The organism is Rhodococcus sp. IEGM 1241, assembly GCF_033142365.1.
Taxonomy (GTDB): Bacteria; Actinomycetota; Actinomycetes; order Mycobacteriales; family Mycobacteriaceae; genus Rhodococcus_F; species Rhodococcus_F erythropolis.
In genome coordinates, this window is record NZ_JAWLSE010000007.1 from 57,672 (window position 1) to 114,741 (window position 57,070).

Annotated in this window: 54 protein-coding genes and 1 tRNA gene (2 of these 55 only partly in view); 34 read left to right on the top strand and 21 right to left on the bottom strand. The window is 62.3% G+C overall.

Translation table 11 applies throughout. The features are described 5' to 3' along the window. From R4P70_RS27120 to R4P70_RS27130, 3 genes are all read left to right on the top strand, one after another. Positions 1-359 carry the final stretch of a glutamate synthase subunit beta gene (locus R4P70_RS27120; RefSeq protein ID WP_020969747.1) on the top strand. 1,144 nt of this gene lie to the left of the window's left edge, so 359 of the gene's 1,503 nt are visible here — the last part of the coding sequence; the start codon falls outside the window, past its left edge; its stop codon occupies positions 357-359. Between the two features lie 82 nt (positions 360-441). Next, positions 442-1,860: a pyruvate kinase gene (gene pyk, locus R4P70_RS27125; protein ID WP_003944038.1), complete on the top strand. Its 1,419-nt coding sequence runs from the start codon at positions 442-444 to the stop codon at positions 1,858-1,860. Continuing rightward, positions 1,861-2,742, top strand: a complete 882-nt coding sequence (locus tag R4P70_RS27130; RefSeq protein ID WP_317832695.1) for an acyl-CoA thioesterase II — start codon at positions 1,861-1,863, stop codon at positions 2,740-2,742. 33 nt (positions 2,743-2,775) lie between these two features. Here the strand turns inward: R4P70_RS27130 and R4P70_RS27135 are convergent, their stop codons facing one another. Then, the gene (locus R4P70_RS27135; RefSeq protein WP_003944006.1) at positions 2,776-3,279 is read right to left on the bottom strand and encodes an SRPBCC domain-containing protein; all 504 of its coding nucleotides are present in this window, start codon (positions 3,277-3,279) and stop codon (positions 2,776-2,778) included. 278 nt (positions 3,280-3,557) lie between these two features. Here R4P70_RS27135 and R4P70_RS27140 point away from each other — a divergent pair, with 278 nt between their 5' ends. Next, complete coding sequence (locus R4P70_RS27140; protein WP_020969745.1) at positions 3,558-4,499, top strand: bifunctional methylenetetrahydrofolate dehydrogenase/methenyltetrahydrofolate cyclohydrolase; 942 nt, start codon at positions 3,558-3,560, stop codon at positions 4,497-4,499. A 111-nt stretch (positions 4,500-4,610) separates the two neighbouring features. Here R4P70_RS27140 and R4P70_RS27145 read toward each other — a convergent pair whose 3' ends face one another. Together R4P70_RS27145 and R4P70_RS27150 are read right to left on the bottom strand one after the other, a co-directional pair. Beyond that, on the bottom strand, positions 4,611-5,243 hold the full coding sequence (locus R4P70_RS27145; RefSeq protein WP_020969744.1) for a hypothetical protein: 633 nt from the start codon (positions 5,241-5,243) through the stop codon (positions 4,611-4,613). A 75-nt stretch (positions 5,244-5,318) separates the two neighbouring features. Then, positions 5,319-5,395 (bottom strand) — tRNA-Leu (locus R4P70_RS27150). Between the two features lie 107 nt (positions 5,396-5,502). Here R4P70_RS27150 and R4P70_RS27155 point away from each other — a divergent pair. Next, a complete protein-coding gene (locus R4P70_RS27155; protein ID WP_003944029.1) occupies positions 5,503-6,120 on the top strand; it encodes an ANTAR domain-containing response regulator in 618 nt (205 codons plus the stop codon). Between the two features lie 218 nt (positions 6,121-6,338). Beyond that, positions 6,339-7,670, top strand: a complete 1,332-nt coding sequence (locus R4P70_RS27160) for an ABC transporter substrate-binding protein (protein ID WP_003944031.1) — start codon at positions 6,339-6,341, stop codon at positions 7,668-7,670. Positions 7,671-7,726: 56 nt separating this feature from the next. Here R4P70_RS27160 and R4P70_RS27165 read toward each other — a convergent pair whose 3' ends face one another. Genes R4P70_RS27165 through R4P70_RS27180 form a run of 4 tightly spaced genes read right to left on the bottom strand, consistent with a single transcriptional unit; the run spans position 7,727 to position 11,856 of the window. Next, complete coding sequence (locus R4P70_RS27165; protein ID WP_007728720.1) at positions 7,727-8,533, bottom strand: ABC transporter ATP-binding protein; 807 nt, start codon at positions 8,531-8,533, stop codon at positions 7,727-7,729. Next, the gene (locus R4P70_RS27170) at positions 8,530-9,558 is read right to left on the bottom strand and encodes an ABC transporter ATP-binding protein (RefSeq protein ID WP_020907906.1); all 1,029 of its coding nucleotides are present in this window, start codon (positions 9,556-9,558) and stop codon (positions 8,530-8,532) included. Before R4P70_RS27170 ends, R4P70_RS27165 begins: the two co-directional genes overlap by 4 nt. Further along, the gene (locus R4P70_RS27175) at positions 9,551-10,540 is read right to left on the bottom strand and encodes a branched-chain amino acid ABC transporter permease (RefSeq protein WP_003944088.1); all 990 of its coding nucleotides are present in this window, start codon (positions 10,538-10,540) and stop codon (positions 9,551-9,553) included. Before R4P70_RS27175 ends, R4P70_RS27170 begins: the two co-directional genes overlap by 8 nt. Positions 10,541-10,545: 5 nt before the next feature. After that, positions 10,546-11,856: a branched-chain amino acid ABC transporter permease gene (locus tag R4P70_RS27180; protein WP_037120375.1), complete on the bottom strand. Its 1,311-nt coding sequence runs from the start codon at positions 11,854-11,856 to the stop codon at positions 10,546-10,548. A gap of 303 nt (positions 11,857-12,159) precedes the next feature. Between R4P70_RS27180 and polA the strand changes: the two genes are divergently transcribed. Further along, positions 12,160-14,907 (top strand): DNA polymerase I, encoded by a 2,748-nt coding sequence (polA, locus tag R4P70_RS27185; protein WP_317832697.1) that lies wholly within the window; start codon positions 12,160-12,162, stop codon positions 14,905-14,907. A 75-nt stretch (positions 14,908-14,982) separates the two neighbouring features. Here polA and trxA read toward each other — a convergent pair whose 3' ends face one another. Further along, positions 14,983-15,354 (bottom strand): thioredoxin, encoded by a 372-nt coding sequence (trxA, locus tag R4P70_RS27190; protein WP_003944106.1) that lies wholly within the window; start codon positions 15,352-15,354, stop codon positions 14,983-14,985. Positions 15,355-15,428: 74 nt separating this feature from the next. Then, on the bottom strand, positions 15,429-16,424 hold the full coding sequence (locus tag R4P70_RS27195) for a helix-turn-helix domain-containing protein (RefSeq protein ID WP_020969741.1): 996 nt from the start codon (positions 16,422-16,424) through the stop codon (positions 15,429-15,431). A gap of 213 nt (positions 16,425-16,637) precedes the next feature. On the opposite strand from R4P70_RS27195, the gene R4P70_RS27200 reads away from it, so the two are divergent. Beyond that, entirely contained in the window at positions 16,638-17,567 is a 930-nt protein-coding gene (locus tag R4P70_RS27200) for a DMT family transporter (RefSeq protein WP_317832700.1), read from the top strand. Here the strand turns inward: R4P70_RS27200 and R4P70_RS27205 are convergent. After that, positions 17,512-18,087, bottom strand: a complete 576-nt coding sequence (locus R4P70_RS27205; RefSeq protein ID WP_223257901.1) for a 2'-5' RNA ligase family protein — start codon at positions 18,085-18,087, stop codon at positions 17,512-17,514. The two genes, R4P70_RS27200 and R4P70_RS27205, sit on opposite strands and share 56 nt — an antisense overlap. On the opposite strand from R4P70_RS27205, the gene R4P70_RS27210 reads away from it, so the two are divergent. The 4 genes from R4P70_RS27210 to R4P70_RS27225 all read left to right on the top strand — a co-directional run bounded on the left by R4P70_RS27210 (position 18,053) and on the right by R4P70_RS27225 (position 21,943). Further along, positions 18,053-19,150, top strand: a complete 1,098-nt coding sequence (locus tag R4P70_RS27210) for an isocitrate/isopropylmalate dehydrogenase family protein (protein WP_021334021.1) — start codon at positions 18,053-18,055, stop codon at positions 19,148-19,150. The genes R4P70_RS27205 and R4P70_RS27210 overlap by 35 nt on opposite strands. 206 nt (positions 19,151-19,356) lie before the next feature. Further along, on the top strand, positions 19,357-20,229 hold the full coding sequence (locus tag R4P70_RS27215) for an ABC transporter substrate-binding protein (protein WP_029255466.1): 873 nt from the start codon (positions 19,357-19,359) through the stop codon (positions 20,227-20,229). Next, the gene (locus tag R4P70_RS27220) at positions 20,229-21,185 is read left to right on the top strand and encodes an amino acid ABC transporter permease (RefSeq protein WP_081329090.1); all 957 of its coding nucleotides are present in this window, start codon (positions 20,229-20,231) and stop codon (positions 21,183-21,185) included. The genes R4P70_RS27215 and R4P70_RS27220 overlap by 1 nt, the downstream gene beginning before the upstream one ends. Next, positions 21,182-21,943 carry an amino acid ABC transporter ATP-binding protein gene (locus R4P70_RS27225; RefSeq protein WP_019748634.1) on the top strand — a complete coding sequence of 254 codons (762 nt, stop codon included), beginning with the start codon at positions 21,182-21,184 and terminating at the stop codon, positions 21,941-21,943. Before R4P70_RS27220 ends, R4P70_RS27225 begins: the two co-directional genes overlap by 4 nt. Before the next feature lie 3 nt (positions 21,944-21,946). On the opposite strand, the gene R4P70_RS27230 is transcribed toward R4P70_RS27225, so the two are convergent. Beyond that, complete coding sequence (locus R4P70_RS27230; RefSeq protein ID WP_070797320.1) at positions 21,947-22,792, bottom strand: class I SAM-dependent methyltransferase; 846 nt, start codon at positions 22,790-22,792, stop codon at positions 21,947-21,949. Positions 22,793-23,130: 338 nt separating this feature from the next. On the opposite strand from R4P70_RS27230, the gene rpsA reads away from it, so the two are divergent. Beyond that, positions 23,131-24,618, top strand: coding sequence for a 30S ribosomal protein S1 (gene rpsA, locus R4P70_RS27235; protein ID WP_019748632.1), 1,488 nt, complete (start codon positions 23,131-23,133; stop codon positions 24,616-24,618). Between the two features lie 173 nt (positions 24,619-24,791). Here the strand turns inward: rpsA and R4P70_RS27240 are convergent, their stop codons facing one another. Continuing rightward, positions 24,792-25,007, bottom strand: a complete 216-nt coding sequence (locus R4P70_RS27240; protein WP_003944056.1) for a hypothetical protein — start codon at positions 25,005-25,007, stop codon at positions 24,792-24,794. A 159-nt stretch (positions 25,008-25,166) separates the two neighbouring features. On the opposite strand from R4P70_RS27240, the gene coaE reads away from it, so the two are divergent. Beyond that, the gene (coaE, locus tag R4P70_RS27245) at positions 25,167-26,381 is read left to right on the top strand and encodes a dephospho-CoA kinase (protein ID WP_019748631.1); all 1,215 of its coding nucleotides are present in this window, start codon (positions 25,167-25,169) and stop codon (positions 26,379-26,381) included. 4 nt (positions 26,382-26,385) lie between these two features. Here coaE and R4P70_RS27250 read toward each other — a convergent pair whose 3' ends face one another. Then, entirely contained in the window at positions 26,386-26,904 is a 519-nt protein-coding gene (locus tag R4P70_RS27250; RefSeq protein ID WP_046378629.1) for a DUF402 domain-containing protein, read from the bottom strand. An 86-nt stretch (positions 26,905-26,990) separates the two neighbouring features. On the opposite strand from R4P70_RS27250, the gene uvrB reads away from it, so the two are divergent. From uvrB to R4P70_RS27265, 3 genes are all read left to right on the top strand, one after another. Beyond that, positions 26,991-29,153 (top strand): excinuclease ABC subunit UvrB, encoded by a 2,163-nt coding sequence (gene uvrB / locus R4P70_RS27255; protein ID WP_019748629.1) that lies wholly within the window; start codon positions 26,991-26,993, stop codon positions 29,151-29,153. 45 nt (positions 29,154-29,198) lie between these two features. Further along, positions 29,199-30,074, top strand: coding sequence for an SCO6745 family protein (locus R4P70_RS27260; protein ID WP_029538185.1), 876 nt, complete (start codon positions 29,199-29,201; stop codon positions 30,072-30,074). 188 nt (positions 30,075-30,262) lie between these two features. Next, positions 30,263-30,715: a universal stress protein gene (locus R4P70_RS27265; RefSeq protein ID WP_019748627.1), complete on the top strand. Its 453-nt coding sequence runs from the start codon at positions 30,263-30,265 to the stop codon at positions 30,713-30,715. 1 nt (position 30,716) lies between these two features. On the opposite strand, the gene R4P70_RS27270 is transcribed toward R4P70_RS27265, so the two are convergent. The 3 genes from R4P70_RS27270 to R4P70_RS27280 all read right to left on the bottom strand — a co-directional run bounded on the left by R4P70_RS27270 (position 30,717) and on the right by R4P70_RS27280 (position 34,609). After that, positions 30,717-31,178, bottom strand: a complete 462-nt coding sequence (locus tag R4P70_RS27270; RefSeq protein WP_019748626.1) for a DUF732 domain-containing protein — start codon at positions 31,176-31,178, stop codon at positions 30,717-30,719. Between the two features lie 83 nt (positions 31,179-31,261). Then, entirely contained in the window at positions 31,262-33,544 is a 2,283-nt protein-coding gene (locus R4P70_RS27275; protein ID WP_317832709.1) for a HelD family protein, read from the bottom strand. Positions 33,545-33,676: 132 nt separating this feature from the next. After that, positions 33,677-34,609, bottom strand: a complete 933-nt coding sequence (locus tag R4P70_RS27280) for a DoxX family protein (RefSeq protein ID WP_003944048.1) — start codon at positions 34,607-34,609, stop codon at positions 33,677-33,679. 217 nt (positions 34,610-34,826) lie between these two features. On the opposite strand from R4P70_RS27280, the gene R4P70_RS27285 reads away from it, so the two are divergent. Next, positions 34,827-35,297 carry a DUF2716 domain-containing protein gene (locus R4P70_RS27285; protein ID WP_317832711.1) on the top strand — a complete coding sequence of 157 codons (471 nt, stop codon included), beginning with the start codon at positions 34,827-34,829 and terminating at the stop codon, positions 35,295-35,297. Positions 35,298-35,325: 28 nt separating this feature from the next. On the opposite strand, the gene R4P70_RS27290 is transcribed toward R4P70_RS27285, so the two are convergent. Beyond that, positions 35,326-36,012, bottom strand: a complete 687-nt coding sequence (locus R4P70_RS27290) for an MBL fold metallo-hydrolase (RefSeq protein WP_020969731.1) — start codon at positions 36,010-36,012, stop codon at positions 35,326-35,328. A 174-nt stretch (positions 36,013-36,186) separates the two neighbouring features. On the opposite strand from R4P70_RS27290, the gene uvrA reads away from it, so the two are divergent. Then, entirely contained in the window at positions 36,187-39,147 is a 2,961-nt protein-coding gene (gene uvrA, locus R4P70_RS27295; RefSeq protein ID WP_024487477.1) for an excinuclease ABC subunit UvrA, read from the top strand. Positions 39,148-39,219: 72 nt separating this feature from the next. On the opposite strand, the gene R4P70_RS27300 is transcribed toward uvrA, so the two are convergent. Beyond that, positions 39,220-39,930 (bottom strand): alpha/beta hydrolase, encoded by a 711-nt coding sequence (locus tag R4P70_RS27300; protein ID WP_317832713.1) that lies wholly within the window; start codon positions 39,928-39,930, stop codon positions 39,220-39,222. Between the two features lie 80 nt (positions 39,931-40,010). Between R4P70_RS27300 and R4P70_RS27305 the strand changes: the two genes are divergently transcribed. Next, complete coding sequence (locus R4P70_RS27305) at positions 40,011-40,721, top strand: helix-turn-helix transcriptional regulator (RefSeq protein WP_317832715.1); 711 nt, start codon at positions 40,011-40,013, stop codon at positions 40,719-40,721. Between the two features lie 5 nt (positions 40,722-40,726). Here R4P70_RS27305 and R4P70_RS27310 read toward each other — a convergent pair whose 3' ends face one another. Both R4P70_RS27310 and R4P70_RS27315 read right to left on the bottom strand, forming a co-directional pair. Further along, on the bottom strand, positions 40,727-41,143 hold the full coding sequence (locus R4P70_RS27310) for a DUF1801 domain-containing protein (RefSeq protein ID WP_279164116.1): 417 nt from the start codon (positions 41,141-41,143) through the stop codon (positions 40,727-40,729). 1 nt (position 41,144) lies between these two features. Beyond that, on the bottom strand, positions 41,145-41,513 hold the full coding sequence (locus R4P70_RS27315; protein WP_020907885.1) for a DUF1844 domain-containing protein: 369 nt from the start codon (positions 41,511-41,513) through the stop codon (positions 41,145-41,147). A gap of 370 nt (positions 41,514-41,883) precedes the next feature. On the opposite strand from R4P70_RS27315, the gene infC reads away from it, so the two are divergent. From infC to pheT, 6 genes are all read left to right on the top strand, one after another. Next, on the top strand, positions 41,884-42,576 hold the full coding sequence (infC, locus tag R4P70_RS27320) for a translation initiation factor IF-3 (protein ID WP_003944008.1): 693 nt from the start codon (positions 41,884-41,886) through the stop codon (positions 42,574-42,576). 43 nt (positions 42,577-42,619) lie between these two features. Beyond that, positions 42,620-42,814 carry a 50S ribosomal protein L35 gene (rpmI, locus tag R4P70_RS27325; RefSeq protein ID WP_003944043.1) on the top strand — a complete coding sequence of 65 codons (195 nt, stop codon included), beginning with the start codon at positions 42,620-42,622 and terminating at the stop codon, positions 42,812-42,814. Between the two features lie 63 nt (positions 42,815-42,877). Next, positions 42,878-43,267 carry a 50S ribosomal protein L20 gene (gene rplT, locus R4P70_RS27330; RefSeq protein ID WP_019748616.1) on the top strand — a complete coding sequence of 130 codons (390 nt, stop codon included), beginning with the start codon at positions 42,878-42,880 and terminating at the stop codon, positions 43,265-43,267. A gap of 23 nt (positions 43,268-43,290) precedes the next feature. Further along, the gene (locus R4P70_RS27335; RefSeq protein WP_007736261.1) at positions 43,291-44,121 is read left to right on the top strand and encodes a TrmH family RNA methyltransferase; all 831 of its coding nucleotides are present in this window, start codon (positions 43,291-43,293) and stop codon (positions 44,119-44,121) included. A 186-nt stretch (positions 44,122-44,307) separates the two neighbouring features. Then, positions 44,308-45,378, top strand: coding sequence for a phenylalanine--tRNA ligase subunit alpha (gene pheS / locus R4P70_RS27340; protein WP_003944109.1), 1,071 nt, complete (start codon positions 44,308-44,310; stop codon positions 45,376-45,378). A 60-nt stretch (positions 45,379-45,438) separates the two neighbouring features. Continuing rightward, positions 45,439-47,925 carry a phenylalanine--tRNA ligase subunit beta gene (gene pheT, locus R4P70_RS27345; protein ID WP_019748615.1) on the top strand — a complete coding sequence of 829 codons (2,487 nt, stop codon included), beginning with the start codon at positions 45,439-45,441 and terminating at the stop codon, positions 47,923-47,925. Positions 47,926-47,983: 58 nt separating this feature from the next. Here the strand turns inward: pheT and R4P70_RS27350 are convergent, their stop codons facing one another. Further along, positions 47,984-49,048, bottom strand: coding sequence for an Lrp/AsnC family transcriptional regulator (locus R4P70_RS27350; RefSeq protein WP_317832721.1), 1,065 nt, complete (start codon positions 49,046-49,048; stop codon positions 47,984-47,986). A gap of 56 nt (positions 49,049-49,104) precedes the next feature. Between R4P70_RS27350 and R4P70_RS27355 the strand changes: the two genes are divergently transcribed. The 8 genes in view from R4P70_RS27355 to R4P70_RS27390 are tightly spaced (at most 59 nt apart) and all read left to right on the top strand, a layout consistent with a single transcriptional unit that may run on beyond the window. Then, positions 49,105-50,424: an NAD(P)/FAD-dependent oxidoreductase gene (locus R4P70_RS27355; RefSeq protein WP_317832722.1), complete on the top strand. Its 1,320-nt coding sequence runs from the start codon at positions 49,105-49,107 to the stop codon at positions 50,422-50,424. Further along, on the top strand, positions 50,424-51,335 hold the full coding sequence (locus R4P70_RS27360; protein ID WP_317832724.1) for a bile acid:sodium symporter family protein: 912 nt from the start codon (positions 50,424-50,426) through the stop codon (positions 51,333-51,335). The genes R4P70_RS27355 and R4P70_RS27360 overlap by 1 nt, the downstream gene beginning before the upstream one ends. Then, positions 51,332-52,330: an SDR family oxidoreductase gene (locus R4P70_RS27365; protein ID WP_317832725.1), complete on the top strand. Its 999-nt coding sequence runs from the start codon at positions 51,332-51,334 to the stop codon at positions 52,328-52,330. Before R4P70_RS27360 ends, R4P70_RS27365 begins: the two co-directional genes overlap by 4 nt. A 53-nt stretch (positions 52,331-52,383) precedes the next feature. After that, on the top strand, positions 52,384-52,845 hold the full coding sequence (locus tag R4P70_RS27370) for a hypothetical protein (protein ID WP_021344370.1): 462 nt from the start codon (positions 52,384-52,386) through the stop codon (positions 52,843-52,845). Between the two features lie 38 nt (positions 52,846-52,883). Further along, positions 52,884-53,954, top strand: a complete 1,071-nt coding sequence (argC, locus tag R4P70_RS27375) for an N-acetyl-gamma-glutamyl-phosphate reductase (protein WP_019748609.1) — start codon at positions 52,884-52,886, stop codon at positions 53,952-53,954. A gap of 59 nt (positions 53,955-54,013) precedes the next feature. Continuing rightward, complete coding sequence (gene argJ, locus R4P70_RS27380) at positions 54,014-55,225, top strand: bifunctional glutamate N-acetyltransferase/amino-acid acetyltransferase ArgJ (protein ID WP_020907877.1); 1,212 nt, start codon at positions 54,014-54,016, stop codon at positions 55,223-55,225. Continuing rightward, positions 55,222-56,145, top strand: a complete 924-nt coding sequence (argB, locus tag R4P70_RS27385; protein WP_019748607.1) for an acetylglutamate kinase — start codon at positions 55,222-55,224, stop codon at positions 56,143-56,145. Before argJ ends, argB begins: the two co-directional genes overlap by 4 nt. Beyond that, positions 56,142-57,070, top strand: the 5' portion of a protein-coding gene (locus R4P70_RS27390; protein ID WP_020969719.1) for an acetylornithine transaminase. Its footprint extends 271 nt past the window's final position; the window shows 929 of its 1,200 coding nt (coding positions 1-929); it begins with the start codon at positions 56,142-56,144; its stop codon lies off the right edge, out of view. The genes argB and R4P70_RS27390 overlap by 4 nt, the downstream gene beginning before the upstream one ends.

Here is a 57,070-nt window from a genome sequence, read left to right on the forward strand (position 1 = left end):
TAGCCGTGTCGCGGGGGACGAACGGACAACGGACCCTGGTGGAGACCGGCGACACGACGGATCTGGTGTGCGAGATGGTCCTGCTCGCTCTGGGTTTCGACGGCGTCGAAACCGCCCCACTGCTCACCGACCTTGATGTCGGCACCGATCCACTCGGCAGAATCGAGTGTGATGTCGGGTGGCAGACCCGGACACCCGGCGTATTCGTCTGCGGCGACGCGCATCGCGGCGCGTCGCTGGTCGTGTGGGCGATTGCCGAGGGACGGTCGGCCGCACGTGCCGTCGACATGTTTCTCACAGGCGAGTCGGCGCTTCCGGCTCCGGTTCATCCAAAGGCATTTCCGCTGTTCGTGAGCTGACCAACTGAATCGAGTAAGTACAGAAAGTGCAGGTCGCAAATGCTGGATAGAAGTGCGGTGGGGTAGCGACTAGGCTCGAGCCGTGAACCGACGGACAAAAATTGTATGCACACTTGGACCTGCGACAGCTTCTGGCGACCGCATCCGTGAGCTCGTGGAGAGCGGCATGGACGTGGCGCGCCTCAACTTCAGCCACGGCGAGCATGCCGATCACGAAGAAAACTACATTCGCGTCCGCGCCGCGTCGGACGCCACCGGAAAGGCCGTCGGTGTTCTCGCCGACCTTCAGGGGCCCAAGATTCGCCTCGGCCGATTCAAGGACGAGCGGACCACCTGGGCCAACGGTGAAGAGGTTCGTATCACCGTCGACGACGTCGAGGGAACGCACGATCGCGTCGGGACCACGTACAAGGAATTGGCGCGCGACGCCAAGGCGGGCGATCGACTGCTGGTCGACGACGGAAAGGTCGGCCTGGTCGTCACGTCCATCGACGGCAACGACGTCGTCTGTCGGGTCACCGAAGGCGGTCCGGTCAGCAACAACAAGGGCCTCTCACTGCCCGGTATGAACGTCTCCGTTCCAGCCCTGTCGGGCAAGGACATCGCCGACCTCGAGTTCGCTCTCAAGCTGGGTGTCGACTTCATTGCACTCTCCTTCGTTCGCTCACCGGCGGACGTCGAATTGGTTCACGCCATCATGGATCGAGTCGGGCGCCGCGTTCCCGTCATCGCGAAGCTCGAGAAGCCCGAGGCCATCGACAATCTCGAGGCCATCGTGCTCGCGTTCGACGCCGTCATGGTCGCCCGCGGTGACCTCGGTGTCGAGTTGCCGCTCGAGCAGGTCCCGCTCGTTCAGAAGCGCGCAATCCAGATTGCTCGTGAGAACGCGAAGCCGGTCATCGTCGCGACGCAGATGCTCGAGTCGATGATCGAGAACTCACGTCCCACTCGTGCAGAGGCATCCGATGTCGCCAACGCCGTTCTCGACGGCGCCGACGCAGTCATGCTCTCGGGCGAGACTTCGGTGGGCAAGTACGTCATGGAAACCGTTCGCACCATGGCCCGCATCGTCGAGGCCGTCGAGAACGAATCAACCCGTGTCCCACCGTTGACCCACGTCCCGCGCACCAAGCGCGGAGTCATCTCGTACGCAGCACGCGACATCGGCGAACGTCTCGACGCCAAGGCCTTGGTTGCGTTCACTCAGTCCGGTGACACGGTGCGTCGACTGGCTCGTCTGCACACGCCGCTGCCGTTGCTCGCCTTCACACCGCTGCCTGCGGTGCGCAGTCAGCTGACGCTGACGTGGGGAACCGAGACGTTCCTGGTCGATGCGGTGGCCACCACTGACGAGATGGTGCGTCAGGTGGACAGTGCGTTGCTCTCCCTCGGGCGGTACGTCAAGGGAGACCTCGTGGTCATCGTTGCCGGATCCCCTCCGGGAACTGTCGGTTCCACCAACCTCATTCACGTCCACCGTATCGGCGAAGAGGACCACTGAGTGACCCACGCGAACGCGTCCACCGACCTCAGTACTCTTCTCGGTCTGTTGGATCTGGAGCAGATCGGTGACGACGCGTTCCGTGGATACCACCCGAAACAGGTAGGTTCGCGGACGTTCGGCGGTCAACTGGTGTCTCAGGCACTGATGGCCGCCGGACGGACTGTCGACGGTGATCGCCCCATCCATGCCGTGAACGCCCATTTCATTCGGGGCGGAGATGTGAAGGCGCCTATCGAGTACCGGGTGGAGCGTCATCGTGACGGGAGGGCATTCGCCAACCGTCAGGTGACTGCCTATCAGGGTGAGAACGAATTGTTCGTGATGCTCGCGGCGTTCCAGGACTCCGGCAAGGGGCTCGACCATGCTGTCGAGATCCCGGATGTTCCACTTCCGGAGTCGTTGCCTCCCATCGGCGATCATCTGGTGGGGTACGAGGAAAAACTGCCGCATTTCAGTGCGGCGCTCAAGCCGATCGACATGCGGTACGCCAACGATCCGGCGTGGATCCTCAAGGGCACCGGCGAGAAACTCAACCACAATCGGGTGTGGATGCGCCCCGACGGTGATCTGCCGGACGATTCGCTCATTCACGCTGCGACGCTGGCATATTCGTCCGACACCACCGTGCTCGATTCGATTCTGACCACTCATGGTTTGTCCTGGGGTCATGATCGTATCGTCGCGGCGACGGTCAATCATTCGATCTGGTTCCATCGCCCGTTCCGGTTCACCGACTGGGTTCTGTACGCCACCGAATCGCCGGTCGCCGCAGGTTCGCGCGGTCTGGCAACCGGACGGTACTTCTCGGTGGAAGGACTGCTGTTGGCGACGGTGGTTCAAGAAGGAATGATCAGGCATTTCCCGCGTAAAGGGGAATGAGATGCGGGCCCGAGACTGAACTCGGGCCCAGAATCAAGCAGACTTGCGATATTGCGGTGAGAGTTCGTCGGCGCGGTCCCACGGAGACCAGTCGACTTCGCGTCCATCGAGTTGGGCCGCAACAACTTCCAAGCCCGCGTGCCAGCCGGCGGCGTGGGCGTACGCGGACTCTTCGTCTTCCATCGTGTGGGTGAGGGTCAGCCAGCAACCGCCGGTGCCGTCCGGTGCCAGTTCCCAATGCAGAGTATCTGCGTCCCAGAGGAATTCGAGAATTCGGTGCGGGTGGACGCTGATGACCGTCCCGCGCGTCACGTGATCTGCGGGCAGTCCGAATCGCTCGACTTGTTCCGGGGTCACCTTGAACAGCAGATCCGCGCCTGGAGTGAGATTGAAATCGACGTCCGCCGGGAACCAGGCGTCGAGGTACTCGCGTTCCGTTATCACTTTCCAGACCTTGTCCGGTGCGTGCGGAATTGCCAGTTGGAAGCTCAGTGACACCCGACCGTCATAGGTCAGGTTTATCTTGCCGTTGTCCATCGGTGCCTCCAATGCTTGGTGCCCGTGCGGTTGCCCCCATCGTGCCATCTAATTGCTTAGGATGGAATAACTGCAGGTCAGATCGTTACCTATTGATAGGTTATGTCGATTTGTCTCGTTTTGAGAGCGGCGTTCCGGATGTGTTTCGTGGCAGTGAGACAAACGCGCGGTACGCTGACCACGCACGACTGGCGCGGGTGGGAATTACCACCGGGGAGTGCACATCGCGAGGCATCGACCGCCTGGGTGCTTCACACATCTTGTGTGAAGGGGGATTCATGTCTACCGAAAATCTGCCCAGCCAGAACGTGGCCGCTCGAATAATCAACGGACGCGCAATTGCCGATGCTGCGCTCGCCGACCTGTCAGTGCGCACCAGGCAGTTTCGTGATGAGACGGGGCACGTTCCTTGCCTGGCCGCCGTCATCGTGGGAGCGGACCCGGCCTCGAAGGCGTATGTACAGATGAAGGCCAAACGATCTGTCGCCGTCGGAATGACGTCGCGGACGGTCGAACTCCCGGTGAGTACAACCACCGAAGAACTAGTCGACGTGCTGAGAGCGCTGTCGGCGGACCCTTCGATCGACGGCATACTGCTGCAGCACCCGGTGCCAGGCCACATCGACGAACGGGCTGCGTTCGATGCCATCTCGGCCGACAAAGACGTTGACGGCGTTACCTCGGCAGCGTTCGCGGCAATGGCGTTGACCGGTGGGGGATTCGAATCATGTACACCGAGTGGCATCCTGCGCCTGCTCGACGCCACAGGCGTCGAACTCTCCGGGAAGCATGCTGTCGTGGTCGGCCGAAGCCCGATACTCGGATTGCCGATGGGAATGCTCCTCCTGCGTCGAGGCGCAACGGTGACGTACTGCCATTCGCGAACCGTCGACCTGGCCGCCCACGTCGCCTCGGCAGACGTCGTCATCGCGGCCGTCGGTGTTCCGGAACTGATCAAAGGGGCGTGGATCAAGCCTGGGGCAGTGGTGATCGATGCGGGGTACAACGAGGGCAACGTCGGAGACGTGGAGTACGCCGCTGCGCTCCCACATGCCGGTGCGATCACACCAGTGCCGGGTGGCGTCGGCCCCATGACGGTTGCCGTCCTGCTGGAACAAACACTGGCAGCAGCAGTTCGAGCAGCGGAAGTTCGGGCATGGAGTGAGAATCATGACAGTCGTGTTGGACCGGACCCAGCAATCGCCTCGGATCGATTGTGAGACCTCGGTTTCGAGACGGAGTATTCATCCGCCCCTCGATAACCGAATTACCGCGTCGAGCACCGCTGCGCTGGAATGGCTGAGCTGAGCGCGCAATTGGGTATTCGACAGTCAGCTGTCTGCCGTGGGGATGTCGATCATCAACTGGGACGGTGAATCGGATGTCGATACGGTGCATGCCGGACGGATGTCGACCGTGCCGACAAACGACTGCAGGATCGCACTGTTCCTGGCCGCACTGTCTATGCGCGTGATGTTTTCGCCCTCGTGAGATACGGAGTTGAGCGACGAATCCGATTGGACTCCCATCAGGTCGACTTGAAGTATCGATCGACTTCCGACGTCCACGACTGTGCTGTCACCCGCTCGGATTGCTTCGCTGACATATTCGGTTTTCCAGAACACTGATCCATTTCCGTCGAATCGGTAGGTGATTCGGGTGAAACCATCGTGATCGGTCACTTCGATCTCGGTCACGTCGACGCGCGGATTCGGTGAAGGGATCTCCGTGTTGTTCGGGAACGGAGCAAGCGTGGAGATCTCGGTTGGTGGGGCATCGATCGGGGGAGTGCCGACCTGAAGGGTGCCTGTCTGTGTTGCAGCATCGAGGACGGTCTGGGTGGAAGATTCGCCGGCAGTGTTGGATTCGCCGGCAGTGTCGGATTGGTCGTCAGTCTGACACCCGGTGAGCAGCGCGAAAACAGATATGGCTCCGAGCAGAGCAATCAGGCGACGACCGTTCATGGATCGAATCTAACTGCGGTCGATCTGGGGTACAGCCGAATGCCGAAACCTTGCGGTACGGCCAACTGCGGCAGGTGGTGCCCTCGGTGAGACTCGAACTCACACTGGACGGGTTTTGAATCCGTTTCCTCTGCCAATTGGGATACGAGGGCTTGTTGCGATGACTACATTAGAAGATGCGATTTCAATGTCAAACACCGGTACCCTCTAATCGTTCGCGTCTCGTGTCGGGGCGGTTCGATGGAGGAGGATGGTGGCCATGAATTCGCCGCAGCCGCAAGGCAATCAGCTCGCACCCCGTCGTGTTGTCGTCGCTGAAGACGAGGCGTTGATCCGCATGGATCTGGTCGAGATGCTCCGCGAAGAGGGCTACGACGTCGTCGGTGAGGCCGGTGACGGGCAGGTTGCGGTGGAGTTGGCCGAGTCGCTCAAGCCTGATCTGGTCATCATGGACGTGAAGATGCCCAGGAGAGACGGCATCGACGCCGCTTCGGAGATTGCCGCCAAGCGGATCGCTCCTGTTGTCATTCTCACAGCGTTCAGTCAGCGCGAGTTGGTCGAGCGCGCACGCGATGCCGGCGCCATGGCTTACTTGGTCAAGCCGTTCTCGATCAGTGACCTCGTTCCCGCTGTCGAATTGGCGGTCAGTCGTTTCCGCGAGGTGACGGCGCTCGAGCGTGAGGTCGCTGATCTTTCCGACCGGCTCGAAGCACGCAAGCTGATCGAGCGAGCCAAGAGTGTTCTGATGGTTCGCCAAGCGCTCACCGAACCTGAGGCGTTCAAGTGGATTCAGCGCGCCGCGATGGATCGGCGCTCCACGATGAAGGCGGTCGCACAGGTCGTACTGGAAACTCTGGGCGGTGAACCGGACGCTTGAGCAAAGTGTCCGGGTTATCCGGCTGCACTGAGTGGCTGCGTCGACCGTCGAAACGTCGCGCAGCGCTACAGCCGTGTAAACACTGTGCGCCTTCAGATAACAGTCAGGTCACAGGGCTTTCTTGAAGGATCGCGAAACGGTTCCAAGGTCTAGCGTCTGATCCCACAGCGAGCGCCAGTTCGGGTGGCGCGAGCACCGGCTGATCTTAGGAGCGTGGGATGGCTAGACGAACACTTGTGCGTACTGCTGCAGTTCTCGGCGCGGCATCACTGGCACTTGCAGGCTGTAGCTCGGACAAGTCGGATGACTCGTCTTCGAGTGGCTCTACGTCCGGCGCTTCCGCCGCGACGACATCCGTCACGACTGATTGCACCCCGGAGCAGGCCAAGGCCGGCGCCACCCCGTCCACGGAAGCGCTGCGTATCGGTACGCTTCTTCCCGATACAGGCAGCTTGTCGTTCCTCGGGCCGCCGATGGTCGCGGGCACCCAGCTGGGAGTCAACGACGTCAATGCTGCCGGAGGCGTTCTCGGCCAACCGGTCCAGCTGATTCCCGGCGATTCGGGTGACACCACAACGGACACCGCCAACACCACCGTCGACCGTGAATTGGCTGCAGGCACTCAGGTCATCGTCGGCGCCGCGTCGTCTTCGGTCTCGCTCAAGGTGATCGACAAGATCGCCAGCGCAGGCGTCGTGATGTTCTCGCCTGCCAACACCTCGGACCAATTCGTCTGCTACCCCGACAAGGGCATGTACTTCCGCACCGCTCCGACGGACGTACTGCAGGCTCAGGCCGTCGCACAGCTCATTTCGGACGACGGTGGTCAGCGCGTAGCGATCATGGCCCTCAACGACCCGTACGGGACGGGTCTGGCGGACAACATCGAAAAGAATCTGATCGATTCGGGCGTCCCCTCCGATCAGATCGAGAAGATCATCTACGACCCGAACGCGCAGTCGTTCAACTCCGAAGTCGATCAAGTCAAGAACTTCAATCCGGATGCAGTGGCATTGGTGGGCTTCGAGGAGTCGGCGAAGATCATCACGCGCATGCACGAAGTGGGCATCGGCCCGTCGGACGGAATGGCGATGTACGGCGTCGACGGCAACATGGGTAACGCGCTCGGCGAATCCGTGGCGAAGCCGTTGCTCGACACCATGCAGGGAACCACGCCCCTGACGGACGTCGGAGCTGCCTTCCAGGATCGTCTGAAGGCTGTGAACCCCTCTCTGATCGACTTCAACTACGCCGGAGAGTCGTACGACGCGGTGGTGATCTCAGCGCTCGCTGCCGAGCAGGCGAAGTCGACGGCCGGTACCGACATCGCAGCCAACATCAACAGCGTCACCGAAGGCGGCACCAAGTGCACGTCCTACGTCGAGTGCCTGCCGTTGGTGAAGGCGGGAACCGACATCGACTACGACGGCATCACCGGTGAGTTGGACTTCAACGATTCGGGAGAACCGTCAATCGGTTCGTACGGAAAGCTCAAGTTCGGCCCTGAGAACACGCTGACCACAGAAGGATTCGTGGTCGTGGGCAAGTAAGCAGCCAACGAGAATGGGCCAGGGTCGAGAGACCCTGGCCCATTCTCGTGTCTGTCCTACTTCTCTTTGCTTCCGGCGAGCGTTCCCAAGTACAACTCGATCACCTTGGGGTCGTTCATCAGATTGGCGCCGGTGTCGGTGTACGCGTTCTTACCCTGATCGAGTACGTAGCCGCGGTCGCAGATCTGAAGGCAGCGGCGCGCGTTCTGCTCGACCATGATGACCGAGACACCCGCAGCATTGATCTTCTTGCAGCGGATGAACACCTCGTCCTGGAACATGGGGGACAGGCCCGCGGACGGTTCGTCGAGCAGCAGCACCGACGGATCCATCATCAGGGCCCGGCCCATCGCGACCATCTGGCGTTCGCCGCCGGAGAGTGCGCCGGCCTTCACCTTTCGCCGTTCACTCAGAAGAGGGAACAGTTCACTCACGAAGGCGAATCGTTCCGCGAATGCCTTGGGACGCAGATAAATGCCCATTTCGAGGTTTTCTTCGATGGTCAGAGTCTGAAAGACGTTCTGTGTCTGAGGGACGTACCCGACTCCCTTCTGAACGAGGACGTGAGCGGGCGCAGACGTGATGTTGTCCTCGCGTAGGGTGACCGACCCTTCGCGTACCGGTATCAGTCCGAACAGTGATTTCAGGAGTGTCGATTTGCCTGCGCCGTTCGGTCCGATGATCCCGACGATTTCCCCTTCCTTCAGGAAGAAGTTGCATTCACGCAGGATGTTGACGCCGGGAATGTAGCCCGCGACGAGGCTGTCGGCGCGGAGTAGGGCACCTGCCGACAGTCGCTGATGCTCCTCGGCCGTCGCGGCGAACTCTGCAGGCGTCAGTGAACGTGCGTGGTTCTCGCTCATGGCTTCTCGTGCCTTCCGCGCGGTTCCTCGGGACTCGATTCCAGCGTCGCGGCGAGATCGGCCGGAAGGCTGTCGACGTCGGGTTCCGACAGGTCCCCGCCCGACTCGAGGGTTTCGACCTCGGCTTCAGCCAGGGCGGCGGCCAGAACGGCCGTCTCGCCCACCGGATTTCCGTTGTCGTCGAACTCGAGGGCCTGGTCATGGTGGCTGCCCAGATACGCGTCGACGACGGCTGTGTTGGACGAGAGTTCGTCCGGGGTGGATTCGGCGATGACGCTGCCCTGCGCCATGACCACCACCCAATCGCTGATATCTCGGATCACGTCCATGTCGTGTTCGACGAACACGACCGTCATTCCGTCGTCGCGCAATGATTTGATGTGTCCGAGCAGGCTTTGCGTCAGAGCAGGATTGACCCCCGCCATCGGTTCGTCGAGCATCACCACCGAGGGCGAGGTCATGAGTGCGCGAGCCATTTCGAGCAATTTGCGCTGCCCACCGGAGAGTGAACCGGCGAGGTCGTCTGCCTTGGTGTCGAGTTTGAATCGTGCGAGGAGTTCGTTGGCGCGTTCGGTGATCTCGCGTTCCTGGCCTTTCCAGATCCACGGAACGAGGGATGCAAAAATGCGTTCACCACGTTGGCCGGTGGCACCGAGACGTACGTTGTCCAGCACGGTGAGTTTGGAGAGCGCCTTGGTCAACTGGAACGTCCGTACCACTCCTTTCCTGGCTACCTGGTGGGGATACATGCGGCCCAGCGATTGACCGTCCATCGACCACGTACCGGTGTCCGGCCGGTCGAAACCGGTGAGGAGGTTGAAGAGCGTCGTTTTTCCGGCACCGTTTGGACCGATCAGACCCGTGATGCACCCTCGTTGAATCTCGAGGTGATCGACGTCGACGGCCTTGAGACCGCCGAACGTCCGCGAGACGTTGTCAGCGACCAACACCGGGTCGGGTTTCGCCGATCCGGGAAGGTGAGGAACGTCGGCAAAGATCTGTGCTCTGGTATCGGCGTCAAGCATTGAGTTGCACCTCCCGCTTGTTACCCAGTATTCCCTGCGGTCTGAAGACCATCAGGAGAGCAATCATCAATCCGAGCAGGACATATCTGGTGGCCCCGACTTGCTGTTCCGTGAGTGAAAGCAGCGGATTTTCGCCGGAGATCGCCTGACGCAGCAAGGCATCAGGGATGGCGAGGAGGAACCAGAACAACATTGCGCCGACCACCGGGCCGAATACCGTTGCCGCCCCGCCCAGAATCAGTGCGCCGAACGCGAAGAACGTCTGCGCGGTCGAGTAGAAGTCCGGGTTGATGGACTTGGTCTGCAAAGCGTTGAACACACCGGCCAGACCACCGATCACACCGCCGAGAACCAGCGCCTGCATCTTGTACACGAAGACGTTCTTGCCCAACGATCGCGCTGCGTCCTCGTCTTCGCGAACCGCCTTGAGGACGCGCCCCCACGGACTGTGCGTCAACAGGTAGACAAATCCGCACAAGATCAAGACCAGCGTCCACCCCACGACCATCGACCAGAGGTCGTCTCCGTAGAACTTCACGCCGAGAAATGAGTACTGCTTGGCCGAGTCGAAGGGGCTCAGTGCGGTGAACGGGTCTGCGAAACCGAACAGGCCATTGGTGGAACCGGTCACCGAATCCGACGCGGTCGAGCGGAAGATCAGACGCAGGATCTCCGAAGCGGCGATGGTCACGATGGCGAGATAGTCGGCGCGCAGACGCAGCGTCGGGATACCGAGCACGAGCGCGAGGAGCCCGGCTGCGGTAAGTCCGACGAGGATGCCGAGCCACAACGGCTGGTCGTAGGTCACGGTCATGATGCCGACGCCGTAGCCGCCGAGGAGGGCAAAACCGATCTGACCGAAGTTGAGCAGTCCGGCGTAGCCGAAGTGCAGGTTCAGCCCGATTGCCAGCAGTGCGTAGAAGATTGCCGACGGCCCGATCAACTGGGCGAAGGAAACCTGGAAAGCTCCCATGATGTCCATGTTCGTCACCCGATCCTTTGTCTGGATCCGAGGATGCCCTGGGGGCGAACCACGAGGATCACGATCAAGACGAGAAGTCCGCCGATGTATTTGAGATCGGGGTTGATGATGAGCGTCGAGAGTTGGACCAGAAGTCCCACGATGACGCAGCCGAGTAGCGCCCCGTACGCGGTTCCCAGACCACCGAGGGTGATTCCGGCGAACATGAGCAGCAACAGTTTGAAGCCCATTTCCCACTGGACGCGTCCGCCGAGTTCGGAGATACCGAACAGCACACCGCCTAGGGCGGCCAGTCCGCCGCCGAGACCCCAGACGAACATGATCACGCGCTCGACGTTGATACCGGACGAAGCGGCGAGGTCACGATTGTCGGAGACGGCACGCATGGCCTTTCCGATGCGAGTCTTCTGCAGAAGCAGTGCGACGCCGACCAGGACGACAAGACTGACGATCATGACTATCGCGTTGGCGTCGGTCAGTGCGATCGGGCCCCAGTTCTTCTCGACCTGGCCCTGGTAGTCGTCGAACGGTTCGGCGCGGTCGGAGAAGAAGATCAGGATCAAGTAGCGCAATGAAATCGCGAGACCGATCGAGACCACCAATTGCGCGATCAACCCGGTTTTGCGCTTACGCAGTGGTTTCCAGACGATTCCGTTGGTCAGCAGGCCGATGCCGATGCCGACGAAGATCGCGAGGATCGTGGCGGGAATCAGCGGAACGCCGAAGGACGTGTTGATCACCCAGGCAGCAACGGCTCCTAACGTCACCATCTCGCCGTGAGCGAAGTTGGTCAGGCCAGTGGTGCCGTAGATCAGGCTCAAACCCACACCGGCGATCGCGATCACGAGGCCGAACCGCAGACCGTCGACCGTCGTGCGGATCAGCTTCTCGCCGAAGCTGACATTCGAGGCGGTACGTACCTCGCCGAACGAGAAGATCACGGTGTTCGCGCGGCCGGCCACCACCTCGCGTTCGACAGCGGCTTGCACACTGACCCCGTCGGGAAGTGTGTCGGCAACGATCTCGAAGGTGTAGGTGCCCGGTGCCACGGCCAGTTCCCAACGGCCGTTCGATGCCGATTCTCCGGTGGCGACTTCCGTACCGGAAGAATCGAGCGCACGGACGGTGACGCCCTCGAGGCGTGTGCCGCCGTTGTTGAGATTGCCGCTGACGGGGACAGCGTTGTCGGGAACCGGTGCTGTCGGTGTTGCGGATGCTGTCGGGGTCGGCGGTGTAGGGGAAGTGGTCGGTTCCTGAGCCGAAGCAGTTCCGGCCAGGCTGAGTAATGCGAAGAACGTCAGTAATGCAAAGGCCAGTAGTCGGCTGAGTGTCGCGAGGGTCTGCCGTTTCACTACGGGTGGGGCCACGTACGTCCTCCGAGCGGGTCGGGAATAGCGCGTCTGGACAAAGGTGCCGCGCAGCACAGGGATTGTTTCGTTGCTGCGATTTCCGGACTCTAACGGCTCCGTTCGCTTCAGATGGGGTTCTGAGATTTCCGGGATGTTTCGGTTCCGTATCGAAGGCCGAAGGCTGCATCAATTGTCCGATTCTTGTGTCTGTTCCTGCGTAAACAACGGCGAAGGCGTCGATGTCGGTCGCGATCCCTAGACTGATGAACCGTGAGCCCCGCAACCACAACTCGGTCCAGCACGTCCACCGCTTCAGCCGGCACCACCGGCAAGGCGGACGATCGCCCTCTTCTGATGCTTCTCGACGGGCATTCGTTGGCATTTCGCGCCTTCTATGCGCTGCCTGCAGAGAACTTCAAGACACACAGTGGGCAGGCCACCAACGCGGTGTACGGCTTCACGTCGATGTTGATCATCCTTCTTCGTGACGAGCAGCCCACCCACTTGGCCGCGGCTTTCGACGTGTCGCGTCAGACGTTTCGCGCCGACCTGTTCCCCGAATACAAGGCGCAGCGCGCGAAGGCTCCGGACGAATTCAAGGGCCAGATCGACATCACCAAGGACGTTCTCGGCGCGCTGGGCATCCCGGTCATGGCCGAGGAAGGTTTCGAGGCCGACGACGTGATTGCCACGTTGACCACGCAGGCGGAGGCACTCGGATACCGGGTTCTCGTCGTGACCGGCGACCGCGACTCGCTGCAGCTGGTGACCGACAACGTCACTGTGCTCTACCCGAAGAAGGGTGTCTCGGAGCTCACCCGATTCACGCCGACGGCCGTCGAGGAGAAGTACAGCCTCACTCCGTCGCAGTATCCGGATTTTGCTGCCCTGCGCGGCGACCCGAGTGACAACCTCCCCGGTATCCCCGGCGTCGGCGAGAAAACCGCTACCAAGTGGATCCGTGAGTACGGCGACCTGCAGGGACTGGTAGACAACGTGGACAAGGTCCGCGGCAAGGTAGGCGACTCGCTACGCGAGAACCTTGCAAACGTCCTGCTCAATCGTCAGCTCACCGAGATGGTTCGCGACGTTCCGTTGCCGTACACGCCCGAGCAGTTGGTGTTGGCCCCGTGGGACCGCGAGAAGATTCATGCGTTGTTCGACGATCTCGAGTTCAAGGTTCTCCGCGATCGACTGTTCGCGACCCTGTCGTCGTCCGAGCCCGAAGCAGAGGAAGGGTTCGAGGTCAGCGGCGACGCACTTGCCCCGGGTGCGGTTGCCGCGTGGCTCGACGCCCACGCGCGAACCGGTGAGCGTCACGGCGTCACGGTGCTCGGAACCAGAACTCCGTTTGCCGGCGACGTCACTGCACTCGCGATCGCGGCCTCCGACGGTGAATGTGCATACATCGCGGCGTCGACGGCAACACCGGAAGACGAAGCAGCTCTCGGTGATTGGCTCGCCGATGCATCGCAGCCGAAGGCGCTGCACGAAGCCAAGTGGGCGATCCATGCTCTGCGTGGGCGTGGTTGGACGCTCGGTGGACTGACCAGCGACACTGCTCTGGCCGCATATCTCGTCCGGCCGGGCCAGCGCAGCTTCAATCTCGACGACCTCTCGCTCCGCTACCTCAAGCGTGAACTGCGCGCCGAAACATCCGGCCAGGAACAGCTTTCACTGCTCGACGACACCGAACAGCTCGATGCCGAAGCAGCCGAGACCGCGATGCTCAGCGCTCAGGCCGTTCTCGACTTGGCAGCTGCACTGGACACCGAGTTGGAGTCGATCGAGTCCAAGTCGCTCCTCTCCGACATGGAACTGCCGTTGACGATCGAGCTCGCTCAGATCGAGGCCACCGGCATCGCCGTCGACAGCGCGCATCTGCACGATCTTCAGAGCCGTTTCGCCTCCCAGGTCGCCGACGCCGCAAACTCCGCGTACGAGGTGATCGACAAGCAGATCAACCTGGGTTCGCCGAAGCAGCTGCAGGTGGTCTTGTTCGAAGAACTCGACATGCCCAAGACGAAGAAGACGAAGACGGGCTACACCACCGACGCCGAGGCGTTGCAGGGTCTGTTCGACAAGACAGGACACCCGTTCCTCGAACACCTTCTCGCGCACCGTGATGCGACGCGTATGAAGGTGACCGTCGACGGTCTTCTCAAGGCCGTGGCCGAAGACGGTCGCATCCACACGACGTTCAACCAGACGGTTGCCGCGACCGGACGTCTGTCGTCGACCGATCCGAACTTGCAGAACATCCCGGTGCGAAACGACGCGGGGCGCGAGATTCGCGACGGATTCGTAGTCGGGCAAGGGTTCGACGTTCTGCTCACTGCCGACTACAGCCAGATCGAAATGCGCATCATGGCGCACGTGTCAGGCGACGAGGGACTGATCGAGGCATTCAACACCGGTGAGGACCTGCACAGCTTTGTCGGCTCGCGCGCATTCGGAGTTCCGATCGAAGAGGTCACTCCTGAACTGCGTCGCCGGGTCAAGGCGATGTCCTACGGTCTGGCCTACGGGCTCAGTGCCTACGGATTGGCGTCGCAGCTGAAGATTTCGACCGAAGAAGCGAAGCAGCAGATGGATGCGTACTTCGCTCGTTTCGGCGGCGTGCGGGATTACCTCCACGCGGTGGTCGAGCAGGCACGTAAGGACGGCTACACCTCGACGCTCTACGGTCGTCGTCGCTACCTGCCGGACCTCAACAGCGACAACCGTCAGCGTCGTGAGGTGGCAGAACGGGCTGCCCTGAATGCGCCGATCCAGGGCACCGCAGCCGACATCATCAAGGTCGCGATGATCAATGTTCAGAAGGCTCTCGCCGACGCCGGATTGAAGTCGCGCATGCTGCTGCAGGTGCACGACGAATTGGTGCTCGAAGTGGTCGCCTCCGAGTTGGAGGAAGTCACCGCACTGGTCAAGGACAAGATGGCCACAGCCATCGAGTTGTCGGTACCCCTGGACGTTTCGGTGGGAACCGGTCGAAGCTGGGACAGCGCGGCTCACTGAGTCGGCGCCAAGGCAGCCTGGCTACGAAAAGAGCGCGCTCCGAATCGAATTCGATTCGGAGCGCGCTCTTTTTCGCTATTCAGCTGAAGCGGTCTGCTCTGCGATCTGCTTGCGGACCTCGTCCATGTCGAGTGCCTTGACCTGAGTGACGAGCTCTTCGAGTTGAGCGGCGGGAAGAGCGCCGGCCTGGTTGAACACGAGTACGCCTTCGCGGAAGGCCATGATCGTGGGGATGGAGCGGATGTTGGCGGCCGCTGCGATTCCCTGCTCGGCCTCGGTGTCGACCTTGGCGTGAACGACGTCGGCGTGCTTCTCCGAAGAGGCTTCGAACGTCGGCGCGAACTGGCGGCACGGGCCGCACCAGGAGGCCCAGAAGTCCACGAGGACGACGTCGCTGCCGTTGATCGTTTCGTCGAAGTTCTGCTGGGTGAGTGTCTGGGTGGCCACAGGGGTCCTTTCCATTGTGCGGGCTGTTGGTGTGTGCAACGCCCCGGAACCGCTGATTCTTCCCTGAGCCGATTTCAGCTTGCGTTCTCGGTCGCCCGAAACGTCCGGCGGTAGGCCTGGGGCGTGGTGCAGCGAAGCCGGATGAAGTGCTGGCGAAGCACGGCGCCGCCGCCGAAACCGACGCGTTCTGCGATGACATCGACGGAGAGGTCCGAATTCTCCAGGAGTTGCTGGGCGGCCAGTACTCGCTGATCGCTGAGCCAGCGGGCGGGAGTCGTTCCCGTTTCCGCTTGGAAACGGCGGGCAAATGTGCGAGCGGACATGTTCGCTCGGGCCGCGACCATTCCGACAGTGAGGTCGAGGGCGAGATTCTCCGTCATCCAGTCGAGGAGTGGGGCAAGGGTTGCACTCGGCGTCGAGGTGAGGGGAGTGGCGACGTACTGGGCCTGCCCACCGTCACGGTGGGGTGGCACCACCATCCTTCTCGCGATGCCGTTGGCGACACGAGAACCCTGTTCCTTTCGCACGATGTGCAGGCACAGATCGATTCCTGCCGCGGTGCCTGCGCTGGTGAACACCGGATCTTCGTCCACGTACAACACGTCCGGATCGACCTTGGCTTCCGGATACGTCTGGGCAAGCCTCTCTGCGTGCCGCCAATGCGTCGTGCATCGCCTTCCGTCCAGTAGTCCAGCCGCGCCGAGGACAAACGCTCCGGTGCACAGGCTCGCCACCTTGGCGCCCCGGGCTACGGCCTCGTTGAGTTTGACCAGCAGGGGATCGACACTCGAGTCGGGACTCGGTGAGCACATGTACGCGTCGCCGGCGTCGTAGGTTCCGCCGGCGGAAACGACGATGAGGTCGGCGTCGTCGAGAGAATCGAGGTTGTACGGAACATCGATGTTGTAACCGAACCGCGTTCGGATCGGGCCCGGAACTGCGGCGATCAGCGAGAAGTCGTACGTGGGGAGGCCGTCGTCGGATCGGTCGAAGCCGAAGACTTCACATGCCACGCCGAGTTCGAACGCCTCGGTCATCGGCATCAGTGGGACCACCACTTTCGCGAGCATCTTTCGAGTGTGACAGAAAAACGGGAAAGTGGCAGAAAATCGTCCAAGTCTGGCTTTTCTGCCACTACTGCCACGTGGGACATTCCGTCAGGCTGGACACATGGCAATCATCGTCGTCAGCCTCTTGGTCCTACTGGTCCTGAACGTACTAGCTCTTGCCGGCCGAACGCCCGACACTCGTCACGACGTCAGTCCGCACGGAGACTTCACCCTTTGAGGGCAAGTCTGGCCTTTCAATACACCGCAGCTGCGGTGGTGTGGGGAGCCAGTTTCCTCTTCATGAAGATCGGGCTCGAAGGTCTGTCCTTCACGCAGGTAGTTCTGTGGCGCTTGGTCTTCGGTGCGCTCGCGCTGGTTCTCGTGTCAGCGGTCAACCGGATCGGCCTACCGAGGGAATTTCGTGTCTGGAAGCACCTGGCTTTTCTCGCAGCGACGCAATGCATCGTTCCGTGGCTGCTGTTCAGTTGGGCGGAGCAAAACATGTCCTCGGGACTCGCGAGCATCTACAACGCCACCACGCCACTGATGACTATGGCTGTCTCCCTTGCCTTTCTGCCGGGGGAGACGCTGACGCGATACAAGTCGCGGGGGTTGCTTCTCGGATTCGGTGGGGTGCTGATCGTGTTGGCGCCGTGGAATCTCGGCGTTGGCGGAAGTGTGAGTGCTCAGGTCGCTTGCCTGGGAGCGACTGCGTCGTACGGGATTTCGTTTGTCTACCTCAGGCGTTTCGTGCTTCCTCTCGGCGTCGACACTCGTACGGTCGCGCTTGTGCAGATCAGTATCGGTGCTTTCGTGATGGTTCTGGCCTCTCCGGTCGTCGCAAACACGCCGATGCACCTCACGCCGGCAGTTGTCCTGTCGATGATCGCTCTGGGCGCACTGGGGACCGGGCTCGCATTCATCTGGAACACCAATGTCGTTCAGGGGTGGGGGCCGACTGCGGCGTCCACCGTCACTTATCTCAGTCCAGTGGTGGGCGTCGCTCTCGGCGCAATAGTCTTGGACGAAAGCGTTGGCTGGAATCAGCCGGTTGGTGCGCTGGCGGTGATCGCGGGAATCCTGGTGACCCGACGTGCAACCCGCTCTGTCACACCGGCGGTGTCAGTAACCATTCCGTCTTCTGTTCGCCGTCCCAGCGCCTGATCCCGCCGCTGCGCCCTTGAATCACGTCGGTGCCCAGCAGGGCGATGGCTTCACCCAGACGTGCAGGTTCGACGCGTCGGGCGAGCGTCACATGAGGCGTCCACGCGCCGGGCTCGACGTGGGCGGGAAGTGCCGTCGAGCCAACTGTTGACTCGGCTATTTCTCGGTGCAGGTGAAGGAGTGCACGCGAAGGAACAACCGAGCGCGCCAAGACCATCTGCTTGCCGCCGAACACGACGTAGCCACCCAGCCGGACCTCGAAGTCCGGGGCCGAGAAGCGCCGCACCAACAGTTCGTCGATCTCCGCGGGGATCTCACGGGCGACGAACAGCGTGATGTGCGGACGGTTGGACGGGCTGTGATGAGAGGCCTGACTCGGTAATCCGGCGTCGGCGAGAAGCTGCCATTGTGCTCGCACTGCCGACTCACTCACCGGATCGAGGAGCAATTCCACCGACTGGACCATGGTGAGCAATGATTGCCTGATGACAGGTGCGAGCGCAATCGGTACTCCGGCCATGCGGCTGGGACTCATGCACGGCGACGGAATCGGCCACGAAATCGTCCCGGCGACACGGCAGATCGTGGATGCGGCGCTGTCATCGGTTCATGCTCCGCCCGTCGAGTGGGTCGAGCTTCCGCTCGGGAGTACGGCCATCGACACTCACGGCACGCCGATTCCCGACGAAACCATCGATGCGTTGGGTCAGCTGCAAGGCTGGATCCTCGGACCCCATGACAGCGCGTCGTATCCCGAGAGGTTTCGCGGACAACTCACCCCCGGCGGCGTCATCCGGAAAAAGTTCGAGTTGTTCGCGAACATCCGACCGGCAGCAGCGTTCCCCGGCGTCAAGGCGATGGTTCCCGACATGGATCTGGTGATCGTCCGCGAGAACACCGAGGGGTTGTACGCGGATCGGAACATGGCAGTCGGCAGCGGCGAATTCATGCCGACGCCAGACATCGCCCTGGCCGTCGGTGTGTTCACCCGCGCTGCATGCGAACGGATCGCACGCACTGCCTTCGCGTTGGCGTCGCGTCGGCGCAATCACGTCACGATCGTCCACAAGGCCAACGTCCTGACACTGACCACCGGCCTCTTCCGCGACGCCTGCCGAACCGTCGCCGCGGAGTACCCCCACGTAGTCGTCGACGACGAGCACGTCGACGCGATGGCGGCGCACCTCGTTCGACGCGGCGGAGACTTCGACGTCGTGGTGACCGAAAACATGTTCGGCGACATTTTGTCGGATCTGGCGGGCGAGCTGTCCGGTTCACTCGGAACCGCGCCGTCGATCAACGCTTCCGAGACGCAGGTCATGGCTCAGGCTGCGCACGGTGCAGCACCCGACATCGCCGGGAAGAACCGGGCGAACCCGACGGCACTGTTCCTCTCGAGTGCGATGATGCTCGACTGGCTCGGTGATGCGCGCGGAGATCGGTTGTTGTCTGCGGCGGCACGCCGCATTTCAGATGCGGTTCGCACGACCATCGCGTCGGGTATCGCGACCGCGGACCTCGGCGGTTTGGCATCGACCAGCGAATTTTCCGAAGTCGTGTACGCACACACTCTGCGTCGCTGATTCTTGTACGACAGGCCGGAATCTTGCGAAGTCGGCGACGGTGGAACTCCTGCCGTAACCTACCGTTCGACTGAATTTCGGATGGACGTTGCAAGTGCGGCGATCGACGAGTGGAGAGCAGAGTCGTGGTCGATGAAAACGCACGGGCACCAAGGCCACGTGGCGTGGGTTATGGCTCGAGCAGTGGCGGGCGTATCCGCACCAACGTGGTGCGAGTCCTGTTGGTGGGCTTGATCGTCGCACTGTGCGGCGGATGTGTCACCAACAACGAGGGTCTCGTTCCGGAAGGGCCGCCACTTGATGTCCAGAAGGTGCCCGAGATCGCCGCACTTCTGCCGTCCAAGGTCACGGATTCGGGCAAGCTGCAGGTCGGCGTCAACATTCCGTACGCGCCAAACGAATTCAAGGACGCGGACGGCAACATCGTCGGTTTCGACGTCGACCTGATGAATGCCGTTGCCGCCGTGCTCGGTGTCGAAGCTGTCTTCAACCAAGCCGACTTCGACAAGATCATCCCCGCTATCCAGTCGGGAAGCTACGACCTCGGCATGTCTTCGTTCACCGACTCCAAGGAACGCGAGAAGACGGTCGACTTCGTCACGTACTACAGCGCAGGTATCCAGTGGGCGCAACGGCCGGACAAGCCAGTCGATCCGAACAACGCATGCGGGCTTCGGGTGGCGGTGCAGACCACGACCACCGAGGACATCGACGAGGTGCCTGCCAAGAGCGAGGTATGCGTGGCCGAGGGCAAGCCCCCGATCGACAAGATCAAGTACGACAGCCAGGACGACGCGGCCAACGCGCTCATCCTCGGTCGAGTCGACGCGCTGTCCGCTGATTCGCCAGTGACCGGCTATGCGATCAAACGGAGCAAGGGCCGGATGGAAGCTGCCGGAGAACCCTTTGATTCGGCGCCGTACGGCTGGCCGATCGTGAAGGGTTCCGCCCTTGGGCCCGCTCTGCAGCAGGCAATGCAGTACCTGATCGACAACGGCGTCTATCAACAGATCGCGCAGACCTGGAGTGTCGAGGCCGGCGTCATCGAAGTATCCAAGATCAACGGCGCGGAAAGCTGATGAACATGACAACAACTGAGACCGGCGATCCGGTGCCGATCAAGGCGATTCCACTACGCAGACCTGGTCGTTGGATTGCCGCGGTCGTCGTCGTGGTCCTCTTCGGACTGTTCGTTTACGGCGCGGCGACCAACGAAGCCTTTGCATGGGGGACTTACGGTCAGTATCTGTTCGACAAACGGATCTCCGCTGGTGCGTGGACAACGATCCAGCTGACGGTGCTGGCAATGGTGATCGCGATCGTCCTCGGTGTGATTTTGGCAGTCATGCGACTTTCTCCCAACCCGGTGCTTCGTGCCGCGGCCTGGGGCTATCTGTGGATCTTTCGAGGAACCCCTGTCTACGTGCAGTTGGTCTTCTGGGGCCTGTTCCCGTCGATCTACAAGAGCATCGATCTCGGTATTCCCTTCGTACATCAGTTTGCGCACATCAATCTCCAGGACGTGCAGGCAGCGTTTCTGTTTGCGGTGATCGGTTTGGCACTGAACGAGGCTGCATACATGGCCGAGATCGTCCGTGCCGGCGTGAGTTCGGTCAACGAGGGCCAGACCGAAGCATCTGTTGCATTGGGTATGACGTGGAGTCAGACGATGCGCCGAACCGTTCTACCGCAGGCGATGCGCGTCATCATTCCGCCGACCGGTAACGAAGTCATCAGTATGCTCAAGACCACCTCGCTCGTGACGGCGGTCCCTTACAGCTTCGAGTTGTACGGTCGAGCGCGCGATATCTCGGGCGCCAACTTCGAGCCGATTCCCCTGTTGATGGTGGCGGCAACGTGGTACCTCGCGATCACGAGTCTGCTCATGATCGGGCAGTACTACGTCGAGCGTCACTATTCGAAGGGCGCAACCCGAGCACTGACCACACGCCAGCTTCAGGCACTGGCCGACGCGCAAGGAAAAGCTACGGTAGTGGAAACGCTTCCGGATACCCCCGGAGGAGAACGCAAATGACACCCATGGTGAAAGCAGACCGAGTTTGTAAGAACTTCGGCGCACTGGAGGTCCTGAAAGGGATTTCGCTCGAAATCGACCCTGGCCAGGTCCTCTGCCTGGTCGGTCCGTCCGGGTCGGGCAAGTCGACGTTCTTGCGCTGCATCAATCACCTCGAGCAGGTCAACGCCGGCCGACTGTACGTCGACGGCGACCTGGTGGGTTACTCGGAGAAGAACGGCAAACTGTACGAACTCCACCCGCGAGCAGCGGCCAAACAACGCCGCGACATCGGGATGGTGTTTCAGCACTTCAACCTGTTCCCGCACCGCACCGCTCTCGAGAACATCATCGAAGCGCCGACGCAGGTGAAGCGCGTCAGTAAGAAGAAGGCTGTCGAACGAGCGAAGGACCTCCTCGATCAGGTCGGGTTGAGCGCCAAAGCCAACGCCTACCCGGCCCAGTTGTCGGGTGGTCAGCAGCAAAGAGTTGCCATCGCCCGCGCTCTCGCGATGGACCCGAAGCTCATGCTGTTCGACGAGCCGACGTCCGCGCTCGACCCCGAACTCGTCGGTGAAGTTCTCACTGTGATGAAGCAATTGGCCAAAGAAGGCATGACGATGGTGGTCGTCACCCACGAGATGGGTTTCGCCCGCGAGGTCGCAGATCAGTTGGTGTTCATGGACGGGGGAGTTGTGGTCGAGGCAGGCGAGCCCCGGGAACTCCTGGCCAATCCGCAGCACGATCGGACCAAGGCGTTCCTGTCGAAGCTGCTGTAGCCGTCAGGGTTTGACGGCGCTGAAAATTGCAGTGCCCGGAAAGAGTTGGCCGCGCAGGGGACTCCACTGTCCCCATTCGCGGTCCAACCACTCCGGCCATTCGGGCTCGATGATGTCGCGCACCTGAAGTCCGGCCGCGACGATCTCACGAACCCGGTCGCCGATGGTGCGGTGATGCTCGACGTAGGTGGGGACTCCGTTGTCATCGACCTCGACATACGGGGTGCGGTCGAAGTAGGGGAGGGTCGCGGTCAAGCCCTTCGGCCCGGGATCGTCGGGGAAGATCCATCGGATCGGATGGTTGACGGCAAAGACCCACGATCCGCCGGGACGCAGAACCCGGGCGACTTCGTTCATCACTCGCTGCGAATCGGCAACGAACGGGACGGCGCCGAACGCAGAACAGACGATGTCGAAACTCTCGTCGGCAAATGGCAGGAGTTCCGCACTTGCCTGAATCAACGGGACTGCCGGTCCGCCGGCATTCATCGCGTCCAGCCCGCGGGCGAGCATCCCCATCGAGATGTCGAGACCGACGGCCCGAGCACCGTGTCCGGCGAGCCATCGGGCACACGGCGCCGAGCCGCAACCCACTTCCAATATGTCTTTGTCGACTATGTCGCCGAGTAAGTGGTGATCGCCCTCGTGCAGCCCTTCGGGGCACCAGACGAATTCACCTTCCGCGCTGTTCACGCCCAGAAACTCGCCGTGGGTTCGGTGGTAATCGTCGGCGTCGGCGTCCCACCACGCACGGCTGGCACGGTCGCTGGCACTGGAATCGACACGGACCCGGCCGACACCGCTGGTGCCGAGAATGGAATTGGCGGCGGCATGGCGCTCGTCAGACATGAACAACACAGTAGAACGGGCGATGCGGGCGCAGGGTACCCGGGTTTGCCCGGCAAGATAGCCGACGCGTAGTCTTACTCACGCGAGTGTCTGTCATCCGACCGATTGTCTATACGGGATCTTTACCAAGGTCTCGGAATCAGTTGGACCGAGGGAGCTCGCGGTGCGCTTCCGTGGTGTGGAATGTGATCCGGTATTCGGTTGTTCGTTATTGATGCAGCTGGGTACTTCGATCTAGTACTTCACAAAAGTACTTCCAACATTTGTACGCCACAGTTGCGCATCTCGTCCGACAAAATCCATCAACCGACCACAACTCGTCCGGAGCAATTCAACATATGCCCTCCACAACCGTCACCTCGCCGCAGGTTGCCATTAACGACATTGGCTCCGCCGAGGACTTCCTCGCCGCCATCGATGCCACGATCAAGTACTTCAACGATGGTGACATCGTCGAAGGAACCATCGTCAAGGTCGACCGCGACGAGGTTCTGCTCGACATCGGTTACAAGACCGAAGGTGTCATCCCTTCTCGTGAGCTCTCCATCAAGCACGACGTCGACCCCAACGAGGTCGTCTCCGTGGGAGATGCGGTCGAGGCTCTCGTCCTCACCAAGGAGGACAAAGAAGGTCGACTGATCCTGTCGAAGAAGCGCGCTCAGTACGAGCGTGCCTGGGGCACCATCGAGGAGCTCAAGGAGAAGGACGAGGCCGTCAAGGGCACCGTCATCGAGGTCGTCAAGGGCGGCCTCATCCTTGACATCGGTCTTCGTGGCTTCCTCCCCGCTTCGCTCGTCGAAATGCGTCGCGTCCGCGACCTCCAGCCGTACGTCGGCAAGGAGATCGAGGCCAAGATCATCGAGCTCGACAAGAACCGCAACAACGTGGTCCTGTCGCGCCGCGCATGGCTCGAGCAGACTCAGTCCGAGGTTCGCAGCGAATTCCTGCACCAGCTCCAGAAGGGCCAGGTCCGCAAGGGCGTCGTGTCCTCCATCGTCAACTTCGGTGCATTCGTGGACCTGGGCGGCGTAGACGGTCTGGTTCACGTTTCCGAGCTGTCTTGGAAGCACATCGATCACCCGTCCGAGGTTGTCGAGGTCGGCACCGAGGTCACCGTCGAGGTTCTCGACGTCGACCTGGACCGCGAGCGCGTCTCCCTGTCGCTCAAGGCAACGCAGGAAGATCCGTGGCGTCAGTTCGCCCGCACGCACGCCATCGGCCAGATCGTGCCCGGCAAGGTCACGAAGCTGGTTCCGTTCGGTGCATTCGTGCGAGTCGAAGAGGGAATCGAAGGCCTCGTTCACATCTCGGAGCTCGCTGAGCGCCACGTCGAGGTTCCGGACCAGGTTGTCGGCGTCGGCGACGATGCACTCGTCAAGGTCATCGACATCGACCTCGAGCGTCGTCGTATCTCGCTGTCGCTGAAGCAGGCCAACGAGGATTACAACGCCGAGTTCGATCCGTCCAAGTACGGCATGGCCGACTCGTACGACGAGCAGGGCAACTACATCTTCCCCGAGGGCTTCGATCCCGAGACCAACGAATGGCTCGAGGGCTTCGACAAGCAGCGCGAAGAGTGGGAGAACCGCTACGCCGAGGCTGAGCGTCGCCACAAGATGCACACCACTCAGATGGAGAAGACCGCTGCAGACGAGGCCGCTGAGGCTGCCACCGCTGCTGCCGGCTACTCCTCGGAGACGGCTGCTGCAGACGATGCTGAGGCTCCGGCTGCTGCCGGCTCCGCTCCGGCAGAGTCCGCTGGCGGATCGCTTGCCAGCGATGCGCAGCTCGCCGCACTTCGCGAGAAGCTGTCGGGCAACGCATAAGGATTACCGCTTGATCTGATCAAGCGAGATCTGTGAAGAACCCCGTCCCTGCACTTGCAGGGGCGGGGTTCTTTCTCGGTCAGGTATCAGTGGCACGCGAAGAATTCAGTGAGTGAACGCAAAAATGACCGGCACCGTAGGGTTGCCGGTCATTTTTTACTTCGTGAAAAAACTCAGTTTGCGGGAGCAGGCACCCAGTAGGTGGCGGTCGCTTCGGCTGTGCGCTTACGCATCGATGCGAAGCTGTGTCGGCCTTGGCTCACGAGCATCGTGAACCACGTACGACGGTGCTCTGCCAGGGCAAAAGCAACTTCGGGAAACTCTATGCAGTGCACGCCGTTCGGCATTCCGAGGCGGTGCTGACCGTGATGGTCGCGATCTGCTCGCATGGCGTCCACTTTCTCGAGAAGGTGCAGGTACAGGTGCGTTCGCTAGAACATAACCGCACGGTCACCGAAATTGTGGTATTTGAGCCTCGAACGCCTCGGCGTGTTCGATCGGTAGGCGTGTCTCAATCTCTCGGGCGCGGAGATGAGAGACTGTCGAGTGTGTTGAGAGTAGGCCTCACTGGAGGCATCGGAGCCGGTAAGTCGACAGTGTCGAAAATCCTCAGCGAACTGGGAGCCGTCATCGTCGACGCCGACCTGATCGCCCGAGAAGTGGTCGAGCCCGGTACTCCTGGCCTTGCCGCTCTGGTCGATGCATTCGGCGACGGGATTCTGTCCGAGGACGGCAGCCTCAACCGCCCCGCGCTGGCCTCGTTGGCGTTTGCCGACGACACGTCACGCGGAACTCTCAATGGCATCCTCCATCCACTTATCGGTGCGCGGACGATGGAGCAGATCTCGTCTGCGCCGTCGGATGCAGTGCTCGTTCAAGACATTCCGCTGTTGGTCGAGGGTTCGATGGCGCCGGCGTTCAACCTGGTCGTCATCGTCTACGTCGACGAGGAGGAACGAGTTCGACGCTTGGTGGGCTCGCGCGGCATGCCGGAATCCGACGCTCGTGCGCGCATCGCAGCGCAGGCACATGACGATCAGCGTCGTGCGGTTGCCGACGTGTGGCTCGACAACAGCGGAGAGCCGGGTTCACTCGACGACGTGGTCCGCGACCTGTGGGCGAATCGACTTGTACCTTTCGAGAAGAACCTCCGCGAGCGCACGGTAGTACGTGCACTGCCGGAGCTGGCTCCAGCTGACCCGTCGTGGCCGGCACAGGCCGAACGGATCATCGGCCGGTTGTCGCTGGCGTCCGGCGACCGCGCGCGCCGTATCGACCACATCGGATCGACCGCGGTGCCTGGTCTCGATGCCAAGGACGTGATCGACATTCAGATCACTGTCGAGCACCTCGGCGTTGCCGACGACCTCGCGGAAGATCTGGCCGCTGCCGGGTTCCCCCGGATCGAGCACATCGTCGCCGACGACCCGAAACCGTCGTACCTCGGTGGTGAAACCGATCCGGCGGTGTGGGCAAAGCGGATTCACGGCAGTGCCGATCCAGGGCGCCGCGCGAATATTCACATTCGGGTGGACGGTTGGCCCGGTCAGCAGTTCGCGATCCTCTTCCGCGACTGGCTTCGCGCCGATGCGTCGGCGCGTGCCGAGTATGCCGAACTCAAGGTCAAGGCAGCCGAGAGTGCCGCAGGCATCGACGACTACGCCGCTGCGATCGACGCCTACCTGGGCGTCAAGACGCCGTGGTTCGACACCGCTTTCCACCGGGCGTGGGAGTGGGCCGAGAAATCAGGCTGGTCCCTCTAACCGCTCAGCGCCACGTGACCGGCATGCCCACCGAGGTGAGCCAGGCGTCGAGATCGTGACCGTGGGCGGCGATGCCGTCGATAGCACGGGCGGCGTTCAGCATCGCGCGCTCTGACGTCTTCGGGTCGAGAATCCCGGCGGTGTTCGCCTCGAGCAATTCGTCGACGTCGAGCAATTCGATGCTGCGTCCGGTCTGCACGATCAGGTCGAGGTAGTGGTCCTCGGAGGTCCAGGCATGCTCGCCGCGGATGAAGTCGCCGATGTCGACATAGAAATCCCAGTCGCGGACATGCTCTGGTGTGAAGTGGAAAATCGATGCTCGAATTCCGAGTTCGGGAATGATCCAGGACTCCAGGTAGTGAAACCGGGGATGGTCGGCGTGGCGCGCCATGTACAGCCCCCACGGTTCTTCGCGGTAGTGCTCGACCGGGCGAACGAAACCCTTGGGATCGACGTTGGTGCGAGCTGCGATGTCGAAGGTTTCGACCTTCGGCCGGTGAATGTGGGGACGTTCCTCGCTCATGGTCGAAGAACCTACCGCCGAACTGCATTTTCGGCTGAACGCGGACGAGCAGGCATTGTGTCGGTGGGTGCGCCTACCCTGGTTTCATGGCGTTTGCTTCCGAACATCCCGTGGTCGCGCATTCCGAGTTTCGGCCGGTTGGTGACATCGAGCGCTCAGATGCGCGCTTCGAGGTCGTCAGCCCGTACGAACCGGCAGGCGATCAGCCGGCAGCTATCGCCGAGCTTGAAAAACGGATCAATGAGGGAGAGAAGGACGTTGTCCTCCTCGGTGCGACCGGTACCGGTAAGTCCGCGACAACAGCGTGGTTGATCGAAAAGCTGCAGCGCCCGGCTTTGGTGATGGCTCCGAACAAGACCTTGGCGGCTCAGCTCGCGAACGAGCTTCGGGAAATGCTTCCCAACAACGCGGTCGAGTACTTCGTCTCGTACTATGACTACTACCAACCCGAGGCGTACATCGCCCAGACGGACACTTACATCGAGAAGGATTCGTCGGTCAATGACGACGTCGAGCGGCTTCGCCACTCGGCAACGTCCAGCCTTCTGTCACGACGGGATGTGGTCGTGGTGGCCTCGGTGTCGTGCATCTACGGCCTCGGTACACCGCAGTCGTATCTCGATCGCTCGATTCAGCTCGACGTCGGTGTCGAGGTACCGCGCGATGCGTTCCTCCGTCTGCTCGTCGACGTTCAGTACAACCGCAACGACATGGCGTTCACGCGAGGTTCGTTCCGCGTGCGCGGCGACACGGTCGAGATCATTCCTTCCTACGAAGAGCTGGCGGTCCGCATCGAATTCTTCGGTGACGAGATCGAGGCGCTGTACTACCTACATCCACTGACCGGGGACATCGTTCGCCAGGTCGACACGGTTCGCATCTTCCCGGCGACGCACTACGTCGCCGGTCCTGAACGCATGGAGCGTGCAGCCAAGGACATCGAGGCGGAACTGGAAGAGCGGCTCGCGGAACTCGAGGGCAAGGGCAAGCTTCTCGAAGCTCAGCGTCTGCGCATGCGAACGCAGTACGACCTAGAGATGATCAAGCAGGTCGGATTCTGCTCCGGCATCGAGAACTACTCGCGCCACATCGACGGCCGTGGCCCCGGAACTGCCCCCGCAACTTTGATCGACTATTTCCCCGAAGATTTCCTGCTGGTCATCGACGAGTCACACGTGACCGTTCCGCAGATCGGCGCCATGTACGAGGGCGATATGTCGCGCAAGCGCAACCTGGTCGAATTCGGATTCCGGCTACCGTCGGCAACCGATAACCGCCCTCTGACTTGGGAAGAATTCAGTAAGCGGATCGGTCAGACCGTCTACCTGTCGGCGACACCCGGTAAGTACGAGTTGGGTCAGTCCGGCGGTGAGTTCGTCGAGCAGGTGATTCGCCCGACCGGATTGATCGATCCCGAGGTCATCGTCAAACCCACCAAGGGGCAGATCGACGATCTCGTTCACGAGATCCGTGAGCGTGCCGAACGTGACGAGCGTGTGCTGGTCACGACATTGACCAAGAAGATGTCGGAAGACCTGACCGACTACCTTCTCGAACTCGGAATTCGCGTCCGGTATCTGCACTCGGATATCGATACACTCCGGCGAGTCGAGCTGCTCCGGCAGCTCCGCCTGGGTGAGTACGACGTGTTGGTCGGCATCAACCTCCTGCGTGAGGGACTCGACCTCCCCGAGGTGTCGCTGGTCGCGATCCTCGATGCCGACAAGGAAGGCTTCCTCCGTAGCTCCACCAGCCTCATTCAGACGATCGGTCGAGCGGCTCGAAATGTGTCCGGTCAAGTGCACATGTATGCGGACAAGATCACCGCATCCATGGCGCAGGCCATCGAGGAAACCGAGCGGCGACGCGAGAAGCAGGTCGCCTACAACGAGAAGATGGGCGTCGACCCACAACCTCTACGCAAGAAGATCGCGGACATTCTCGATCAGGTGTACGAGGAGGCAGAGGACACAGCGGCGTCCGTGGACGTCGGTGGTTCGGGTCGCAATGCGACGCGTGGTCGGCGTGCGCAGGGCGAGGCCGGTCGTGCGGTCAGTGCCGGTGTGTACGAGGGGCGCGACACCAAATCGATGCCTCGGGCCGAATTGGCAGATCTGGTCAAGGAACTCACCGATCAGATGATGAACGCTGCACGCGACCTTCAGTTCGAGTTGGCTGGGCGATTGCGAGACGAAATCTCGGATTTGAAGAAGGAGCTCCGAGGGATGGACGCCGCGGGTCTCAAGTAGGTCGCCTCGCGTGGGTTCGTGCTCTCGACCGCTACGGTTTCAGGTATGGATGCACAGACTGCAGGCAAGACCGCGCGGACTCTCGAACTTCTCCACTCGTTGGCGTACTTCGTCCCGGAGACGGAGAAGGAGCTTGTCGGCGTCGGGTTGGAGCCCGGCCGAATGGTGTACTTCGCAGGGCGATCAGCACCGCTCGGCGCTCCACCGGCGACTGTCGTCACGGCCACCTTCTTCAACTTCAATCCCGAACTGATCGCCAGCGTCATCCCACGTGCCTGGGAATTGGCAAGGCCCACAGAGGTTGTCGCCGCGCGGTATCGGGCAATCGACGCGGCGTACGTCCGCCTGTTCGGTGCGGACGTGACAGGATCGGCAGACATGGCCGAGGCCGCCGAACTCGTGTCGATCGCGGCTCAGAACATCCCCGGAGTGGACGGCCGCCCCCTGTATGCGGGTTGGGCGTCGCTCGACTGGCCGACCGAACCGCACCTGCGTTTCTGGCACGCGCTGACACTGCTGCGTGAGTATCGCGGCGACGGCCACATTGCGGCTCTTCAGACCGCGGGATTGAACGGCCTGGACGCGTTGATCACGCACACCGCGACGGGAATCGGGTTTCAGCGTAAGTTCGCGCAGACTCGCCGCGGATGGTCGCAGGAACAGTGGGACGAGGCCGTCGAGAGTTTGAAGGACCGCGAACTGCTGGATCGTTCGTCCGGTGCACTGACCGAGGACGGGCAGGAACTGCGTGACGTCGTCGAAGACCTGACTGACGACCTCGCTTTGGCTCCGTGGGATGCGCTGGGTGAGGAGGGTGCCAAGCGGTTGCTGGAATTGGCGACGCCGTGGCGTACCGCCCTGGTCGAGCAGGAAGTTTTTCCGGCGGCGCTGTTCGGGCCCCGCTTCGGCAAACTTCGCTGAGTGGTCACCGCCGCACAAATGTGTCTGTGACGAAGAATCACATTCACTGTGGGCTTGTGGCGTGTACTGCAAATAACACTATCCGCGGCACAATCCCGCTAATGTCAGCGCAGCGGTTGTCGAGCGGGCGCAACAGCGTTGCGCTCGGTGCCGGCCGTACCGTCCGTCCCGTAACCATGGAGGAATGAATGAGTGCCTACCGGACCGTTGTCGTAGGAACCGATGGCTCCGAGTCGTCACTGAAGGCAGTCGACAGAGCTGCCGCCATTGCCAGTGGCTCGGACGCTCAGCTCGTCATCGCATGTGCGTACTACCCGGCTGATCCCAAGGACGTGAGCGCTGCCGCTGATGCGTTGGGTAACGAGGCCTACCAGGTCACCGGTTCCGCTCCGACCTACGAGATCCTTCGCACCGCTCGTGAGCGCGCACATGCCCAGGGTGCCAAGGATGTTGTCGAGCGCGCTATCGTCGGCGCTCCCGTCGAATCGCTTCTCGCTTTGCTCGACGAGGTCAAGGGCGACTTGCTGGTCGTCGGAAATCGCGGATTGAACACACTGACCGGGCGTCTGCTCGGATCGGTGCCTTCCGATGCGGCGCGCAAGGCGACATCCGATGTCCTGATCGTGCACACCGTTCGCTGACCTACCGGCAGTAGTCGGCCTCGGCCGCATCGACGAACACTTCAGCCAGCTGATCGGCGCTGGGGGGCGTTGTCGATGCGGCCGAGTCGTTTCCGGTGGTGACCATCGGTTCGCTCGCGCCGTTCAGCGATACCGTCCGCAGATTCGCGATGATCATCGCTCGATCCGTGCCGGCCGCGAGCTGCTGGCAGACACCGTCACCGAGCGCCTGCAACATGTCGTCGGAAAAGGCTGGCTTGACCCCGGTAGATGCAAGCGCCGCCCGCAGCCGTTCTGCATCGTCTACCGGTTTTTCGGTCGGTGCGGCGGCAACGGCAGCGATGTCGTCGCTGCCTGCAGCAGCCGTTGAACTCGAATCATCCTCTGAACAACCGGCTGTCACCGCCGCAAGCATCCCGACACCGATCACCACGCGAGCGATCTTGCGGAAGGGTGCGGCGGAACTTGCGGGCAGGCCAAGCACGAGGGGTCATTCCTTCAGTCGTCGACACAAATTGGGGTGACACCACGATTCGTGGTGTCACGCACGAACCTACTCCGTGAGGCTCACGAATCGAAGGCCAACTCTGCTGCCGCGACGCCGTCGAGAACCGCGGGGAGCGACTCGACGTGAATGATGCCGAGCCTCTGGGTAGCGCGGGTCAACGCGACGTAGAGGTCGTTCATTCCGCGTGGTGACTCGTCGAGAATGTCGGCAGGTTCGACGATCAACACGGTGTCGAACTCGAGTCCCTTGACGTCCTTGACCGACAGGACACTTACGGTCTCACTCGCAATGCCCGCCAGAACGGCAACGACCTCGGAACCGGCGATCACTGCGGTGATACCGGGATGCGACTCGGACTCGATGCAACGGCGCACGGTCGATTCCAATTCTTCGGCCGTGGTCTTGAGTGCCCACGGCGCGAATCCGCTGTCGCGTACCGACCGGGGCACGGATTGCTCCGGGTCGATCTCTTCGAGCACACGGTGCGCGACATCCATGATCTCCGAGGGAGTTCGGTAGTTGACGGTCAGTTCGGTGAGCTTCCAGCGCTTGGCGACGTAAGGCTCGAGAATCTTCTGCCAGGACGAGGTTCCCGCGGGATCACCAGTCTGAGCTGTATCGCCGACCAACGTCATCCAGCGATTCGGTATGCGCCGCATCAGCATTCGCCACGCCATTTCGGAGAGCTCTTGGGCTTCGTCGACGATCACGTGACCGTAGGTCCAGGTTCGGTCGCCGGCAGCGCGTTCTGCCGTGGTCTGGCGCTGGCCCTGATCGTGGCGCTGGGCGAGTTGGCTGGCGTCGATCAAGTCGTACGCCATCAAGATCTCGGGATCCATCTCGTCTTCGAGATCCTGTGGTGCAGAGCCGGTGAGGATGTCGAGGGCGCCCTGGGCGTCGGCGATCTGCGCGCGCCATTCACGTTGTGCGCGTTCGCGTTCGGCGGCATCGTCGACTCCGAGGATCTCGGCCAGTTCATCGAGGAGGGGAGCGTCTGCCGCACTGAAACCCGGTCCGACGCGCTGCAGAAGCTCGTCGCGTTGGGCGTCGTCGAGTTGCGGCGCTGCCTTGGCCAACCTCGCCGGAGAGGTCCACAGTTCCGCGAGGATTTGCTGGGGCGATAATTCAGGCCACAGCTTTCCGATGGCGGACATGATGTCCGCGTCCTCACGCATCTCGTCGCGAATGTCGGCGATGTCGTCCCGACTGAGGAGTGAGCCGCCGTCCACGAGGTTGCCGCCGATGAGTTCGGCCATCTGCAGTGCCAACGCCTCGATGACTGCTGCCACGAAGATCGGGCGCGCCAGGTTGTGTGGGCGACGCGACGACCGAGCACGTCCGCGAGCCTTCGTGACAGTCTTGCGATCCAGCTTCAAGTCGTACGTGTCGAATCGAAGGGTGATCGGCTTCGACGGGACTTCCTGCCGATCCCGGACGGCGTTCTTGAGTACGTCGAGGATCGCGAGGGAACCCTTGATCTCACCGGCGGCGAGGGAATCCGTACGAGTCGCACGCACTCCGGGGTACAGGTCCCCGATCGTCGAGAGCAGAACTCCGGTCTCACCGAGTGAAGGAAGGACCTGGCTGATGTAGTCGAGGAACGTCGCGTTCGGCCCGATGATGAGAACACCGGCCTTGGCCAGTTGCTGGCGGTAGGTGTAGAGCAGGAACGCGGCACGGTGAAGTGCTACCGCGGTTTTGCCGGTACCCGGACCGCCCTGGACCACCAGAACGCTTTTGTGCTCGGAGCGGATGATGGCATCCTGCTCACTCTGAATGGTCTCGACGATGTCGTTCATCTGACCCGTACGCGCTGCGTTCAGAGCGTCCAGGAGTGCGCTCTCACCGGCGACGCCGCCGGCTTCGGTCACCACGCCGGCGGCTCGGGCAGCGTCGAGGTCCAGGTATTCGTCGTTGATTCCGGTGACTGTTCGGCTCCGACTGCGGATATGGCGTCGTCGCTTGACGCCCTCAGGTGCCGCGGGCGTCGCCAGATAGAACGGTCGTGCCATCGGAGCTCGCCAGTCGAGCAGTAGCGTTTCGTAGTCGTTGTCGGTGTCCAGAATGCCGAGTCGGCCGACGTAGCGTCGCTCGTCGTCGAAGTCGATGCGTCCGAAACACATTCCGTTCTCGGCTGCGTCGTACTTGGCGAGATCCTCGGTGTACATGGCATTGAAGGATTCGCGTTCACTGCGTGCTTGCGGGGTTCCGCCGGTCTCGAGGAGGACCGTGCTCAAGCGAGTTTGGGCATACTTTCGAAGATCGTCGAGACGGGAGTACAACATCGTCACGTACTGCTGCTCGAGCTCTTGCTCGTTCAGTGACGGGTCCGCGTCGGGCAAAGGATCTCCTAGGCTTGATGAGAAATTCACGCGCTGCAAAAGCGCCAAGACAGTCTAGTTCCCCCAGATGAACTGCCGCATAGATACAGGTCAGGCCACCCGAAGGTGGCCTGACCGTGTTTTTCGGTGCACTCAGTGCGTCAATTCGTCCTTCTTGGCGCGAGCCTTTTCGAGCGCCTTCTCGGCGCGCTTTCGGGCACGCTTACCCAGCACCTCGGTCTGCTCCGACGCCGTTTCGGCCCACTCGTTGCTCTTTTCGAGCGCGAGTTCGGCGAACTCGGAGCTGCGCTTGCTCGCCAGCTCTGCCAGTTCGGCGCTGCGCTCACGTGCGGTCTCGGCCAGTTCGGAGCCGCGCTTCTGCGCGACTTCGAGGATGTCCGGGCCGCGTTCTTTGGCGACCTCTCCGAATTCAGCGGCACGCTTGCTCGCGATCTCCGCGAACTCGGAGCTGCGCTCCTTGGCAAGTTCGAGCCAATCCGTGCCGTGAGCCTTTGCGGTTTCGGCAAGTTCGGAACCGCGTTCGGACGCCACCGACAGAGCGTGTTCGACGCGATCGCTCGTGTGATCGGTCTGCGATGCGACCAACGGAAGTGCCGCGGCGATAGACGCCTGAGCCTTCTTCGCGGCGCGGCGGCCACGCCAGCCGAGCGACGGCTTGCCCTCGGTGTCGACGGACGCGATCATCAGTCCGCCGAGCAGGCTGACGTTCTTGATGAAGTTGGTCCGCTGCATCGCTCGCAGTGACGGATCGGTTTCGTTCCAGAAGTCGTGACCGGCAAGCGTGGTCGGTACCAGGCTCCCCGCGAGGACCAACGACGCGAGGCGCGGCGCCTTGCCGGTGGCCAGCAGGGCACCGCCGCCGATCTGGACGGCGGCGTTGATCTTGACGAGTGTTTCCGGATCAGCAGGCACCTTCTGCGTCACTGCTCCTGGCAGCGTCTCGACGGATTTGTCGATCAGCGGTGACGCTTTGGCTGCTCGCTGAGCGGGGTTGCGCAAAGCATCGATTCCCCCGGCGATGAAGATCGTGGAAAGCAGTGGACGAGCAATTCGACGTACCAGCATGTTTCAAGCCTCCCGATGTAGGTTCGTTTTCCACCCTAGCGATCTCACAAGGAATTGGTCCGGTTCGGCGATCCCGCGACGCCTGACCCGGTTGACGGATTCCTGGTCGCCGAAGCGCGCTGTACTGCGTCGATGACTTCTCCACCGATCCGGACACACCGTTCTGAAGTATCCGTTACCGCGTATCCGCATACGGCGTGTTCGAAGGTGTCACACAATGCGCACCGTTCGAGCACGATGGTGTTGTGACCACGAAGGTATCGCTGAGCCGACGCCGTCCGTGGTCTTCGATTTGGGTGCGGCGCCAGCTGCGACTCCAGGGGCGTGGGCGTGGGCCGCTCGCGTGGATGCGATCAACGCCGAAGCGTTGCGCTGTTTTGTCACCGATTGGAACGACGATCCCAACTTTGTCGTTCTGGATTGGCAGCATCCGGGCTACACCTTCGACGCGGAGGCGCATGCTGCCGCGAAAGAGTTGGCGGAGTGGCGTGTCCCGATCTATCCGAACGGCGACTACTACATATTCAGTCGTGACGACTTCACGGAGGGGACCTTCGGCCATCCGTGGGAACGCACGCTGTGTGTGTTCGGGGAACGGATGGTCGAAGGACTCGGCCGGACTCTGTCGACCTGGCTTCCGCGACTTCGCGTCGACGGTGAACAGGTCGATAGTCAGGAAGTCGGTTAGCGGGGTCTAGTACGGAACAGGTGAAACGTCACCAACCGCGCTCGCGCCATTCCGCCAGGTGCGGGCGCTCGGTACCCAGCGTCGTGTCCTTGCCGTGCCCGGGGTAGACGACAGTCGCGTCGTCGTACCTTCCGAACAACTTGTTTTCCACGTCGTCGAGCAGGGAAGTGAACTTCTCGGGGTCGGCGGTCTTTCCGACGCCTCCGGGGAAGAGTGAGTCGCCGGTGAAGAGGTGAACCTGCCCATTCGGTTCGGTCAGAGCCAACGCAATGGAACCGGGCGTGTGGCCGGACAGGTGAATGACGTCGAGGCTCAGATTGCCAACTGTCACCTTGTCGCCGTCTTCGAGGAGTACGTCCGGGGTGACGGGAAGGACCTCCGCGTCGAGAGGATGAGCCGCGGTCGGCACCTTGGTGGCAGCGTGGACGTCCTGCAGAGCCAACCAGTGATCACCGTGTTGGTGGGTGGTGACGATGGAATCGAAAACAGGTGCTTCCTGTTCGATGAGCGCAATGATCTTCTCGGCCTCGTTGGCCGCATCGATCAGGAGAGATTTCCCGGTCGCGGAACAGACGACGAGGTAAGTGTTGTTGTCCATGGGGCCGACCGACATCTTCGTGATGACGGCACCGTCGACTGTGCGCCGCTGAGGGGCAGAATCGGGGGAGACCTGACCGGTGTAGGAGTCGTCGATCACGATGGGCTGATTCGTCATGAAACGCAGGCTACCTTCGAATAGGGGCAGGTAGAGCGATGGGCTCGCCTGGTGAGAAAAACGTGTCGGTGGCTCGGCCTACGATGACGATCGCTCGAGGACTCGCGTTTGCGAGGCCACTCGAGACTTCTCCGGGGGGACGGCCCCGGACGATTGACAATGAAGGGAATTGGTGTGGCGGATCGCCTGATCGTGCGGGGTGCGCGTGAGCACAATCTGCGAGGAGTCGATCTCGACCTCCCGCGAGACAGCCTGATCGTCTTCACCGGGTTGTCCGGCTCCGGCAAGTCCAGCCTCGCGTTCGACACGATCTTTGCCGAAGGTCAGCGCCGCTACGTCGAGTCACTCTCGGCATACGCGCGTCAGTTCCTCGGTCAGATGGACAAGCCCGATGTCGATTTCATCGAGGGATTGTCGCCGGCGGTGTCCATCGACCAGAAGTCGACCAACCGCAACCCCCGTTCGACGGTGGGCACGATCACCGAGGTCTACGACTACCTCCGGCTCCTTTATGCCCGCGCAGGTTCGGCGCACTGCCCGGTCTGTGGTGAGAAGATCGCACGTCAGACCCCGCAGCAGATCGTCGACCAGGTGCTCGAGATGGAGGAGGGCATCAAGTTCCAGGTCCTCGCACCAGTGGTCCGTACTCGTAAGGGCGAGTTCGTCGATCTCTTCGATCAGCTCAACACCCAGGGCTACTCGCGTGTGCGCGTCGACGGAGTCGTCCATTCGCTGGCCGATCCGCCGAAGCTCAAGAAGCAGGAAAAGCACGACATCGAAGTAGTGGTCGACCGATTGCAGGTCAAGGCGAGCTCGAAGCAGCGCCTGACCGACTCGGTCGAGACCGCACTTCGATTGGCCGAAGGCATCGTGGTCCTCGACTTCGTCGACCGTGAAGAAAATGCACCTGATCGTGAGCGTCGTTTCTCAGAGAAGCTGGCCTGCCCGAATGGCCACGCACTCGCGATCGACGATCTCGAACCGCGCTCGTTCTCCTTCAACTCGCCCTACGGCGCCTGCCCGGAATGCACCGGCCTCGGTATCCGCAAGGAGGTCGACCCGGATCTGGTGGTTCCGGACCCTGATCTGAGCCTCGAAGACGGAGCTATCGCACCGTGGTCGATGGGCCAGAGTTCCGAGTACTTCGGACGCCTGCTGTCCGGCCTCGGCGACATCCTCGGTTTCGACATGAAGACGCCGTGGAACAAGTTGCCGGCGAAGGCCCGCAAAGCGATCCTCGAAGGCAGTGAGGAGCAGGTGCACGTCCGGTACAAGAATCGGTACGGCCGTACCCGTTCTTACTACGCGGAGTTCGAAGGTGTGATGCCCTTCCTGCATCGCCGCCTCGAGCAGACCGAATCCGATCAGATGAAGGAACGCTACGACGGGTACATGCGCGACACCCCGTGCCCGGCGTGTGGTGGTGCTCGCCTGCGCCCCGAAATCCTGTCGGTAACTATCGCGGCGGGAGACTTCGGCAGTAAGTCCATCGCCGAGGTCTGTGAACTGTCGATCTCCGATTGCGCGGATTTCCTGAACAGCCTCACTCTCGGCTCGCGTGAAGAGGCAATCGCGGGTCAGGTCCTCAAGGAAGTTCAGGCGCGCCTCGGCTTCCTGCTCGACGTCGGCCTGGAATACCTTTCCCTCTCGCGAGCCGCGGGCACGTTGTCCGGTGGCGAAGCCCAGCGAATTCGCTTGGCAACACAGATCGGATCCGGACTGGTCGGCGTGCTTTACGTACTCGACGAGCCGTCCATCGGCCTGCACCAGCGTGACAACCGGCGACTGATCGAAACCCTGACGCGCCTGCGCGACCTCGGCAACACGCTGATCGTCGTCGAACACGACGAAGACACGATCCGTACATCCGACTGGGTGGTCGACATCGGACCGTACGCCGGCGAGCACGGCGGCAAGGTCGTCCACAGCGGCCCGTACGAAGAACTGCTGACGTGTGAAGAGTCTTTGACCGGGGCCTACCTGTCGGGTCGCAGCTTCATCGAGGTTCCGGCCATTCGTCGGCCGGTGGATCGCAAACGCCAGGTCACGGTCGTCGGAGCTCGCGAGCACAATCTCGACGGCATCGACGTAAGTTTCCCGCTGGGTGTTCTCACCGCTGTCACCGGTGTCTCCGGTTCGGGCAAGTCGACGTTGGTCAACGACATTCTCGCGACCGTCATGGCGAACAAGCTCAACGGTGCACGCCAGGTGCCTGGCCGTCACACACGAATCAACGGTCTCGATCAGCTGGACAAGCTCGTGCAGGTCGATCAGTCTCCGATCGGCCGGACTCCGCGATCGAATGCGGCCACGTACACCGGTGTGTTCGACAAGATTCGAACCCTGTTCGCGGCCACCACGGAAGCGAAAGTCCGCGGTTATCAGCCCGGCCGATTCTCGTTCAATGTCAAGGGCGGACGCTGCGAGGCGTGCTCCGGCGACGGAACCTTGAAGATCGAGATGAACTTCCTGCCGGACGTGTACGTGCCCTGCGAGGTATGCCACGGCGCTCGGTACAACCGCGAAACGCTCGAGGTCCACTACAAGGGCAAGTCGATCGCCGAGGTACTCGACATGCCCATCGAGGAAGCAGCCGAGTTCTTCCAGCCGGTGACCTCTATTCACCGGTACCTCAAGACGCTGGTCGACGTCGGACTGGGCTATGTCCGACTGGGTCAGCCGGCTCCGACCCTGTCCGGTGGTGAGGCGCAGCGCGTCAAGCTGGCCGCCGAGTTGCAGAAGCGGTCCACCGGTCGCACGGTGTACATCCTCGACGAGCCCACCACGGGTCTGCATTTCGAGGACATCCGAAAGCTCCTGATCGTGATCAACGGTCTGGTCGACAAGGGCAACAGCGTGATCGTGATCGAGCACAACCTCGACGTGATCAAGACGTCGGACTGGGTCGTCGATATGGGGCCCGAAGGTGGATCCGGCGGCGGAACCGTTGTGGCGCAAGGTACCCCGGAGGACGTTGCCGCGGTCCCCGAGAGCTACACGGGCAAGTTCCTCAGTGAGGTTCTCACCGCACAGCACGCGCCCGTCAAGGCCAAGCCGATCACCAAGAAGCGTGCAACGAAGGCAGTTGCCGCAAAGAAGGCGGCGCCACGGAAGAAAGCTGCTTCCGTGAGCTAGTAGAAGGTGAGCAAGTAGAAGTCGGTCAGTGATGCCGGGTCGGAATCCGATCCGGCATCACTGCTTTGTCGATCAGGAAGCGGCGGCCTCGAGGATCACCTGGGCGACGTCTTCGGGGCGCGACCACATCGGCCAATGGCCGGTCGGGAGGTCGACGTACGTCACGGGGAGTTTCGCCAGTTCGGCGGCCATCGGATGACCCCCGTCGGCCATCTGGGCAATCACCGCGGACGGGAACGTGCTGCAAACGACGGTTGACGGCACCTGGTACCGCTTTTCGTTCGTCAGGACAATCGGCTCACGCGCCGGCCCGGCCGGTTCGGGGACGGCGTTCGCGCGAAACGACTCGAGAGCCTTCTCGTCGAGTCCTTCGAGGCTGCTGCCGTCTGCTTCAAGTTCTGCCCACGTCGGCAGCGGTATCTCGACGACGTCAGCGGCCAGATCCGGTCGCAGCGCCGCGCCGTCGGGCATGGGGCCTGAATCGACGTAGACGATCCGTGCGACTCGATCCGGGATGCGATCGGTTACCGCGTATCCCACCGGGCCGGCGCCGCTGTGTACGACCAGGACCGTACGTTCGTCTGAATCCGATACAGCGTCGATGACTGCGCGGACGTGGGCGTCGAAGGTGATCGCTGATCGATCTGCATCGACGGCGTCGAGTCCGGGCAGCGTCAAGCTGGTCACGCGGGTGGTGTCGGAGCGCTCGAGGTGGGGGAGGACTGCGTCCCAAGCCCATGAGCCGAGCCAGAATCCGGGAACAAGAACGATGTGAGTTTTCATGGACTCACTGTGCAATCAGGTTGGTGACAACAGAGTGTCACCAATTATGTCACTGTTTGGTATCGAAATCTGCGACACTGGTGAACATGAATCGAGCTGCGAGATTGCACGCTCTCGTCGAAGAGCTTCGGCGACAGGGCGATCGAGGGGCTACGTGTTCCCGATTGTCCGAGGAATTCGGTGTCACCACCCGGACGATCAAGCGGGATATCGAGACTCTGATGATGTCGGGCGCGGCGATCGAGGCGCGCTCGGGCCCCGGGGGTGGATACCGACTCGTAGGTCGCGCCACGCTACCGCCGGTCAATTTCACTGTTCCGCAAGCAGTTTCAATCGCGTTGGCCTTGACGGCGGCCGGTGACGCCCCGTTTGCGCCGGACGGACGAGCAGCTCTGGCGAAACTGCTCGACGTGATGGACGAGGAGAGTCGTCGTAAGGTCGCCGAACTCGGTGGCCGTGTGTGGATTCGCGGCGACGGCGGGGTAGTAGCGGATTCGCGCACGAACCGGCGGGCCGTCGAGCAGGGGCTCGAACAGAGTCGCGTCGTGTCGTTGCACTACGTGGACGGGGACGGTGCGGAGACGGTCCGGGCAGTTGAGCCGCACATTCTGGCGCAGGACCGTGGGCAGTGGTTTCTCATCGGCTGGTGTCGCCAGCGCGACGCGGTGCGGTGGTTTCGACTCGATCGAATGCGGCGGGCCACGCTGACGAACGATCACTTCACACCACGGGATTCGACCCTGTTCGGCCAACCGCCCGAAGACGCTCGGCCTGTAGCCCCACGAAGGTGACCTGTTCAGTCGATCATGTTGCGGGCTGCGGCAACGGAATCCGTGATCAGTTCGGTCAGGACTGCCATGTCGACGTCGCTCAGCCGTTTGACGTACAGGCAGCCCTTGCCGATCTTGTGCTTGCCGAGGCGCGCCAGTGTGTCGGTGTAGTCGTCGAAGTTCAGCGACAAGTACAACGTGAGCGCGGTGGCCCTGGGGGAGAACCCGATCAGTGGGGTGTCACCTTCGTGGCCACTCGCATACCGGTAGTGCCGTGCCCCGAAACCGATGATGCTCGAGCCCCACATGACGGCAGGCTCGCCGGTCGCGGCCGACAGCAAGGAGATCAGCTCCAGGCTGTCGGCACGCTTGCGGTCGTCGACGCGTGAAATGAATGCGTCGACGTCCTCGGGCGTCGGTTGGGTCTTGTTGGCGGTTGCCAACTCAGTAGACCGGACCGGTGAACTTCTCGCCCGGTCCCTTTCCTGGCTCGTCCGGGTGCGAGGAGGCCTCACGGAATGCGCGCTGCAGGGCTTGAAGGCCTTCACGGATGGGTCCGGCGTGGGGGCCGAGGTATTCGACCGACGCAGTCACCAGTCCGGCAAGCGCCGTGATGACTCGACGAGCTTCGTCGAGGTCCAGATAGGGACTGGAAGACGGATCGGCGTCGGAGAGGCCGAGTTTTTCGGCAGCCGAACTCATCAGCATCACTGCGGCGCGGCTGATGACCTCGACCGCGGGAACTTCGGAGAGTTCGCGGACGTCGGGGTTCGCGCCGTCGGTGTTCTGATCTGCCTCGAAGTTCTCACTCATGGTTGTAAGGATTCCATCAGGCCGTGGTGGTGTTGAATCGGGCCTCTCCCGGCAGCACTGGGAGCGGCACCGATTTCTTTCATCTGTGGCGACCTGTTACTCTTGTTGCAACGACCGCCTCCGACTTGTTCGGGGGCAGCAAGTGGAGTCCGACTCCCACCTCTGCACGGCAGGTGAAACTGCAGTTCAGTGGTTCCGGTCACCTGTTATCGGAGATCAATTCTTCGTCAGGTTCCTCGCTCAGTCGAGGAGATAGGTTTCGGCGTGAGCTGGATCTTATGTGATCGGTCGACATCGGGCCCCGCGGATGAGCAATCATCACAGCGGGGCTTTTTTGTTGGGGTGCGGGCGGTACGGGCTGCGTGCGGTCATGAAGACCGCACCGTTCAACCTAGGAGGCCCCATCAGCACTGAGACCCGCATCAACGATCGTATCCGCGTTCCCGAGGTTCGTTTGGTCGGACCTGGCGGGGAACAGGTAGGCATCGTGCGTGTTGAAGATGCACTCCGCTTGGCCCTTGAGGCCGACCTCGACCTGGTCGAGGTAGCTCCTGATGCCCGTCCACCGGTCTGCAAGATCATGGACTACGGCAAGTTCAAGTACGAGGCTGCACAGAAGGCACGTGAGTCACGTAAGAACCAGCAGCTGACGGTCATCAAGGAGCAGAAGCTCCGACCCAAGATCGACGACCACGACTACGAGACCAAGAAGCGCAACGTCGTTCGCTTCCTCGAAGCCGGTTCCAAGGTCAAGGTCACGATCATGTTCCGCGGACGTGAGCAGTCACGTCCCGAACTCGGCTACCGCCTTCTGCAGCGTCTGGGAGCAGACGTCGCAGATCTCGGATTCGTCGAAACCTCGGCAAAGCAGGACGGCCGAAACATGACGATGGTCCTGGCACCGCACAAGGGCGCCAAGACTCGCGTCAAGGCGCAGGAGAGCGCTCAGGCGCCAGTGGCTCAGGCTGCTCCGCGTCCGGCTCCGGCCGCACCGGCTTCCAGTGAAGCAGCTCCGGAAGCACCGGCGACCGGCGATGCCGCTCCCGAGGCTCCGGCCAGCTAGTCGATTTCCCAAGATCCACCACGTAACAAGAACTGAGGACTCCATGCCCAAGATGAAGAGCCACAGCGGCGCCTCGAAGCGATTCAAGGTGTCCGGCAGCGGAAAGCTCATGCGCCAGAAGGCCGGCCGTCGCCACCTTCTCGAGCACAAGTCCAGCAGGGTTACCCGTCGTCTCGACGGTGTCGCTGTTGTCAGCCCTGACGACGCTCCGCGCATCAAGCGCATGCTCGGCATCTGAGTCGCCCCCTTACTGACCACCCGGGGCCGTACTTTCAGCCCCTAGATTGACAGGATTTTTCAAGTGGCACGCGTAAAGAGGGCGGTCAACGCCCAGAAGAAGCGTCGTTCAATTCTTGCTGCATCCAGCGGCTACCGTGGACAGCGTTCGCGTCTGTACACCAAGGCCAAGGAGCAGCAGCTCCACTCGCTCACCTACGCGTACCGCGACCGTCGTGCGCGCAAGGGCGAGTTCCGCAAGCTGTGGATCACGCGTATCAACGCTGCAGCTCGCGCAAACGACATCACGTACAACCGCCTCATCCAGGGCCTGCGTCTGGCAGAGGTAGAGGTCGACCGCAAGATCCTGGCCGAGCTCGCTGTCTCCGATGCCGAGGCCTTTGCCGGCCTGGTCGCACTCGCGAAGGCCGCTCTGCCGGCTGACGTGAACGCTCCTGCCGGAGAAGCAGCCTGATTCACGCATCACAGCAACGGCCCGTGGACCCGCTCACCGAGCGGACTCCGCGGGTCGTTTCTGCTGTCAAGCTCCTGCGCACAGCAGAACGACGCAAAGCAGGACGTTTCCTCGTCGAGGGCGAGAACTCGGTCACCGAACTGTTGAACGGTGCACTCTCGAACGGCGAGGCCCGCCCGGTACACGACCTCTTCTACACCGAGGACGCAGCCGAGCGCTATCAGCACGTCATCGATCGGGCGCTGACCGCTGGAGTTCGTGTTGCTCTTGTGACCGATCGAGCAATCAAAGCTCTGAGCGATACCGTCACGCCGCCCGGTCTCGTTGCCGTCAGCGATCTACTGGATGTACCGCTGAGCGCAGCCGTCCATCAGGAGACCCGACTGCTCGCAGTGCCGGTCGAGGTCAACGAACCAGGTAACGCGGGCACCGTCATTCGCATCGCCGACGCAGTGGGTGCCGATGCGGCAATCCTCGCCGGTGACAGCGTCGATCCGCACAACGGCAAGGTCGTTCGTTCGTCGGCGGGCAGCCTCTTTCACCTGCCAGTCGTCCGCGATCGAGACACGGTGTCGGTGATCGAGCAGATTCGCGCAGCCGGCATTCAGATTCTCGCGACTGCAGCTGACGGCGAGGTCGATCTCGACGAGGCCGACGAGTTGCTGAGCAAGCCGACGGCTTGGCTGTTCGGTAACGAAGCTCACGGTCTCGATCCGGCGATCGCCGCGCAGGCTGATCATCGGGTCAGGATTCCGATCCATGGCCGCGCCGAAAGCTTGAACCTCGCGACAGCGGCGGCAATTTGCCTGTACGCAAGCGCGCGGGTGCAAAATCGCGCCACCGATCACGGCTGAAAACGCACGCGAAGACCTCACGGAATCCCATTTGCGGAAGCCTGAGACAATACAAGAGCAGAGACAATGCTCGAGCGAGTTCGAATGCTCGCTCGCAGTACAAGAAGTAAGCAGTACAAGAAGCACGCAGTACAAGAAGCACGCAGTACGAGAAGTAAACCGAGAAGCGACAGGAGCGTCACAGCCGTGGCCAAAAATGAGGGCGCGACACCGCCGGAGGTCGACGCGAGTGTACTCACCGAAGAGGCGTTGACCGCTGCGGCTGAGAACGCCGAGAAGGCGCTGGCAGACGCCGCTGACCTGGACGCGCTGGCGCACGTCAAGGTGGAGCACCTGGGGGACAAGTCCCCGATCGCCCTCGCGCGCCGGGGACTCGGCAGCCTTCCGGGCAAGGAAAAGGCGGACGCCGGTAAGCGCGTCAACATCTTCCGCACTCGGATCAACAACGCGTACGACGCTCGTCGTGAGGTTCTCCTCGCCGAGCGTGACGCTGCGGTGTTGGTTGCCGAGGCAATCGACGTCACTCTGCCTTCCGATCGCCACCCCGTCGGGGCTCGTCACCCGATCAGCCTGATTTCCGAGCAGGTCGCCGACGTATTCGTCGCGATGGGTTGGGAAGTTGCCGAGGGTCCGGAGGTGGAGACCGAGCACTTCAACTTCGACGCACTCAACTTCTTGCCGGATCACCCTGCGCGCACGATGCAGGACACCTTCCACCTGGCACCCGAGAACTCGCGCCAGGTGCTGCGTACCCACACCTCGCCGGTGCAGGTCCGCACCATGCTCTCGCGTGAGGTGCCGATCTACGTGGTGTGCCCGGGCCGCACGTTCCGCACCGATGAACTCGATGCGACCCACACGCCTGTCTTCTCGCAGGTCGAAGGCCTGGCCGTCGACAAGGGCCTGACCATGGCCAACCTGCGCGGGACTCTCGACGCGTTCGCTCGTGCCCTTTTCGGCCCCGAGACGCGTACCCGTATGCGCCCCAACTACTTCCCGTTCACGGAACCGTCGGCCGAGGTCGACGTCTGGTTCGCGAACAAGAAGGGCGGCGCAGGCTGGGTCGAGTGGGGCGGCTGCGGCATGGTCAACCCGAACGTTCTGCGCGCCAGCGGTATCGATCCCGACGAGTACTCGGGTTTCGCATTCGGCATGGGCCTCGAGCGGACCCTGCAGTTCCGCAACGGTATCCCGGACATGCGCGACATCGTCGAAGGTGACGTGCGTTTCACGCTGCCCTTCGGTGTCGCAGGCTGACCGATCCGGTCCGCGGAACCTTCACAAAGACTTATCGACAAACGAGAGAGCTGAGCAGACGTGCGAGTAGCGCAATCCTGGCTGACCGAGATCCTGCAGCGGGCAACTCCGGACTGGGAGGTGACCCCGGAAGAGCTGGACGCCGGGTTCGTCCGGGTGGGACTCGAAGTCGAGGAACTCGACACACTCGAGGCGATCGACGGCCCGTTGGTCGTCGGCAAGGTCGTCTCCATCACCGAACTGACCGAGTTCAAGAAGCCGATCCGCTTCTGCCAGGTCGAGGTCGGCGAACCCGAGCCTCGCGGCATCGTCTGTGGCGCACGCAATTTCAACGAGGGTGACCTCGTCGTCGTTGCGCTGCCCGGCGCGGTGCTGCCCGGCGGATTCGAAATCGCCACTCGCAAGACGTACGGCCAGGTGTCCGACGGCATGATCTGCTCCGTCTCGGAACTCGGTATCGGCAAAGACCATTCGGGCATCTTGGTGCTCGAGCCTGGTACCGCCGAACCCGGCGCAGATGGCAACGAGTTGCTCGGTCTCGGTGACACGATCATCGAACTGAACATCACCCCGGACCGTGGCTACTGCTTCTCGGTCCGCGGTCTCACGCGAGAGCTCGCGTGCGGCTTCGATCTCGAATATGCCGATCCCGCTTCGGTTCCCGCGCACCCGGCTGAGGGTGAAGCCTGGCCGGTGCGCCTCGAACCGGAGTCCAAGGCTTCGCGTTTCGTGATGCGGAAGATCACGGGTATCGATCCGCAGGCAGTGAGCCCGTGGTGGCTGCAGCGTCGACTTCTGCTCTCGGGTGTTCGCCCGATCTCGCCGGCCGTCGACGTCACCAACTACGTGATGCTCGAACTCGGTCAGCCTCTGCACGCGTTCGATGCGACCTCGGTGCAGGGCGACCTGGTGGTCCGTCGCGCCAAGGCGGGGGAGAAGCTGACGACGCTCGACGACGTCGAACGCACGCTCGATCCCGAAGACGTTGTCATCGCCGACGATTCCGGAGTCATCTCGCTGGCTGCCGTCATGGGCGGCGCAACCACCGAGGTGGGAACGGCAACGACGGACATCCTCCTCGAAGGAGCTACTTGGGATCCGCTCGCAGTCTTCAAGACGGCGCGCCGGCACAAGCTGCCGAGTGAGGCGAGCAAGCGTTTCGAGCGCGTCGTCGATCCGGCGATTCCGCTCGCGGCCGTCGACCGCGCAGCCGCTCTGCTGGTCGAGATTGCCGGCGGACGGATCGAGCCGGTCCTGACCGACGTGGGCGATGTTGCCCCTCGCGCTGCCATTCGCATGGATATCGACCTGCCCGATCGTGTCGCCGGAGTCACGTACCCCAACGGCACCGCAGCTCGCCGCCTCACCCAGGTTGGCTGCAACGTCGAGGTCGGCGTCAGCGAAGAGGGACACGGCCAGTTGGTCGCGACGCCGCCGTCGTGGCGTCCGGACCTGGTGCAGCCTGCGGACCTTGTCGAGGAAGTTCTTCGCCTCGAAGGTCTCGAGCAGATCCCGTCGGTGCTTCCCGCTGCTCCGGCCGGACGCGGATTGACTCCGTCGCAGCGGCGTAAGCGCACGGTGTCGAAGGCCGTGGCTCACGCCGGTTACGTCGAGGTCCTTCCTCCGGTCTTCCTGCCCACCAACGTCTTCGACGTCTGGGGCCTCGACGCGGATGATCCGCGCCGCAACACCAGCAAGGTCCTCAACCCGCTCGAAGCCGATCGTCCGGAGTTGGCGACCACGCTGCTCCCGGGTCTGCTGGAGATCCTGGCTCGCAACGCTTCTCGCGGTCAGCGTGATCTTTCGCTGTACGGCATCGCGCAGGTTGTCCTGCCGGGCCCCGATACCAAGCCGGTGGATGCATTGCCGGTGGATCGTCGCCCGACGGACGAGCAGATCGCGAACCTGATCGCGTCGTTGCCGGCTCAGCCCGTGCACATCGCTGCAGTGTTGAGTGGTTTGCGTGAGCCGAGCGGCCCCTGGGGTCCTGGCCGTCAGGCCGAGGCTTCGGACACTTTTGCAGCAGTGCGGGTCATTGCAGCTGCAGCAGGCGTCGAGGTGGAACTGCGTGCGGCGCAGTACCTGCCGTGGCATCCCGGCCGTTGCGCCGAGGTTGTCGTTGACGGCAACGTAGTCGGTCATGCGGGCGAACTGCATCCGGCTGTTCTCGAGCGTGCGGGATTGCCTGCGCGCACTTGTGCACTGGAAATCGACCTCGACGCTTTGCCGTTGGTCGAGAACCTGCCGGCGCCGCGCATTTCGCCCTTCCCCGCAGTGCTCCAGGACGTGGCGGTTGTTGTCGATCGCGATATTCCTGCGGCGAAGGTCCAGGAAGCTCTGCGTTCCGGCGGTGGCGAACTTCTCGAAGACATTCGCCTCTTCGACGTCTTCGAGGGCGAGCAGGTCGGTGAAGGCCGCAAGTCGCTCGCGTTCGCGTTGCGATTCCGTGGTGTCGACCGGACACTGACCGAGGACGAGGCAAGCGCGGCTCGCGATGCCGCGGTCGAGGCTGCCTCCAAGGCCGTCGGTGCGCAGATGCGCGGCTGATCTACTCAACTGATCACAGAGCCCACGTCCACTCCCGGTGGTCGTGGGCTCTGTTGTGTTATCGGTCTTCCGGTGAATCGGTGCGGCTCGGCAACCACACATCCGGGGCGATCGTCGAGGTTCTGCGCCCGTCCTGATCGAGTACGTGACCGAGCAGTTTGCGCAGGTGCAGCACGATGGATCGTTCGGTGACGTAAAGCCCCGAAATCTCCTTGCGCAGACGAATTTCGAATGCATCGAGTTCTGCAGGAGAATGCAGCCACAACTGAACCACCAGATTGTCGGCGCCCACCACCGCAAAACAGTTTCGGACTTCCGGCGCTCGGCTCAGTAATCGGCCCGCAGTATCGAGAAGTTCGGGTTCGACGCGGCACCACAGTGTGGCGAGCACGGGAAGCCCGGCCAGCGGCCGGGCAAATTCACACCGCAGCGCCACCAACCCCGAAGACGTGAGCCGGTCGATCTGGCGTTTGCACGCAGCCGGACTGACACCGATCGCGTCGGCCAACTCCTTCATGGGAGTGCGCCCGTCGTAGGCGAGGATCGTGAGAACCTTGCGATCCTTTTCGGAAATGCCGGTCGACCGAGCGCGCACGGCAGTACGGTTTTCGCTGGTGGTCAGCACACCCTTCTCGGACGGTGCCAGCGCATTGAGTCTCCATCGCCCACCTCCGGTGAACCAGCGTGTGATGATCGAGGTTCGTGTCGCGAGTACGCCGTCGATGGTTGCGATCTCTTCCGAGATGAAGCGCGACATCGACGCCAAGTCTGCAGTACCGGCTGTGACGAGCAGATCGGCTCTACCTGTCGATACTTCGATGGTCACGGCGTGGGCCAAGACGGTGAGACGTGCCGCGACGGTGTCGAGAAGTTCTGGTGAGCAATCGATTTCGATGATCGCTGTGACGATGGTGCCCAGCACCTGTGGCCCCGGAGTAACCGTGACCCAGGCCAACGACGATTCGGACAGTCGATTCCAACGCCGGGCGAGAGTCGCGGCGTCGAGTTCGAGTGGGCCGGCCAACGCAAGCCACTTCGATCGCGGTGCGAGCTGCAGCGCATTGATTATCCTCAGATCGATTTCATCTATCCCGCGATCGTTGTCGGCATCGAGTGCGCTCATAACGTCATTATCCTGCACATTGCCGCAAGATTCGAACTATCTGCGACGCTCGACCCATGAGCACAGAGGGCAAGTACGCGCTGATCGGAGCGGGTCCGTCTGGATTGGCCGGCGCACGAAACCTCGATCGAGCCGGCATAGCGTTCGACGGCTTCGAGAGCCACGACGACGTCGGTGGGCTCTGGGACATCGACAACCCGCACAGCACCGTCTACGAGTCGGCGCACCTCATTTCGTCGAAGGGCACCACCGCATTCGCGGAGTTCCCGATGGCGGATTCGGTTGCCGACTACCCGAGCCACGTCGAACTTGCCGAGTATTTCCGCGACTACGCCGATACCCACGATCTTCGCAAGCACTTTGCCTTCGGCACTACCGTCATCGACGTTTCGCCGGTCGATTCGCTGTGGCAGGTCACCACGCGTAGTCGCAGCGGTGAGACGACAGTCGCGCGGTATCGAGGCGTGATCATCGCGAACGGAACGCTGTCGAAGCCGAACGTACCGACGTTCCGGGGCAACTTCACCGGCACGTTGATGCACACGAGCGAGTACCGCAGCGCCGAGATCTTCCGCGAAAAGAGAGTGCTGGTCATCGGAGCGGGCAACAGTGGATGCGACATCGCCGTCGATGCCGTCCACCAGGCCGAGTGCGTCGATTTAAGCGTTCGGCGAGGCTACTACTTCGTCCCCAAGTATCTGTTCGGACGACCCTCGGACACCTTGAATCAGGGAAAGCCGTTGCCGCCGTGGATCAAACAACGCGTCGACACCTTGGTACTCAAGCAGTTCACGGGAGATCCGGTGCGGTTCGGATTTCCGGCACCGGACTACAAGATCTACGAATCGCATCCGGTCGTGAACTCGTTGATCCTGCACCACATCGGGCACGGTGACGTGCACGTGCGCGCTGACGTCGACCGGTTCGAGGGGAAGACGGTGCGGTTTGTCGACGGATCGTCTGCCGACTACGACCTCGTTCTCTGCGCCACGGGGTATCACCTCGACTATCCCTTCATCGCGCGCGAGGACCTGGACTGGTCGGGTGCTGCCCCGGACCTGTTCCTCAACGTCGCGAGTCGCCGCCACGACAATCTCTTTGTTCTCGGCATGGTCGAAGCATCCGGTCTCGGGTGGCAGGGCCGTTTCGAGCAGGCCGAGTTGGTGGCCAAATTGATCATCGCACGTACCGAAGCCCCCGCCGCGGCACGGGAATTCTCGGCGGCGGCGGCCGGTCCTCCTCCCGATCTGTCCGGGGGATACAAGTACCTGAAGCTGGGACGAATGGCCTACTACGTGAACAAGGACGCCTACCGATCGGCGATCAGACGGCACATCGGACTGCTCGATGCCGCTCTGACGAAGGGAGGACAGTGATGCCGATCGACGACGTGGTGCTCAACTTCAACCCGGGATCGTTGATGATCCTCAACGTGGTGCTGGCCGCGATCATGCTGGGGATCGCCCTCGACACCTCGGTCGACGACTTCCGTCGTGCGCTCACCAAACCCAAGGCGATGGCGGTGGGTATCGCTGCCCAGTTCCTGCTGCTGCCGGCAGTGACTTTTCTGCTGACGCTGACTCTCTCGCCCGCTCCCTCGGTAGCGCTCGGCATGATCCTGGTGGCGTGCTGCCCGCCGGGCAATATCTCGAATGTCCTGACTCACCGGGCGGGCGGCGACGTCGCACTCTCGGTCTCCATGACGGCGGTGTCGAACGTCCTCGCGATCTTCCTCATGCCGCTCAATCTCGCGTTCTGGGGGAGCCGACGCCCGGAGACCGACGCTCTGTTGCAGTCCGTGAACCTGAATGCGCTCGAGATGGTCGCGCAAATCGCCCTGATCATCGGCGTGCCGTTCGTTCTCGGCATCTGGGCGGCACAAAAGTTCCCGGAGATCGCCGCGAAAGCGCAGCCTTGGGTGAAAAACGGTTCGTTGGTGGCGTTGTTGATCTTCATCGTCGCGGGTGTGTCAGGGAATGCGTCGTACTTCGTCGACTACATCGGGGTGGTACTGCTCGCGGTCTTCCTGCACGACACGGTTGCCCTCGCACTGGGATACTTCTGCGGCGCCGTCACCGGGTTGAACGAATACAGCCGTCGCGCCGTCTCTTTCGAGGTCGGCATCCGCAATGCCGGACTGGGGCTTGGCCTGGTGTTCACGTTCTTCGACGGGCTCGGTGGCATGGCCGTCGTGGCCGGCTGGTGGGGGATCTGGGACATCATCGCCGGGTTGGCTCTGGCGACGATCTGGTCCAAGCGACGCGCCCGAAAGGCGGTACCGGCATGACCGTCGCACTCGTCACGGGCGGGAACGGGTTCCTGGGTACCGCTGTCATCGACGCACTGATCGCGCAGGGCATCACCGTCGTCTGTGTCGACCTCACCGTCAAGGACACGCCGGACGATCGCATCCGCCGCGTTAGGGCGGACGTCTGCGACCCCACAGAATTGGGGCGGGTGTTCGGTCAGTACCGACCGAACGTCGTGATCCACCTTGCGTCCATCGTGAATCCCGGCAAGAACACGACAGCAGAGCAGGAGTACCGCGTTGACGTCGACGGGACACGAAACGTGCTCGCGGCCTGCGTCGAACACGGGGTTGGACGGATCGTCGTGTCTTCGTCCGGAGCGGCGTACGGCTACCACTCCGACAACCCACCGTGGATCACCGAGGACGTACCTGTCCGAGGCAACGACGAATTCACTTACAGTCGCCACAAACGCCTGGTCGAAGAGATGCTCGCCGAATATCGCGTCGAACACCCGGAGTTGGAACAAGTTGTCTTCCGGATCGGCACGATCTTGGGTGTGAGCGTCGACAATCAGATCACCGCGTTGTTCGATCGCCGCAAGCTGCTCAAGGTTGCCGGGAGCGACAGCCCCTTCGTGTTCGTCTGGCACACCGATGTCGCGGGCGCTTTTGCGGAGGCCGTGACCGGAAACCAAGTGGGCATCTTCAACGTCGCGGGCGACGGCTCGTTGACCGTCGACGAGTTGGCTTCCCGGATGGGCAAGCGCACGGTGACGCTTCCTGCATGGCTGTTGCGAGGCGTTCTACGCGTCGGACGGCGATTGGGCGTAACGGAACACGGTCCGGAGCGCGTCGGATTTCTCCAGTACCGACCCGTTCTCGACAATCGGCGGCTCAAGGAACAGTTCGGGTACGTCCCCGAATATTCGAGCGAGGACGCGTTTGCCGCTTACCTCGCCTCACGCCGACCCCTTCGGCAGACAGTCGTGGAAGGATCGGAGTTGTCCGTCGGCATTTCGAGAAGGGACTGACAGTGTCACGAAATGATGGGCCCGAACATGATGGGTCCGAGCACGATGGGTCCGTGCACCAGGTAGTCGAGGCCGCCAGTGCACTCGACGACAAGGACTTCCTCGCGGTCGTCCGCGCAGTGGTCGAGCGTCGTCCGAGCTTGTCGGTCCTTCTTTCCGTGGTGGACACCGCTGCCGCGAGCCTCGAGCCGCACCGTGTAGAGGACGACAACACGATCACCGACGCCGAAGAAGTTGAACTGCCCGACACCGTTGTGGAGGTCGACGAGATCATCGACGTCCCGGTGGTACTTGCGACCGACCCGAGAATTCCCGAACCCGACTACACCGAAGGGGGAGTCCCCACTTTCGACCGTGTTCGGGAGAAGATAGAGGGGCGCTTCGGTACTTCCATAGGTTCGGCCGAATTGGCACACGAGAGTCCTGCCGGAAAGTCCGTGGACGAGCAGTGGGACGAGCGCCAGAAGGCCGCAAAAGCCAAGCTCGAGGAGATCCGGCGATCCATGGGTAAGTAATTATGCATTCCGATGCACAATGATGCATACTGTGTGACATGACTGAAGGTGGTACGACCGAGAACGCACGCAAGCCGATCAGAGTCGCCGTTGCCGGCGCCAGTGGGTACGCCGGTGGTGAGGTTCTGCGTCTGCTCCTCGGGCACCCGTCCTACGCCGACGGCAGTCTGGTGATCGGTTCGCTGACCGCCGGTGGCAACGCCGGTTCGACGCTCGGTGAGCATCATCCGCACTTGCTCCCACTCTCTTCGCGGGTACTCGAAGAGACCACTGTCGAAATCCTCTCGGGTCACGACGTCGTCTTCCTCGGTCTCCCACACGGAAATTCGGCTCAGTACGCCAAGTTGCTGCCCGAGTCGACGGTCATCATCGACTGCGGCGCGGACTTCCGGCTGCAGGATCCCGCAGCCTGGGAGAAGTACTACAAGAGCACTCATGCCGGTACCTGGCCATACGGTCTTCCTGAATTGCCCGGTGCCCGTGAGAAATTGGTAGGCGCAACCCGCATTGCCGTTCCGGGCTGCTACCCGACGGCAGCGAGCCTCGCGCTGGCCCCCGCCGTTGCCGCGGGGATCGTGGACTCACACGTGAACGTGGTTGCGGTCAGTGGCACTTCGGGCGCCGGCCGGGCACCGAAGGCCGATCTGCTGGGTTCCGAGGTCATGGGCTCCGTCCGCGCATACGGTGTCGGAGGTGTCCATCGCCACACCCCTGAGATCATTCAGAATCTTTCGGCCGCAGGCGGCAAGGACATCAGTGTTTCTTTCACTCCGGTCCTCGCGCCCATGCCGCGCGGCATCCTCGCGACCTGCACGGCAGCCACGACGGCCACCGAAGAGCAAGCGCGCGAAATCTACGAAAAGGCATACAACGACGAGCCGTTCATCCACGTGCTGCCTGCCGGAGTCTTCCCGCAGACCGGTGCCGTGATCGGATCCAATGCCGTGCAGATCGGGGTCACCGTTGACGCCGACGCCGGTCAGCTCGTTGTCATCTCGGCAATCGACAATCTCACCAAGGGCACCGCCGGTGGCGCGGTGCAATCGATGAATCTCGCCCTTGGCCTACCCGAGACCGCAGGTCTCTCTACCGTGGGAGTAGCTCCGTGAGCACCGACAATCCGCAGCAGATCTACAACGCAACCGAGCCTGACGCGACAGTTGCAGACGTGGTTCACGTCGCCGGGGGACGTCTGCTCCGCACACAGGGCGTTACCGCACCTGCCGGATTCCGCGGTGCCGGAATTGCTGCCGGTATCAAGAAGAGTGGCAAGTCGGACCTCGCATTGGTGCTCAACGAGGGACCCGATCTGGCCGCTGCCGGCGTCTTCACCCTGAACAAGGTCAAGGCTGCTCCGGTGCTGTGGTCTCAGCAGGTTTTGACGACGGGCAAGCTGCGCGCGGTCGTGCTCAACTCGGGCGGCGCAAACGCGTGTACCGGCGCGGGTGGATTCCAGGATGCGCACAAGACTGCCGAGGAAGTTGCGTCGGCACTGAGCAATTGGGGAACCGAGACGGGCGCGATCGAGGTCGCCGTCTGTTCGACCGGCCTGATCGGTGACCGCTTGCCCATGGACAAGCTGATCCCCGGTGTCACCGAGGTAGTGCACGAACTGGCCGGCGGAATCTCCGGCGGTACCGACGCGGCGTACGCGATCATGACCACCGATACCGTGCCGAAGCAGGCGTCGCTGCACCACGCGAACAAGTGGAACGTCGGCGGAATGGCCAAGGGTGCAGGCATGCTCGCGCCCGCACTGGCGACGATGCTGTGCGTCGTCACGACCGATGCTGTCGCAACGGCCGAGCAGCTCGATACCGCTCTGCGCGCCGCCACCCACCTGAGCTTCGATCGCCTCGACGTCGACGGCGCCACGTCCACCAACGACACGGTGCTCCTGTTGGCCTCCGGCGCCAGCGGTGTCACACCGACCCAGGACGAACTCAACGCCGCGGTCTTCGCAGTGTGCGACGATCTCGCGGATCAGTTGATGGCAGACGCCGAGGGCGTCACCAAGCGGGTCAAGGTGACGGTTCGCGGCGCAGCGTCCGAGTCCGATGCGTTGATCGGCGCTCGGACCATCGCCCGCGACAGCCTGGTCAAGACGGCACTGTTCGGATCCGATCCGAACTGGGGCCGCGTCCTCGCAGCAGTGGGTATCGCTCCCATCGAGCTCGATCCCGATCGAATCAGTGTGTCCTTCAACGGGAGTCCCGTCTGCATCGACGGCGTCGGCGCTCCGGGAGCGCGTGAGGTGGACCTGAGCGGGATCGACATCGAACTCGACATCGACCTGGGAATCGGCAACGAGTCCGTGAGCATTCGCACCACGGACCTCTCGCACGCGTACGTCGAAGAGAACTCGGCGTACTCGTCATGACCGAGACGTATCCCGTGATCAGCGAGCATCAGAAGGCGCATGTCCTCGCCGACGCGCTGCCGTGGCTGCAGCGATTCCGAGACAAGGTGGTCGTGGTCAAGTACGGCGGAAACGCCATGATCGACGAGACACTCAAGACCGCCTTCGCCGCGGACATGGCGTTCCTGCGGACTGTCGGCATCCACCCCGTCGTCGTGCACGGCGGCGGCCCGCAGATCAACGCGATGCTGGCACGCCTTGGCATGAAGGGTGAGTTCCGCGGTGGTTTCCGGGTCACGACGCCCGAGGTGATGGACGTCGTCCGGATGGTGCTCTTCGGTCAGGTGGGCCGTGAACTCGTCGGCCTGATCAACGCGCACGGTCCGTACGCGGTCGGTATCTCCGGTGAAGACGCGCACCTGTTCACCGCAACTCGACGCACTGTTGCGGTCGAGGGGGAGCAGACCGACATCGGCCTGGTCGGAGACGTCACCACCGTGAACCCAGACGCGGTACTCGATCTCATTGCGGCAGGACGCATTCCGGTGGTCTCGACCATCGCGCCCGACGCCGACGGCGTCGTCCACAACATCAACGCCGATACTGCTGCTGCCGCACTGGCCGAGGCGATCGGTGCCGAGAAGCTCGTTGTCCTCACCGACGTCGAAGGCCTGTACACCGATTGGCCGGACCGATCCTCGCTGGCCACCGAAATCGACACCGACGCCCTGGCCCAGTTGTTGCCGAGTCTCGATGCCGGCATGGTGCCCAAGATGGAGGCCTGCCTTCGCGCGGTGCGCGGAGGTGTGCCGTCGGCGCACGTGATCGACGGCCGGCTCGAACATTCAGTCCTACTCGAACTTTTCACCGGTGAAGGAATCGGCACGATGGTCGTGCCCGGCTCCTCGGTCGCCGGTCCCCAGCAGGGAGCTACTTCATGAGCACGATCGATCTGCAGCAGCGGTGGTCCGCTTCGCTGATGAACAATTACGGCGTACCCCGGGTTGCTCTCGTCCGCGGTGACGGCGCCGTACTCACCGACGCCGACGGCAAGCAGTACGTCGACTTCCTTGCCGGAATCGCCGTCAACATCCTCGGACACGGACATCCGGCCGTCGTCGAAGCCGTCACTACTCAGTTGTCGACACTCGGCCATGTTTCCAACCTGTACGCCAGCGAGCCGGTCGTCGAGTTGGCGGAGCAGTTGCTCGCTCATCTCGGCAACGTCACCGGGCGCGCGTTCTTCTGCAACTCCGGTACCGAGGCGAACGAGGCTGCCTTCAAGCTCGCACGCGCTACTGGTCGGAAGAAGATCATCGCGGCCGAGGGCTCTTTCCACGGTCGCACGATGGGGGCACTCGCTCTGACGGGTCAGCCGGCCAAGCGGGCGCCGTTCGAACCGATGCCCGCCGGTGTCGAGTTCGTGCCGTACGGCGATGTCGAGGCTCTGGAGCGGGCAGTCGATTCCGACACCGCTGCTGTGTTCCTCGAACCGATCATGGGTGAGGGCGGCGTCGTGGTGCCACCCGAGGGATACCTCGTCGAGGCTCGGCGGATCACCGCCGAACGCGGGGCGCTGCTCGTACTCGACGAAGTTCAGACCGGCATCGGCCGGACCGGCTGGTTCTACGCACATCAGGCAGTCGGCATCGTGCCGGACGTCATCACTCTTGCGAAGGGACTCGGCGGCGGAATGCCGATCGGCGCCTGCATCGCGACCGGAGCAACGGCAGAGTTGTTCGGACCAGGCAAGCACGGTACGACGTTCGGTGGCAATCCGGTGTGCGCTGCGGCGGCGCTTGCCGTGCTGAAAACCATTGCAGCGGAAGACCTGATCTCACGCGCCGACAGCTTGGGCAAATCGAT

Bases quoted from the DNA above. Each gene is read 5' to 3' on its own strand.
- R4P70_RS27230 (WP_070797320.1), bottom strand. From the start codon at position 22,792: ATGTCTGACGAGCGCCATGCCGCCGCCAATTCCATTCTCGGCACCAGC.
- uvrB (WP_019748629.1), top strand. From the start codon at position 26,991: ATGGCGTTTGCTTCCGAACATCCCGTGGTCGCGCATTCCGAGTTTCGG.
- R4P70_RS27205 (WP_223257901.1), bottom strand. From the start codon at position 18,087: ATGGCCGGAGTACCGATTGCGCTCGCACCTGTCATCAGGCAATCATTG.
- R4P70_RS27175 (WP_003944088.1), bottom strand. From the start codon at position 10,540: ATGGACATCATGGGAGCTTTCCAGGTTTCCTTCGCCCAGTTGATCGGG.
- R4P70_RS27240 (WP_003944056.1), bottom strand. From the start codon at position 25,007: ATGCGAGCAGATCGCGACCATCACGGTCAGCACCGCCTCGGAATGCCG.
- R4P70_RS27355 (WP_317832722.1), top strand. From the start codon at position 49,105: ATGAGCACAGAGGGCAAGTACGCGCTGATCGGAGCGGGTCCGTCTGGA.
- R4P70_RS27170 (WP_020907906.1), bottom strand. From the start codon at position 9,558: ATGCTTGACGCCGATACCAGAGCACAGATCTTTGCCGACGTTCCTCAC.
- R4P70_RS27135 (WP_003944006.1), bottom strand. From the start codon at position 3,279: ATGGACAACGGCAAGATAAACCTGACCTATGACGGTCGGGTGTCACTG.
- R4P70_RS27210 (WP_021334021.1), top strand. From the start codon at position 18,053: ATGACAGGTGCGAGCGCAATCGGTACTCCGGCCATGCGGCTGGGACTC.
- R4P70_RS27285 (WP_317832711.1), top strand. From the start codon at position 34,827: ATGCGCACCGTTCGAGCACGATGGTGTTGTGACCACGAAGGTATCGCT.
- R4P70_RS27225 (WP_019748634.1), top strand. From the start codon at position 21,182: ATGACACCCATGGTGAAAGCAGACCGAGTTTGTAAGAACTTCGGCGCA.
- rpmI (WP_003944043.1), top strand. From the start codon at position 42,620: ATGCCCAAGATGAAGAGCCACAGCGGCGCCTCGAAGCGATTCAAGGTG.
- argB (WP_019748607.1), top strand. From the start codon at position 55,222: ATGACCGAGACGTATCCCGTGATCAGCGAGCATCAGAAGGCGCATGTC.
- R4P70_RS27315 (WP_020907885.1), bottom strand. From the start codon at position 41,513: ATGAGTGAGAACTTCGAGGCAGATCAGAACACCGACGGCGCGAACCCC.
- R4P70_RS27290 (WP_020969731.1), bottom strand. From the start codon at position 36,012: ATGACGAATCAGCCCATCGTGATCGACGACTCCTACACCGGTCAGGTC.
- R4P70_RS27160 (WP_003944031.1), top strand. From the start codon at position 6,339: ATGGCTAGACGAACACTTGTGCGTACTGCTGCAGTTCTCGGCGCGGCA.
- R4P70_RS27220 (WP_081329090.1), top strand. From the start codon at position 20,229: ATGAACATGACAACAACTGAGACCGGCGATCCGGTGCCGATCAAGGCG.
- R4P70_RS27165 (WP_007728720.1), bottom strand. From the start codon at position 8,533: ATGAGCGAGAACCACGCACGTTCACTGACGCCTGCAGAGTTCGCCGCG.
- R4P70_RS27195 (WP_020969741.1), bottom strand. From the start codon at position 16,424: ATGCTCGCGAAAGTGGTGGTCCCACTGATGCCGATGACCGAGGCGTTC.
- R4P70_RS27145 (WP_020969744.1), bottom strand. From the start codon at position 5,243: ATGAACGGTCGTCGCCTGATTGCTCTGCTCGGAGCCATATCTGTTTTC.
- rpsA (WP_019748632.1), top strand. From the start codon at position 23,131: ATGCCCTCCACAACCGTCACCTCGCCGCAGGTTGCCATTAACGACATT.
- infC (WP_003944008.1), top strand. From the start codon at position 41,884: ATGAAGACCGCACCGTTCAACCTAGGAGGCCCCATCAGCACTGAGACC.
- R4P70_RS27300 (WP_317832713.1), bottom strand. From the start codon at position 39,930: ATGAAAACTCACATCGTTCTTGTTCCCGGATTCTGGCTCGGCTCATGG.
- R4P70_RS27265 (WP_019748627.1), top strand. From the start codon at position 30,263: ATGAGTGCCTACCGGACCGTTGTCGTAGGAACCGATGGCTCCGAGTCG.
- R4P70_RS27350 (WP_317832721.1), bottom strand. From the start codon at position 49,048: ATGAGCGCACTCGATGCCGACAACGATCGCGGGATAGATGAAATCGAT.
- R4P70_RS27280 (WP_003944048.1), bottom strand. From the start codon at position 34,609: ATGCTGGTACGTCGAATTGCTCGTCCACTGCTTTCCACGATCTTCATC.
- R4P70_RS27250 (WP_046378629.1), bottom strand. From the start codon at position 26,904: ATGAGCGAGGAACGTCCCCACATTCACCGGCCGAAGGTCGAAACCTTC.
- R4P70_RS27155 (WP_003944029.1), top strand. From the start codon at position 5,503: ATGAATTCGCCGCAGCCGCAAGGCAATCAGCTCGCACCCCGTCGTGTT.
- R4P70_RS27360 (WP_317832724.1), top strand. From the start codon at position 50,424: ATGCCGATCGACGACGTGGTGCTCAACTTCAACCCGGGATCGTTGATG.
- R4P70_RS27140 (WP_020969745.1), top strand. From the start codon at position 3,558: ATGTCTACCGAAAATCTGCCCAGCCAGAACGTGGCCGCTCGAATAATC.
- R4P70_RS27260 (WP_029538185.1), top strand. From the start codon at position 29,199: ATGGATGCACAGACTGCAGGCAAGACCGCGCGGACTCTCGAACTTCTC.
- argC (WP_019748609.1), top strand. From the start codon at position 52,884: ATGACTGAAGGTGGTACGACCGAGAACGCACGCAAGCCGATCAGAGTC.
- R4P70_RS27365 (WP_317832725.1), top strand. From the start codon at position 51,332: ATGACCGTCGCACTCGTCACGGGCGGGAACGGGTTCCTGGGTACCGCT.